Origin of the sequence: Streptomyces sp. NPDC057302, assembly GCF_042667685.1 — a bacterium.
In the GTDB taxonomy this organism is placed as follows: Bacteria; Actinomycetota; Actinomycetes; order Streptomycetales; family Streptomycetaceae; genus Streptomyces.
Genome location: NZ_JBHUZJ010000055.1, coordinates 1 through 56,985, shown reverse-complemented (window position 1 = coordinate 56,985; position 56,985 = coordinate 1). Strand labels below are relative to the sequence as shown.

The window sequence follows — 56,985 nt, the reverse complement described above, 5'->3', positions numbered from 1 at the left end:
TCGCCGTCCGCCAGGAACCAGTCGGGCGCGCAGGGCGGCAATCTGGGGCTCGCGACCATCAGCTGCCCCGACGTCGGCACCCAGCTCTCCGACGTGCCGGACGGCGCCCGCGAGGACGTCGACCGGCGCCTCGCGGAGCTGGACACCCAGATCACCGCCGCGTACGAGAAGTTCGCCGACGCGCGGGACACCGAGCAGGCCAAGGCCGTGCTCGAACCGCTGGCGGAGCAGCGGCGGCCCACCATCGAGGGCATCGGCTCCTCCATCGACCAGGCGGGCGGGCAGCCGCCGCAGGGGATGGACGGCATGGCGCCGTGCACGATGCGGGCCGACGACTCGGCCGGGCAGCAGCCCCCGCAGGACGGCAACGGCGACGAGCAGCCTCCGCAGGACGGCGGCGAACAGCCCCCGGGCGACGGGGACGGCCAGCAGCAGCCGCCGGACGACGGAGCCGAGCAGCCGCCGGACCAGCAGAACGGCAACGGGCCCGAGGCCGGCGACTTCGTCGACATCAACTCCGTCCAGCCCAACGTCAACCGCCCCGGCAAACAGCGGGGCGCGTCGCGCGGCACGTTCACCACGAAATGCGGGACGAACGAGAACGGCAAGTTCAATCCGGACAATGTCATCGCCGCACCCGGTGTGAGCAATGGCGCCCACCATATGCACGACTACATCGGCAATCAGGCCACGGACGCCTTCTCCAGCGACGACGATCTCGCGAACGGCGACACCACGTGCCGGAACCAAGGGGACAAGTCGACCTATTACTGGCCGGTCCTGAGGCTGCAGAACGGAGAGGACGAGAACGACGTCGGCGCGGACGGCGGCGGCAAGGACCAGAATGTCGGCCAGATCCAGACGCCCTCGTCGGTCACGCTGAAATTCGTCGGCAATCCGAGGAGCAAGGTCGTCGCGATGCCGCGTTTCCTGCGGATCATCACCGGTGACGCCAAGGCGCTCACCAATGGCGACGTGAACGCCAACGCGTCCTGGAGCTGCACCGGCTTCGAGGACCGCCAGCTGAAGGACAAGTACCCGATCTGCCCCGACGGCAGCCAGGTCGTGCGGTCCTTCAACTTCCAGAGCTGCTGGGACGGCCAGAACACCGACAGCGCCAACCACCGTACGCACGTGGCCTTCGCCGACGAGAACAGCGGCGCCTGCCCCCAGGGCTTCAAGGCCATTCCGCAGCTGGTGCAGCGCATCGTGTACGACGTGCCGCCGGGGCCCGGATTCGCCGTCGACTCGTTCCCCGAGCAGTTGCACAAACCGATCACCGACCACGGTGACTTCATCAACGTCTTCGACGAAGGACTGATGAAGCGCGTGGCCAAGTGCATCAACAACAACAAGCGCTGCAACTGAGCCGAGCCGATCGGCCCAGTACGCAGCATCCCGTACGCAAGCTGACCCCCGTACCGCTGCGCGGTCAGCTCGTGTGGTGACCGGAGTGGCCCGAATGCCCCGGGCTTTTGTCCTCGCTATCCCCACCACCGCTACTCCCCGAGTGGTGCGAGGACTTCTCCACCGTCCCACCGAGCCGGCCGCGCAGCCGCATGACCACTTTCTCCTCGCCGACCGCGATCCACTTCTTGCCGACGAGGTACGTACCGCCGTAATCGGTGGCCTCGTCGAACCATTCGGCCTGGCCACGGGCATTTGTAAAGGTTACTAGGACGTAGCGGCGGGCACCTTTGTCACAGGTGGCCTGCCGCAGTTCGGCCGCGTCCGTCTGGATGTCGGGCTCGCATCGCGCCTTGGCCGCCAGCTGCTCCAGGCTGCCGCTCGCCGTGTCGGGCACCGCGTCGTCGCCGTCCGAGCCGCATGCCACAAGGATCAGCAGCAGTCCCGCACCCATGACCGTCCGCATGCGCCCGCGCATGCCCCTGCTCGCGCCCGCAAGCGTCCCGCGCGCTGCCTTCATCGTCCCACCAGTCCCTTCGGGCGAGGTGAACTCGCCATCTCCGTATGCACCGTTGAGCGCGAGCCGTCGCACGGATACCGTGCGCCGCACCATTCGACCCAGGGGGTACACATGACCGATCCGTCCCGACGTTCCGTGCTCGGCACCGCCGGGGCCATCGGCCTCGGCGCCGCCGTCGGCGGGGTGGCGGTCCCGGCCCACGCCGCCGAAGGGCCCGTCCGGGGCCCCGCCTTCGCCCTCGATACGGATTCGGCGCGCTCAGCACTCAACAGACTCCTGCCGCATCACGCGGAACAGTTCCGGCTCAGACTCGTCCCCGCGAAGGGCGGCGTGGACCGTTTCCGGGTTTCGGGCACGACGGGGCGCATCGATGTGTCGGGCACGACGCCCGCCGTGCTGCTCACCGGGGTCCACTGGTACCTGAAGTACGTCTGCGGGGCCCATGTCGCCTGGAACGGCGACCAGTTGGACCTGCCGCGCCGACTGCCCGCGCCGTCGCGCCCGCTGGAGCGCTCCACCTCGCTCCCGCACCGGTTCGCCCTGAACGACACGAACGACGGGTACACCGCGCCGCACGCCGACTGGGCGTACTGGGAGCGCATGATCGACGTACTGGCCCTGCACGGCTGCAACGAGGTCCTGGTGATCGCGGGCGCGGAGGCCGTCTACCACCGGGTGCTCCAGGACTTCGGCTACAGCGACGCACAGGCACGCGCGTGGCTGCCCGCGCCGTCGCACCAGGCGTGGTGGCTGCTGCAGAACCTGTCGGGGTACGGCGGGCCACTGTCAAAGGAACTCATCGATCAGCGCGCCGAGTTGGGGCGCAAAATCGTGGACCGGCTGCGCTCGCTGGGGATGGCGCCGGTGCTTCCCGGCTACTACGGGCACGTGCCCGACGGCTTCGTGGCCCGCAACGGCGGGGACGCGCGGGTGGTGCCGCAGGGGACCTGGCACGGGTTCAAGCGGCCCGACTGGCTCGACCCCCGGACCTCGTCCTTCGGGAAGGTCGCCGCCTCCTTCTACCGGCACCAGGAGCAGCTCTTCGGGGCCGCCGACCACTTCAAGATGGACCTGCTGCACGAGGGCGGCACCGCGGGGGACGTCCCGGTGCCGGACGCGGCGCGTGGCGTCGAGGCGGCACTGCGGACGGCGCGCCCCGGCGCGACCTGGGTGATCCTGGGCTGGGAGGCCAATCCGCTGCCCGAGCTGCTCGACGCGATCGACCGGCGGCGGATGCTGATCGTGGACGGGGTCTCCGACCGGTACACGAGCGTCACCGACCGCGAGAAGGACTGGGGCGGCACGCCGTACGCGTTCGGCACCATCCCCAACTTCGGCGGGCGCACGACGATCGGCGCGCGGGCCCACGTCTGGAACGAGAAGTTCTTCGCGTGGCGGGACAAGGGCGCCAGCGCGCTCGCGGGGACGGCGTTCATGCCGGAGGCGACGGACCGGGACCCGGCCGCCTTCGAGCTCTTCTCCGAACTGGCCTGGTCGAAGGAGAAGTTGGACCTGAAGTCCTGGTTCGACGGCTACGCGGACTTCCGCTACGGCGGCCGGGACGCCGACGCCGGGCGGGCGTGGCGGGCCCTGCACGACACCGCCTACCGGCACACCGCCGTCGAGCGCAGCGACCCGCACGACTCGCTGTTCGCGGCCCGCCCCGACCTGGCGGCGAACCGCGCCGCCGAGTACGCGCCCCGCGCCCTGGCCTACGACCCCGGCCGCTTCGACGCGGCGCTCACCGGTCTGCTCGGGGTCCGTGGCGCACTGCGGGGCAGCGCGGCCTATCGGTACGACGTGGTGGACGTGGCCCGCCAGGCGCTGGCCCACCGGAGCAGGCAGTTGCTGCCGCAGCTCCGGGCCGCGTACCGCCGCAAGGACGTGGCCGCCTTCCGTGCGCTGTCGGGCCTGTGGCTGCGGCTGATGCGGCTGTCGGACGAGCTGACGGCTACCAACTCGGCCTTTCTCCTGGGCCCTTGGGTCGAGTCGGCGCGGCGGATGGGAACGAGCGAGGCCGAGCGGGCGGAGTTCGAGCGGACCGCGAAGGTGCTGATCACGGTGTGGGGCGACCGGGCGACGTCCGAGGGCGGAAAGCTGCACGAGTACGGCAACCGTGAGTGGTCCGGCCTGATGGCCGACTTCTACGTGCCCCGGTGGCAGAAGTGGCTCGACGAACTGACGGACGCGCTCGACGCGGGGCGTGAGCCGCGCGAGGTGGACTGGTTCGCGGTGGAGGAGCCGTGGACCCGGGAGCGCAAGGACTATCCGCTGCGGGGAATCGGTGACTCGTACCGCACCGCGTCACGCGTACGGGACGTGCTGGCGCGTGCGCCCTACCAGGGGTCACTGGAAGTCGTCGCCGACCCGCCGACGCTGCCGCCCGGCGGGCACGCGCGGGTCGAGGCCGTCTTCCGCAACGTCAACGGGCTGCGGGCCACCGGCCGCGTCGACTTCCGGCTGAGCGGCATCGACGCGGAGCCATCGGGTCCGGTGTCGCTGCCGCGGGTCGCCCCGGCGGGCACGGGCAAGGTGGCCTGGCGGGCGAAGGCGCCGGGCACGCCCCTCGACCATCCCCTGCGGCCGCTTCCGTACGAGATCGACGTGCGGTACGGCCCTGCGGGCGAGCGGCGGGTGCGGGCCGTCCACGAGGGGGTGCTGTTCGAGGCGGGTCCGGTGGGTCCGGGCTGGCGGAAGTACACGAACAACGCCGCGGTGTTCGGCGAACTGGACGGCCGTTACGCGATCGACGGGGCGGGCGCCGACCTGTGGAAGGGCACGACGGAGTTCGGCACGCTGTACCGGGAGGGGGCGCTGCGGGACGGGGTCACGGTGACGGTGCGGGTCGACTCCCAGGCGGTGACGGGCCCTTGGGCACGCGCGGGCATCATCGCGCGCAACGCCATGGGGGCGGCGGGCTCCCCGGGCTTCGTCGACCTGGCGGTCACTCCGGCGAACGGCGTGGTCCTGTCGTACGACACGAACGGCGACGGAACCCTGGACACGTACAAGCGCATCACGGGGATCAAGGCGCCGGTACTGCTGCGGCTCGGACGGGCGGGGAACGTCGTGACGGGGTCCTGCTCGACGGACGGCGGCGGCAGTTGGCGGGTGGTGGCGAGCGTGGAGGTGCCGGGGATCGCGGCGGCTCAGGATGTCGGGCTGTTCATGAGCGCGACCAACGGGGGCGCCGGAGGGCGGGGGACGGTGGAGTTCAGCGAGTGGGAGGTTGGCTGAGGTCACGTCGTGCGAAAGTGTGGCCATGGATATCGCGTGGGAGAAGCGGGTGGCCGAGGCCTGGGCCACGGTCGAGGAGTACGACGACCGGGGCGAGGAATTCCGCAAGATCATCGACGCGTTGGTCGAGGAGCTCCCCGAAGGGAGCGCCGTCGCCCCCTTCGAGCGGGCCTGCGCGTTCGACTCCACGGGGCACTCGGACCGCGCCGTGCCCCTGTACCGGGAGGCGCTGGAGCGAGGACTCGACGGATATCGGCGGCGGCGCACCCTGATCCAGCTCTCCAGCTCCCTGCGGAACATCGGGCGGCCGGAGGAGGGCGTCGCCCTGCTGACCCCTGAACTCGACGCGCCGAGCGACGAGTTGGACGACGCCGTGCGCGCGACGCTCGCCCTGTGCCTGGCCGGCCTCGGCCGTGAACGCGAAGGCCTCGCCCTCGTCCTGGGCGCCCTTGCGCCCCATCTCCCCCGCTACCAGCGGTCCATGGGCAACTATGCGCGAGAGCTCACAGAGAGGTGACCAACTGACGATTCGCTCGTTTTGCTGAACGTGTCGTCGAATGTGAAGTCCCCCGCCGCGTCCCAGGATCTCTCCGGCGTCGTCGATGTCGAGCAGGCCGAGGCCGCCCTCGTCGAGCACTACCCGCGCCTGGTGCGGCTCGCCTACCTGGTCCTGCCGCCCAGCCTCGGGCGCAACCGCCGCGTCCTGACCGCCCACGCGTTGACCCAGCGCGCGCTCCCCCGCAACCGCAGGCCGGGCGACGCGGAGGGCATTCCGGTACAGCGTTCGGGGGACGGACGCAATGGCGACCCCGGGTACGCCTACGTGCGTTCACGGGTCGTCCGTACGGCGCTCGACGCGGGGCTTCCGCTCAAGCGGAAGGCCTGGCCCAAGCGCGCGCAACTGCCCCCGCTGCTGCCGCAGGTATGGGGGCTTCGGCTCTTCCCGCGATCGGGAGGCGCCGATGAACTCGCCCTCGATCAGCGGCTCTCGGCCCTCTCGGGCGCCGCTCGCGCCGCCTATGTGCTGCGCGGACTCGAACGGCTCCCCGACGCCGACGTACGCAAGGTGCTCGCCGCCGCCGGAGTCGACGAGCCCGCTGCCGCGCTGGCCGAGGCCGACGGCGTGGACGCGGTGTACGACCTGCTCAAGTCCCCCGAGTTCGACCCCTGCTCCCTCCAGGCGCGGCCCACCGACCTGATGCGCCGCAGGCAGCACATGAAGGCCGCGGGCGTCGCACTCGCGGCCGCCCTGGTCTGCGGGGCGCTCCTCGGGCTTCCCGGCGACGGATGGGGACCCGACGGGGCCGCCGCGCCCCCGTACGCGAAGAACCCGGCGGGGCAGGCCGCGCTCGACCCGGGGCAGCTGACGAAGGTCGCCGGCGGCACGTGGAAGCGTTCCGCGCGGGCCGACTTCTCCGTATGGCCCGCCAGAGGCGCGCTCACCGGCGACGAGGCCCTGCTGCGGCGGGCCCTGGCCGTCTGGGCGAGGCCCGGCGAGTCGGTGCAGGTCTCCGCGACCCCCGGCACGGCGGCCGGTGCGCCCCCCGGCCCCGCGCAACTGCTCTTCGCGGGCGAGGTGGACGCCGCGAGGGTCGTGCTGCTGTACGACGGACTGCGCATCGTGCGGTACGCCGAGCCCAAGGACGGCACCAGCGGAGCCGCGCTCGACTTCGCGCGCGTGGACGGCGCGACCAGCGCCGAGGCGGGAGCCCTGGTGGTGAGCCGGGTCGACGGCAACGTGCGCTATCTGACCGCGCCTTGGGTGGGCGCCGTCGCCGTACGCGACCTGCTGAAGCCGGACGGGAGCGCCGACGCGCTCAAGCGGGACGGCGAGGGCGTGACCGGGCCCTTCGCCAGTCCGGCGCAGGCCAGCACGTGCACGTCCTGGAACGCGCTCCAGCTGCGCGACGACACGGGCACGGACCGCCTCTCCACCGACCTCGGCGAGCTCGTCCCCGCCCATCTCACCGCGGGCCGCCCGCAGGCCCCGCACGAGGCGTCGGCCGCGAACTGGTCCTCCACCGCCTGCTCGCTCGCCGCGGCGCGCTCGAACGGCGTGCGGTCGGTGAACTCCTGGCAGTACGCGCGCCAGGCGCTGCCCGAGGCGAACGGCGCGGCGGCCTGGCTCTGCACCCGGGCCGACACCTGGCGGGGCGACGGGGGCCGGGCCCTCGCCCAGTTCCAGGCCGGGGGCGCGGCGGCCGTCGCGGCGAAGGCGGAGGACTCCGCGGCCTGCGGGGCGCGGGAGCCCTCGGTCCTCGCCGGAGTGCGGTGGAAGTCCCGGGGCGGCAATTGGTACCTGCTCGGAGGCGGCAGCAGGGACGTCGTCTCGGTCAGGGCCGCCGGTGGGTCCCCGACCCCCGGCAACACCCTGGCCGCGCCCCTGGAGCGAGGCGCGCGCGCCGGGCTCGTGGGGCGGCTCGCGAACGGCACGAAGGTGAAGACGCTGCGCTGAGGCGTCAGCCCCCGGACGGGAGCAGGTCCCGCAGCTCCTTCTCCAGGAGCAGCACGCCGTACGTACTCCCGTCCGCCGCCACCTTCCCCAGCAGCTCCCCCACCACCGTGTAACCCGACGCCTCGTAGTACTCCCGCAGGCGCGGGTTGGACGACACGCAGTCCAGGCGGCAGCGCTCCCGGCCCGCCTCGGCTATCCGCCGTTCCGCGCGCTCCAGCATCGCGCGGCCCGTGCCCGCCGGGGCACCGCGCCGGTTCATCAGGCGGTGCACATACCCCGCGACGGGTGGTTGTTCGCCCCAGGCGGGCTCGTCCGCCCACCACACCTCGTACGCCCCGGTGACCATCTCGCCGTCGTAGGCGAGCCAGACCTCGTCCTCGTCCGACGCGATCCGCCCGCGGAAGTGCTCCGCGCCCTTGTCGCCCGGCTTCCACTGGTCGATCCCCCGGCTCCGCATCCAGTGCGCGGCGCCGTCGTAGAGGGCGACGAGGGTGGGGATGTCCTCTTCGCCGGCCAGCCGGTGGTGGGTCAACTGCTCTACTCCTGGGGGACGAGGCCGATCAGGCGGGTGATCAGCTCGGCGAACGGGCCCTCCGGCGGCTCCTCGGCGAGGATGCGGCGCAGGATCGCGGCCATCTCCTCGTCGTAGGCGGCGCTCACCGCGGCGAGGGCCGCGAAGTCGTGCACCAGTTGCACCTCGAGCTCGGCGCGCGGAATACGGCGTCCGTCCAGCCAGATGAGCGCCGTGGACTCGGCGAGCGAGATCCAGGAGCGGATCACGAGTTCGAGCCTGGCGGGCGGGTCCGTGACGCCCAGGTGCGCGAGGATCTGGATGTACGCCGCCTGCCGCACCGAGTCGATCAGCGCGTTGGTGGTGGACGAGCCGACCGCGGGGCCGCCGCGCATCAGCGCGGAGAAGCCGGGGCCGTGGCCGTCCACGAAGTCCAGGTAGCGGCCCATCACGCGCAGCAGCCGGGCGCCGAGCGGGCCTTCCCGCGGTTCCACGAAGCGCTCGGCCAGATCGTCGGCCGCCCGCTGCAACGCCGCTTCGTACAGGCTGAGTTTGCCCGGGAAGTAGTGGTAGACCAGCGGTCGCGAGATACCCGCGGCCGCTGCTATCTCGTCGATGGACACGTCGTCGGGCGAGCGGTGGCTGAACAGGTCGAGCGCGACCCCGATCAACTGCTGCCGCCGCTCCTCGACACCCATTCTGCGGCGCACCCCGGTAGTCATGCGAACACCTTACCGAGCAGATCCGGCCGTCCAAGGGTGCGGTCCGCTCCAACCGTTCACATCTGCGGTCGCACGGCTCACATATCGAGCACGATTCGGTCGCCGCTCGCCCTCGACACGCAGATCAGCATCGAGTCGGCGCGCTCGGCGTCCGTGAGCAGTTCGTCCCGGTGGTCGATCTCCCCTTCCAGGACGCGCTGTTGACAGGTCCCGCAGAATCCCTGTTCGCAGGAGTACGCGGTGTTGGGCAGCTCCGCGCGCACCGCGGCGAGGACCGTGCTGTCCGCGGCCACGGAGAGGGTCCGCCCGCTGCGGCGCAGCTCCACGGCGAAAGGGGCGTTGCCTTCCGTGGAGGTGTGCGGCGTGAAGCGCTCCAGGTGCGGCTCGAAGCCGTCGGGCAGCGTCGCCGCCACCGCCTCCATCAGGCCCTCGGGGCCGCAGACGTGGACCGCGGCGGCGGGCGTCAGGTCCGCGAGGAAGGCGGCGAGGTCGGGGCGGCCTCCCTCGTCTTCCGCGACGACCGTGAGCCGGCCCGCCGTCGTGCCCGCCAGTTTCTCCACCTCCTCCAGGAAGGGCATCGAGGCGCGGGAGCGTCCCCCGTACAGCAGCCGCCACTCATGGCCCCCGGCCTCGACCGCCCGCAGCATGGGCAGGATCGGCGTGATGCCGATGCCGCCCGCCACGAAGACGTACGCATCGGCGTCGGCGAGCGGGAAGCGGTTGCGCGGGCCGCGCACCTCGACCTCCGCGCCCTCCTGAAGCTGCTCGTGCACCTCGCGCGAACCGCCGCGGCCACCCTGCTCCTCGCCGATCAAGCGGGTCGCGACGGTGTACGAGGAGGTGTCCTCGGGGTCGCCGCACAGCGAGTACTGGCGGACGAGGCCCGAGGGCAGGACCAGGTCGAGGTGGGCGCCCGGCTCCCAGGCGGGCAAGTGGTCGCCCTCCAGGCGCAGTTGTACGACACCTTCGGCGACCCTCTCGTGCCGGGTGACGACCAGCCGGAGGGCGCGGGAGCGCGGGCGGCCCGAAACCGGTTCCTCCAGGGCGGGCAGCGGCCACAGCGGGGACGCGTCGATGCGGCGCCGCATGGCCCGCTTGGCGAGCAGGGCGGCGCCCGTGACGAGCAGGACGGTGCGCATGCGGGGCATGTCAGCGCGCTCCCTTCGGCGCGGGCAGCGACTCCGTCGCGGTTTCGGCGGCGGTGGCCGCCGGGGACGAGGCGAGGTAGGCGACGGCCTGTGCGGTGCTGCCCTCCTGGGAGGGGTGGTAGGCGCGGCTCAGATAGCGGGGGATGGAGCGGATCATGTCCGGTGTCGTGGGCAGCGTGCCCTTCTTCCCGCCCTGGTAGAAGTCCTTGAACGACGCCTTGGCGCCGATGAGCGTCGGGTCGTTCTCCATGAAGAAGCGCGTGCCGCGCTGCCAGAGGAAGACCAGGGCGGAGAAGGCGGTGGCCCAGGTGCGTGCGCGGCGGCGGTAGCTGCCGTCGACGTGCATGAAGAGGTCGAAGGCGACGGAGCGGTGCTCGACCTCCTCCGCGCCGTGCCAGCGCAGCAGGTCCAGCATGGTCGGGTCGGCGCCCCTGCGGTCGAGCTCGTCCGCGTTCAGGACCCAGTTGCCGAGGAAGGCGGTGTAGTGCTCGATGGCCGCGATCATCGCCACGCGCTCCATCAGCCACCACTTGCGGGCCTTGCCGGGCGGCAGCGTCCGGTCGCCGAGCATCTTCTCGAAGAGCCAGTCGACCTGGGCGGTGTAGGGCGTGGGGTCCAGGCCCTGCTCCTTGAGGTGCGGCAGGACCTCGTCGTGGGCCTGGGCGTGCATGGCCTCCTGGCCGATGAAGCCGATCACGTCCTCGCGGAGCCGGTCGTCACGGATGTACGGCAGGACCTGCTTGTACACGTGGACGAACCAGCGTTCGCCGGCCGGGAGCAGCAGGTGCAGCACGTTGATCGTGTGCGTGGCGAAGGGGTCGTCCGGCACCCAGTGCAGCGGGGTGTCCTCCCAGGAGAAGGAGACCTTGCGTGCCTTGAGCGGTATGTGCTCGGACGCGACGGGCCTCGGCTCCCGGCTCTGCGGATGGGACATGGCCGTATTAGACATGGCGTCAATGTACTGACGGGTAGGGCCGTGGGTACAGGTCCCTGCGGCGGTTTCTTTCAGACCGTCCTGCGCAGCGCGAGCAGCGCGATGTCGTCCTCCCGCTCGTGCCCGAAGCACACGAGGAGCGTGTCGCACAGGTCGGCGACGCCCCGGGGCGCGCCCGCCGCCGCGACACGCAACTGCTCCATCGACACCGCGAGATCCGTGCCGCGCGTCTCGATGAGACCGTCCGTGACCATCAGCAGGCGCTCGCTTCGCGCGAGGACCACCTCGCTCGGCGCCGGTCGGTCCAGGCCCAGGCCCAGCAGCGGCCCCCTCGCGTCGACGTAGGCGGCCGTGCCCTCGTCCCGCACCACGAGCGGCGGGATGTGGCCCGCGTTGGCGATCCGTGTGCGTCCGGTGGCCGGGTCGATCAGGCTCAGGCACATCGTGGCCGTCACGCCCGGGTGGTAGTGCTGAAGCATCCGGTCCAGGCGCAGCGCGAGCACTCCGGGGTCGGGGTCCTCGACGCAGTACGCGCGCAGCGCGTGCCGGATCTCGACCATCACGGTGGCCGCTTCGAGCGAGTGCCCGACGACGTCGCCGATGCCGGTCAGGACGCCGGCGGGGGTGGGCAGCGCCGCGTAGAAGTCCCCGCCGATCTCCGCCTGGCGCGAGGCGGGTTCGTAGCGCACGACGACGTCCGTGCCGGGCAGCTCCGGCAACTGCGCGGGCAGGAAGCTGCGTTGCAGGGTCAGCGCGACATGGCGCTCCTCCTCGTACATCAGCAGCGGCTCCGCGGCCAGCGCGGTGGCGTGGGCGAGGCGCTCGACGAGGTGCCCCGTCTCGCCGGCCATCTCTTCCTGGTACGCGGGCGTCGCGAGGCACACCAGCGTCCGCCCTTCGCGCAGGCGGGCCAGGACGAGACCGGCGTCCTCCGGCGTGCCGTTGCCCCAGTGCCCGGCGGCTCTCGGGCGGAAGAATCCCGCGGGCCAGAGCGGAGTCGGCACGACCGTGTGCCGCACGCCCGAACGCCCCGACATGACGCGCCGCATCAGCCGGGCCACCGACTCGTGCGCTTCGGTGTCCGGCGGTGAGGCGGCGGCTCTGCGCCGGGAGAGGCCCCGGTGGATCTCGCCGCCCTCGCCGAGCACGAACACCGCAGCGGGGCCGTCGGTCAGCCGCGAGGTCCCCACGGCCGCCGCTTCCGCGAGCTCGTTGAGGCAGCGCGACGACTGCACGGCCAGGATCGTCTCGGCGAGCAGGGCGAGCCGCCCGACCCGCAGCTGGGCGTCGCTGCGGCAGCGGCCCCCGCGCGCGGCGGCCCGTACGACCGCCTGGATCTCCTCGGGTTCGGCGGGCACCGTCAGATAGGACTCGCCTCCCGCGTCCAGCCCCCTGCACCGGTCGGCGGGCGGGCGGGCCGCCGCCGAGAAGTGGACGACGGGCAGTGCGGCGATGGGGGGCAACTGCTTCATGCGGCGGCAGAGTTCGTAGCCGCTCATGTCGGGCAGGCCGACGTCGACCAGGGCCACGTCCGGCAGGTCCCCCGCCCGCATCCGCACGTCGAGTTCGATCAGGGCCTCGCTGCCGCTCGCGGCGAGCAGGACGCGGTGTCCGTCCCTGCGCAGGACAGCGCTGAGCGCGTACCGGCTGGCGGGCACGTCGTCGACCACCAGGACCGTGCTGACCGGACTCACTGCCTTGCCCTTGACGCTCACGCGGGACAGCCCTTCACCGCGGGACGGGGCAGGCCGACTGGTGCCTGCCCCATCAAGTTAGCGTCCCGCCGCGCGCCCTGGGACCAGACGGCGACAGCTCGACCCGGAACGGTAGAGCTGGCGTAACTCGCCGCGTGCGTGACCTGCTTGACAGTAGAATCTCCGGCTTCGGCCCACAGGGCGGACGCGACGCCCGGCGCCCGCGTGACCTGCTGCGTTCCCGGGCCTCCGGGGGCGGCGACGAACACGGCGACGGGATCTTCGGGCCGCGGGGCGCGGTCCCCCGCCGTCCCGGCACGTCCCGGGAGCGACCGGCACGGCGTCCGCCCGCACTCGTCCGGCGTACGGAGGCCGGGGGCGGGCCCGGTCGCACGAATCCTCAGCAGATCGCCGTATGCCGCCGACATCCTCGTGACCTTCGCCTTCCGCGGGACGTTCACCGAAGTGCCCGCACATCCATGTACTACTGAGGGACACATGACCCAGTACGTCACCGCCGCCCTTCCCGCCGACGCCTCGTCCGACGACTCCGCGCGCCGCGACCGGCGCCGCGAGTGGTGGCGCGACGCCGTCATCTACCAGATCTATCCGCGCAGCTTCGCGGACGGTGACGGCGACGGCATGGGCGACCTGCCCGGCGCCACGGCCCGCCTCCCCCACCTGAAGCGGCTCGGCGTGGACGCCGTCTGGCTCTCCCCCTTCTACGCGTCCCCGCAGGCCGACGCCGGGTACGACGTGGCCGACTACCGCGCGGTGGACCCCATGTTCGGCACGCTGCCGGACGCCGACGCTCTCGTACGGGAAGCGCACGCGCTGGGACTGCGCGTGATCGTGGACGTCGTGCCCAACCACTGCTCGGACCGGCACGAGTGGTTCGAGCGGGCGCTGCACGAGGGCAAGGGGTCGGCGCCGCGCGAACGGTTCCACTTCAGGGCCGGGAAGGGCGCGGACGGTCAACTGCCGCCCAACGACTGGGAGTCGGTCTTCGGCGGTCCGGCCTGGACGCGGGTGCCCGACGGCGAGTGGTACCTCCACCTCTTCGCGCCGGAGCAGCCGGACTTCAACTGGGACCACCCGGCGGTGCACGACGAGTTCCGCTCCATCCTGCGCTTCTGGCTCGACATGGGCATCGACGGCTTCCGCATCGACGTGGCCCACGGCCTGGTCAAGGCGGCGGGCCTGCCCGACATCGGCCACGAGGAGCAGGTGAGGCTGCTCGGCAAGCAGGCCGTCCCCTACTTCGACCAGGACGGCGTGCACGAGATCTACCGCGACTGGCGGCGGGTCCTCGAGGAGTACGGGGGCGAGCGCATCGCCGTCGCCGAGGCGTGGACGCCGACGGTGGAGCGCAGCGCCCGCTATCTGCGCCACGACGAGCTGCACCAGGCCTTCAACTTCGAGTATCTGACGACCGGTTGGGACGCGGCGGCGCTGCGCGGCGTCATCGACCGCTCCCTCGACGCGATGAACGCCGTGGAGGCGCCCGCCACCTGGGTGCTCTCCAACCACGACGTCGTGCGCCACCGCACCCGCTTCGCCGACGGCGACGCCGCGCGCGGCCTGCGCCGGGCGAAGGCCGCCACGCTGCTGATGCTGGCGCTGCCCGGCTCCGCGTACCTCTACCAGGGTGAGGAGCTCGGCCTGCCCGAGGTGACCGAGCTGCCGGACGAGGTGCGCCAGGACCCGGCGTTCTTCCGCAGCACGGGGCAGGACGGGAGGCGGGACGGCTGCCGGGTGCCGCTGCCGTGGTCGGGCCCGCGGGCGCCGTTCGGCTTCGGACCGGCCGACGGCGGCCCGAGCTGGCTGCCGCAGCCCGAGGAGTGGAAGGACCTCACGGTCGAGGCCCAGGAGAAGGACCCCGCCTCCACCCTGGAGTTCTACCGCCGCGCGCTCGCCGTGCGCCGCGAGCACCCGGCCCTGGGCGCGGGCCGCGAGGTGGAGTGGCTCGACGCGCCGCAGAGCGTGCTGGCCTTTCGCCGTACGAGCCCCGGTGGCTCGCTCGTCTGCACGGTGAACGTCGGCGCGGCCCCCGTCACGATCCCCACCCCCGGCACGGTGCTCCTGGCGAGCGCGGACCTGACGCCCGGCGCCGACGCGACGATCCTCCCGGCGGATTCAACGGTCTGGTGGGCAGCCTGAGATGTGACCGGTACAGTCCAATCCTGTGACCGCGCGACTGGCCGACATCGCAGCGCAGGCGGGGGTCAGCGAGGCGACGGTCAGCCGGGTGCTCAACGGCAAGCCCGGCGTCGCCGGTGCCACCCGTCAGTCCGTGCTTGCCGCACTCGACGTGCTCGGCTACGAACGCCCGGTGCGCCTTCGCCGGCGCAGCGCGGGCCTGGTCGGGCTGATCACGCCGGAGTTGGAGAACCCGATATTCCCCGCGCTCGCCCAGGTCATCGGGCAGGCCCTGACCCGGCAGGGATACACGCCGGTCCTCGCCACGCAGACGCCGGGCGGCTCCACGGAGGACGAGCTGACGGAGATGCTCGTGGACCGGGGTGTCTCCGGGATCATCTTCGTCTCCGGCCTGCACGCGGACACCTCCGCCGACACGCAGCGCTACGAACAGCTGCGCGCGCAAGGCGTGCCGTTCGTGCTGGTCGACGGCTTCTCCCCCAAGGTGCGGGCGCCCTTCATCTCGCCGGACGACCGGGCGGCGATGCGCCTCGCGGTCACCCATCTCGTCTCCCTGGGCCATACGCGCATCGGACTCGCCCTGGGACCCAAGCGGTTCGTGCCCGTACAGCGGAAGATCGAGGGTTTCGTACGCACGGTGCAGGACCTGCTCGCACTGCCGCCCGAGGAGATCGAGGCGGACCTGGTCCAGCATTCGCTGTACACGCTGGAGGGCGGCCAGGCCGCCGCGTCCGCACTCCTGGACCGCGGCTGCACGGCCGTGGTGTGTGCGAGCGACATGATGGCCCTGGGGGCGATCCGGACGGCGCGGGAGCGTGGATTCGAGGTGCCGGACGACATATCGGTGGTGGGATTCGACGACTCCCCGCTGATCGCGTTCACCGATCCGCCCCTGACCACGGTGCGTAAGCCCGTACCGTCGATGGGGCAGGCGGCGGTCCGTACGCTCCTCGAGGAGATCGGCGGCACGCCCGCCCCGCACAGCGAATTCGTCTTCATGCCGGAGCTGGTCGTTCGGGGTTCAACCGCTTCTGCCCCTGGGGGACGCGCTCGTCCGTAGGGCGTAGAGAATGCGACCTGAACCAGACCTTGGGATGATCGGGCGGAGGGTCGGTATCTGGCAGACTCTGTGCCTATGGGTGAGATGACTGTGACGACACTGGAAGGCCAGCAGCGGCCCACCACATCACCCATCGCGGGCGAGCAGGATGACCGCAATGGGAGGACATTCCTGCGCCGTCTTCGCACACCCCGGCGCCCTCGGCTCTGGTTCGAGATCCTGCTGATCGCGGTGAGTTACTGGACGTACTCCCTGATCCGCAACGCGGTGCCGGAACAGAAGTCGCAGGCGCTGACCAACGCCGACTGGATCTGGCGGGTGGAGCAGCACCTCGGGATCGCCGTGGAGCAGAGCGTCAACCACGCGGTGAACTCGGTGACATGGCTCATCGTCGGCATGAACTACTACTACGCGACGCTGCACTTCGTGGTGACGCTCGGTGTCCTGGTCTGGCTCTTCCGCACCCACCCCGGACGCTACGCGGCGACGCGCACGGCACTCTTCGCCACGACACTGGTGGCCCTTCTCGGCTACTACCTGTACCCCCTGGCTCCCCCGCGCCTGATGAACGGCCACGACTTCATCGACACGGTCCTGGTCCACCAGACCTGGGGCTCCATGGCCTCCGGCGACCTCAAGCACATGTCGAACCAGTACGCGGCGATGCCCTCGATGCACATCGGCTGGTCCCTCTGGTGCGGCCTGACGATCTTCGCCCTGGCCTCGGCGCCGTGGGCCAGGATCCTGGGCCTGCTCTACCCCACGGCGACCCTGATCGTGATCGTGGCCACCGCCAACCACTTCTGGCTCGACGCGGTGGGCGGCATGATCTGCCTGGCGTTCGGGTTCGCGGTGGCCTGGGCCTGGTACGGCACGATGCCGCACCGGCTGCCGCGTGAGGTGGCGGTGCGCGAGGACCGGGCTCCGCTGCTGCCGGCCAGGTTCAGGACCAGGACGAAGTCCCGGCCCAAGGCCTGAGCGAAGCCCTGCCCCCGCCCGGTCATGGGTGACGGTGCGTGACGCGTCCCCCGGACACGGTCAGCAGGACGGGCGCCTGCGCCACCTCGTCGGCGGGCGCCTCGACGGGGTCGATGCCGAAGGCCGTGAGATCGGCCCGGAAGCCGGGTGCGACGCGCCCCGCGACGTCCGTGTCACCGGCGGCCACCGCGGCGTGCGAGGTGCACCCCTCCAGCGCCATAAGACCGGTGAGCCCGGCCGCCGCCGATGCCGCTCCCCGGGGCGCACGCGCGGTCGCGAGGACCTGACGGGCGTCGTAGTGCGCGATGGGCCAGTCGGAGCCCAGGGCCACGACCGCCCCCGCGTCCCGCAGATCCCGGGTCCGCCAGGCCCGCGCGGCCCGCTCGTCCCCCAGCCGCCTGGACCATTCGTCGGTGTGGTCGGCGCGGGTGTACGCGGTGTGCGGGGGCTGCATGGACGCGATGACGCCGAGCTCCGCGAAGCGCGGGACCGTGCCGTCAGGGACGGTCTCGATGTGCTCGATCCGGTGCGCGAGACGGCCGCCGGGGCCGAGCGAGGCGACGGTGTCGAGCACGTGCCGCACGGCGGCGTCCCCGATGGCGTGGGTCGCCGTCCGCACTCCGGCCGCGTGCAGGTGCCGTACGGCGTCGGCGTAGGCCCGGGGGTCCGGCCAGAAGGCGTCGGTGCCCTGCCCGTGGCAGTCCGCGTGCTCCAGCCAGGCGGTGCCGCCCTCGACGGTGCCGTCCATGAAGAACTTGGCACCGCCGACGCGCCAGTGCCTGCCGCGCTCGGCCTGCAGCGCGACGAGCTCGTCCAGCCCGTCCTTGTCGACGCCGGGCATGCACCAGGGGGCCAGCCGCAGCCGGAGGGGAAGATGCGTCCGCTCCTCCACCGAGGCGAGCAGTCCGGGTACGTCGTCGCCACCGAGGTCCATGACATGGGCGCCGGTGAGCCCGGTGGCCGCCATCGCGGAGAGCAGCTCGACCAGGCGGGTGCGGCGCTCGGCGTGGGAGGGGCGGGGCAGGACGGGGGTGATGAGGTCCATGGCGGCGTGCTCGACGAGGTGGCCGGTGGGGCTCCCCTCCGCGTCACAGACGACGGTGGCGCGCTGGGCGAACTCCCGGGGCCCTTCGACGCCCGCCGCGCGCAGGGCCGCGGCGCTGACGAGGGCGGAGTGGCCGTCGTAGAGGCGGATGAAGGTGGGGGCGCCGTCGAGCACGTCCTCGATGAGGCTCCGGTGGACCGGCCGCCCGCCGAAGGCGTTGTGGTCGAGCCCCCAGGCGATGACCCATCCGTCGACGCGGGCTGCCGCGCGCAGGGCGGCACGCAGCGCCTCCAGGTCGGCCACGGCCGAGAGATCGACCCCGGTGGCCATCTCCAGGCCCCAGACGGGGTGGCTGTGGGAGTCGACGAGGCCCGGGGTGAGGGTGGCTCCGCCGAGGTCGATCCGTTCGGTGCGGGGTCCGCGCCAGTCGCGGACGTCCTCGGGGGCACCCACCGCCGCGATGTGTCCGTCGCGGACGGCGAGGGCGGTGGCGTGGGGGTTGGTGGGGTCGAGGGTGCGGATGTGGGCTGCGGTGAGGATGAGGTCGGCGGGGGGCACGGGGGAACTCCGTTCAGGGTGGCGGTTGGTGGGTGATTTCCAGCCCGTCCGGCGTTTGAGGACATCTTGTCCGGGGTCTGGGGCGGAGCCCCGGGCAGGCCCGGGGCGCAGGCACGCCACGCGGCGGAGCCGCACATTGATACAGCCGGGAAGGGGCGGGGTCGGGGAAGGTTCAGTTCGGCTCGGAGGCGAAGCCCTCGTACACCTCTGGACGGCGGCGGCGCAGTCGTCGCGCGAGGACCAGGCCCAGGACGAAGACGGCCGGAGCCACGCCCACCAGGATGGTGTTCACGAAGGGGCTCGCCCCGGTGAAGACGTCGATGTGCGTGGCCACCAGCACCAGCGCCACGCTCAGCAGAACCGTGGCCACCACCGGCGCGACCACCGTCCTCAGCACACCCTCCCCGTGGCGTATTCGCCGGAAGTAGAAGGGAACGGCCACCGCCGCGATCAGCTGGAGCGCCAACAGGCCGATCATCCCGGGGGTGTTGACCCACAGCAGAAGCTGCGCGTAAGGTTCCGCGCCCGCCGCCGCGAAGGCGACGACCACCACCGCCCCCAGCACCGTCTGCGCCGCCCCCGCCAGATACGGCGACCGATGCCGCCCGTGCACCCGGCCGAGAGCCTTCGGCAGCACCCCCTCCTCCGCGAGCCCGAGCCCGTACCGGTTGATCGCGTTGTGGAAGGCGAGGAGCGAGGCCAGCACGCTCGTCACGATCAGTACGTGCATCAAGTCGGCGGCCCAGCCGCCCACATACGTCGTGATGGCCGAGAAGAAGAGCCCGGCCGGGTCCGACCCGGCCGCCTCCACCACCGCCTCGTCACCGAAGGCCTGGATCACCGTCCAGACCACGAAGGCGTAGAAGAGCCCGAGGAACGCCACCGCGATGTACGTCGCGCGCGGCACCGTCCGGTCGGGATCGCGCGCCTCACGGCGGTAGATGACGGTCGACTCGAAACCGGTGAACGCGGCGAAGGCGAAGGCGAGTACGGCCGCCGTGCCGGGGACGAAGATGTGGCCCGGGGCGAAGCCGTCCAGGCTCAGCCCCTCCCCCGTACCGCCCTTGATGAGGACGCCGCCGGCGAGCAGCACCAGGATCCCGGTCTCGGCGACGAGCAGCACGCCGAGCAGCTTCGCGCCGAAGTCGATCGAGCGGTATCCGGCGTACCAGATCAGGAGCAGCCCGGCGAGGGACACCGGAAGCCAGGGGATGTCCGCGCCGAACAGGGCGTGGGCGGTGTCCTGCGTGGCGGTGCCCAGGAGTCCGTAGACGCCGATCTCCATGCCGTTGTAGCCGAGCATGGCGAGCAGGGCCGCGGCGATGCCGGCGGGGCGGCCGAGGCCGCGCGTGATGTACGCGTAGAAGGCGCCGCCGCTGCGGACGTGGCGGCTCATCGCGGTGAAGCCGACGGCGAAGACGGCGAGCGTGATCCCGGCGAGCAGATAGCCGACGGGCGCCCCGATGCCGCCCAGCGAGATGGCGATGGGGGCGACGCCCGCCATGACGGTGAGCGGGGCGGCGGCCGAGACGACGAAGAAGGCGATGTCGGCGGTGCCGAGGGAGCCGGTCCTGAGGGTGGGTTCGGCCTCGGCGGCTGGTCTTGGGGCGGTGGTGGACATGCGCAGGAAGCCCTTCTGCGGCAGGCGGGGGCAGGGCAGGCCAGGGCACGCGGCAGGAGGAGTGACTGCCGCGAACCCGCAACCTAAAGGCTTTCGGTTTCCGCAATGTAGCCTCATCGGCAGGCATCCGGGAAGGCTTCACGGGGAGATCGAAAACATGGGACGGCCGCGCACCCCCCTGCTCGACAGGGACCGCATCACGACGACCGCGCTCGCCCTCATCGACGAGAAGGGCGACTTCAGCGTCCCGCAGATCGCCAAGCGCCTGGGCGCGCAGACGGGCTCGGTCTACCACCACGTGGACGGCCGTGACGGCATCGTCGAGCTGCTGCGGGAGCGGGTGAGCGACGCGATCGACACCGAGGCCCTCGACCCGCGAAGCCCCTGGGACGCCGCCCTGTCGGCCTGGGCCCGCTCCTACCGCGCGGCCTTCGCGGCCCACCCCAAGGTCGTCCCGCTCCTCATGACCTCACCGGTGCGTGCCCCACGGGTGCTCCAGCAGTACGAGCAGGCGGTGACGCTGCTGATCGACGCGGGGTTCGCCCTCGCCGACGTCATGCCGGTGATCATCGCCCTGGAGAACCTGGTGCTCGGCTCGGCGCTCGACCTGGCCGCGCCCGAGGCCATGTGGGAGCTGCCGGACGAGACGTCGACGCCCGCCCTGGCGCGGGCCCTGGACGCGGCGCCGCCGGGCCACGCCGACCGTGCCTTCGAGCTGGCGCTCACGGGGTTCCTGGCGCACGCGCGGACCATGCTGTAGCGCCGCGCGTCAGGGGCCTTCGCCCTGGAGTCATGCCCCTGGGGCCATGGGCCTCTACGCCCCGTAGAACCTCTCCTCCATCACGGCGCGCGCCCTGCGCGTGACCCGCCGGTAGTCGTCCAGCATGTCGCCCACGTGCCCGGGGTCGTACCCCAAGTACCGGCCCACCGCCGCCAGTTCGCGCCCGTCCGAGGGGAACGTGTCACCCGCCCTGCCGCGCACCAGCATCACCGCGTTGCGCACCCGCGCGGCAAGGACCCACGCCTCGTCGAGGATCGCCGCGTCCTCCGTCGGGATCAGCTCGGCCGCGCAGGCCGCCGCGAGGGCCTCCCTGGTGCGGGTGGTGCGCAGGCCCGGTTCGACCCAGCCGTGGGTCAACTGCATGAGCTGGACGGTCCATTCGACGTCCGAGAGCCCGCCGCGGCCCAGCTTGGTGTGGAGCGTGGGGTCGGCGCCGCGCGGCATGCGCTCGCCCTCCATGCGGGCCTTCAGGCGGCGGATCTCGCGGACCGCGTCCTCGCCGAGGCCCTCCGCCGGATAGCGCAACGGATCCACCAGGTCGATGAACGCGCTGCCCAACTCGGCGTCGCCCGCGACCGGTTCGGCCCGCAGCAGCGCGTGCGACTCCCAGACCAGTGACCAGCGGCGGTAGTAGGCCTCGTAGGAGGCGAGGGTCCGTACCAGCGGGCCGCTCTTGCCCTCCGGGCGCAGATCCGCGTCGATCAGCAACGGCGGGTCGGAGCTGGGCAGTTGCAGGAGCCTGCGCATCTCCGACACCACCTGGGAGGCCGCCTTCGCCGCCTCGTGGTCGCCGACGCCCTCGCGCGGCTCGTGGACGAAGAGGACGTCCGCGTCCGAGCCGTAGGCCAGTTCGTGGCCGCCGAAGCGGCCCATGCCGATCACCGCGAACCGCACCGGCAGCGTGTCGCCCCAGCCTTCGCGGACCACCGCGCGCAGCGTCCCCGCGATCGTGGCCGCCGTCAGGTCGGAGACCGCGTCACCCACCCGGTCCAGGAGCGCGCCGGGGTCGGCCGCCACGGGGCTCTCCTCCGTGCCGTACGAGCCGATGATGTCCGCCGCCGTCGTGCGGAACAGCTCGCGGCGGCGGACGCCCCGCGCCGCCGTCACCGCCTGTTCGGCGCCGTTCGCGCGGCCCACCGCGGCAAGCACCTCCTGCTCCAGATGGGCGCGGTCGCGCGGTTCGAGGCCGCGCTGGTCGCCGAGCAGGGCCACCGCTTCGGGGGCCCGCAGCAGGAGGTCGGGGGCCAGGCGTCCGGCGGACAGGACGCGGGCCAGGTTCTCCGCCGCGGCGCCCTCGTCGCGCAGGAGCCTCAGATACCACGGGGTCTTGCCCAGGGCGTCGGACACCTTGCGGAAGTTCAGGAGGCCCGCGTCGGGGTCCGCCGAGTCCGCGAACCAGCCCAGGAGCACGGGCAGCAGGGTGCGCTGGATCGCCGCCTTGCGGGTGACGCCCGAGGCGAGCGCCTCCAGGTGGCGCAGGGCGGCCGCGGGGTCGTGGTAGCCGAGGGCCACCAGACGCGCGCGGGCCGCGTCCGTGCTCAAGCGGGTCTCTACGGGGGCGAGTTGGGCCACGGCGTCCAGGAGGGGACGGTAGAAGAGCTTCTCGTGCAGGCGGCGCACGACCGAGGTGTGCCGCTTCCACGCACGGCTCAGCTCGGTGATCGGCTCCATGCGCATGCCCAGGGAGCGGCCGATGCGCCGCAGGTCCGCGTCGTCCTCGGGGATCAGATGGGTGCGCCGCATCTTGAAGAGCTGGATGCGGTGCTCCAGGGAGCGCAGGAAGCGGTAGGCGTCGTCGAGTTGGACGGCGTCCACCCGCCCCACGTAGCCGCCGGCGGCGAGCGCCTCCAGGGCCACCAGGGTCGAGCCGCTGCGGATCGACGTGTCGCCGCGGCCGTGCACCAGCTGGAGCAGCTGTACGGCGAATTCGACGTCCCGCAGGCCGCCGGGGCCCAGCTTCACCTCGCGGTCGACCTCGCCGGCCGGGATGTTCTCCACGACCCGGCGGCGCATCTTCTGCACGTCGGGCACGAAGTTGTCGCGCTCGGCCGCGTGCCAGACGAGGGGCGCGAGCGTGGTGACGTACTCCTCGCCGAGAGCCAGGTCCCCGGCCACCGGTCGGGCCTTGAGCAGCGCCTGGAACTCCCAGGTCTTGGCCCAGCGCTGGTAGTAGGCCAGGTGGCTGCTGAGGGTGCGCACCAGGGGCCCGTTGCGGCCCTCCGGACGGAGGTTGGCGTCGACCGGCCAGATGGTGCCCTCGACCGTGGTCTCCGAGCAGATCCGCATCATGTGCGAGGCGAGCCGCGTCGCGGCCTGGATCGCCTTGCCCTCGTCGGCGCCTTCTGTGCTGTCGACGGCCTCGCCGACGAAGATGACGTCGACGTCCGACACGTAATTCAGCTCGTGGCCACCGCACTTGCCCATCGCGATGACCGCGAGCCTGCACTGCGCGGCGTCCGCGGGGGCCGCCTGCTGGGCCATGGCGAGCGCGGCGCGCAGGGTCGCCGTCGCCAGGTCGGCGAGCTCGGCGGCGGCCTCGGGCAGGTCCGTCGTGCCGCAGACGTCACGGGCCGCTATGGCAAGCAGGCAGCGGCGGTAGGAGACGCGCAGCGAGACCGGGTCGGTGGCGTCGGCGAGGCCGCGCTCGAACTCCTCGACGCCGGGGTGCAGGTCGGCGAGCTCGTAGGTGACCAGGACCCGCCAGTCGCGGGGGTGCCTGGCCAGGTGGTCGGCGAGGGCCTCGGACGCGCCGAGCACCCCGAGCAGCCGGTCACGCAGCGGCTTGGCGCTGACCAGGGTGTCGAGCAGCTCCCGGCGGCTGGTGTCGTCGGGCTGTCCCTCGACCAGTCGTACGAGGCCGAGGAGGGCCAGGTCCGGGTCGGCGGCGGCCCCCAGGGCGTCGAGCAGCACCGGGTCGGTCCGCACCGATGACAGCTCGGGAGCCCCGAGCAGCCGCTCGGCGGTGGACGGATCGGTGAAGCCATGCCGCAGCAGCCGCGTGAACGTACTGCTTCTGCGCCCTTGCGGCACCGTCATCCTCGCGCCTCCGTTCGATCACTCCTGGCCCGAGCCTACGGCCTGACCGATGAGTTCTGCCCGCGTGCGCGGTCCATCCTTGGACGGGAGCATTGGTGTCGACGCCTGGAGGCGGACCATGCCGAGCAAGGAACCGCGTACAGAACTGGATGCCCGGTACAGCAGTGCGGGGGCCGTCGCGACTCCCTGGCCCGACGCCCTGCGCCAGCTCAAGGCGGCCGAGCTCTTCTGGATCTCGACCGTACGGCCCGACGGGCGCCCCCACGTCACACCGCTGCCCGCGGTCTGGCAGGACGGCGCGCTGCACTTCTGCACGGGCCCCCAGGAGCGCAAGGCACGGAACGTGGCGGCCAGCCCGGAGGTCGTGCTGACCACGGGTGTCGCCCTGTGGGACAAGGGCTTCGACCTGGTCGTCGAGGGCCGCGCGGCCCGCATCACCGACGAGGACAGGCTGCGGCGCCTGGCGGCGGCGTGGGAGGAGAAGTACGGCAGCTTCTGGCACTACGAGGTGCGGGACGGCTGCTTCCACCACGGCCCAGGCCACGCGTACGTCTTCGAGGTGGCCCCCCGCACGGCCTTCGGCTTCGGCAAGGGCGAGCCGTTCAGCCAGACGCGGTGGCGCTTCGCCTGAGGGGCCCGCGCGTCACGTCCGGCGCGCCGGAGCGGACGCCGCCGTTCACGCTGACAGGGCCCTCGCCCCCTGATGTACTCGGCCCATGGAATACACACTCGAGGTGATCCCGCTCCCCGTCAGCGACGTCGACCGTGCCAAGGAGTTCTACCGCGACAAGCTCGGCTTCCACGTGGACATCGACCAGGAGGTCATGCCGGGCATGCGTATCGTCCAGCTGACCCCGCCGGGCTCCGGCTGTTCCATCGCCCTCGCCGACACCCTCTGGGACACGATGGACGGCCCCACCCCGGCCGCCGGTTCCTACCAGGGCCTCCAGCTGTGCGTCGCCGACGCGAAGGCGGCCCATGCCGAGCTGACGGCGCGCGGCCTGGAGATCTCGGAGCCGGTGGCCCACGCGCCGCAGGACGGCGGGACGTTCATGTACTTCAAGGACCCGGACGGCAACGGCTGGGCGATCCAGGAGTACCGGGTCCGTGCGGACACGCCTCTGCGGGCGGCGATCGTCAGCGCCCCTTAGCTGCGCCGCTCAGCACGGGAAAAGCCGCAGGCCCATCTGCCGGGTTGCCCGGCACATGCGTCTGCGGCTTTTTTGTGGCTGCTCGCGCAGTTCCCCGCGCCCCTGACGGGGCTTTACAGCACCGGCAGGTTCTTCCGCAGCTCGAAGGCCGTGACCTCGCTGCGGTACTCCTCCCACTCCTGCTTCTTGTTGCGCAAGAAGAAGTCGTACACGTGCTCACCCAGCGTCTCCGCGACCAGCTCGCTGCGCTCCATCAGCGCGATCGCCTCGCCCAGGTTCTGCGGGAGCGGCTCGATGCCCATCGCGCGGCGCTCGGCGTCGCTCAGGGCCCACACGTCGTCGTCGGCGCCCGGCGGGAGTTCGTAGCCCTCCTCGATGCCCTTGAGGCCCGCGGCCAGCAGGACCGCGTACGTCAGGTACGGGTTCGCGCCCGAGTCGATCGAGCGGACCTCCACCCGCGCCGAGCCGGTCTTGCCGGGCTTGTACATGGGGACGCGGATCAGCGCGGAGCGGTTGTTGTGGCCCCAGCAGATGTACGAGGGAGCCTCGCCGCCCGCACCCGCCGTGCGCTCCGAGCCGCCCCAGATGCGCTTGTAGGAGTTCACCCACTGGTTGGTGACCGCGGAGATCTCGGCGGCGTGCTTGAGCAGGCCCGCGATGAAGGAGCGGCCGACCTTGGAGAGCTGGTACTCGGAGCCCGACTCGTAGAAGGCGTTGCGGTCGCCCTCGAAGAGGGAGAGGTGCGTGTGCATGCCCGAGCCGGGGTGCTCGGAGAACGGCTTCGGCATGAAGGTCGCGTTGACCCCCTGCTCAAGGGCGACCTGCTTCATGACCAGGCGGAACGTCATGATGTTGTCGGCGGTGGAGAGCGCGTCCGCGTAACGGAGGTCGATCTCCTGCTGGCCGGGCGCGCCCTCGTGGTGGCTGAACTCGACCGAGATGCCCATGGATTCGAGCATGGTGATGGCCTGGCGGCGGAAGTCCATGCCCACGTTCTGCGGGGTGTGGTCGAAGTAGCCGGAGTTGTCGGCGGGGGTGGGCCGCGAGCCGTCGAGCGGCTTGTCCTTCAGGAGGAAGAACTCGATCTCGGGGTGGGTGTAGAAGGTGAACCCGAGGTCGGAGGTCTTCGCCAGGGCCCGCTTGAGGACGTAGCGCGGGTCGGCGAAGGACGGGGAGCCGTCCGGCATGAGGATGTCGCAGAACATGCGGGCGGTGCCGGGGGCCTCCGCGCGCCAGGGCAGGACCTGGAAGGTGGACGGGTCCGGCTTGGCGATCATGTCCGACTCGTACACCCGGGCGAATCCCTCGATCGCCGAGCCGTCGAAGCCGATGCCTTCGTCGAAGGCCTGCTCCAGCTCGGCCGGGGCCACCGCGACCGATTTCAGGAAGCCGAGGACGTCCGTGAACCACAGGCGTACGAACCGGATGTCGCGCTCCTCCAGTGTCCGGAGCACGAATTCCTGCTGCTTGTCCATCTTCCGCTTCCACCCATCCTTGCTGGTCAGACCGCCTGCTTCCGCGCTGCGTCCACGCTGTGTCCGCGCTCTGTCCACTCCTGAGGACACATCGGGGCACATGAGCATCCCACCACACGGTTTCGAGCAGGTTGCGGGCCATGTGCCGCCCTGTGCCCATAGTGCCTGCTGATCGGCGCGGCCGTAACAGCGGGCGGCCCGGACTGCCTCCGACTGCCCCTACAGACCGCCGGGCCCGCCCATTACGATCAGCGGACCGCTCCACCCCGTTCCGCATGTTCCGCCACGCGCGTCCCGCCCTTTCCGCCGTTTCGCCGAAGGACACATCATGGGTTCCGCCAAGAACACGAGCACCGCATCCCGCAAGGCCCGGATAGACGAGATGCGCAAGGCCGAGCGCGCACGCGACCGCCGAGGCCGGGTCATCACGATCACCCTGAGCGCGGTGGTGGTCGCCGCGCTCGCCGTGGGCGGTGTCGTCCTCTTCCAGAAGGCCGACGACTCCGACACGGCCGCGTCCGACGGGAAGTCCGCGCCGACGTTCAAAACGACGGCGGACGGCGAGAAGGTCTGGGACGCGAAGAAGCTGGGCCGCACGCACGTCACCAAGGACGTCAGCTACGCGATGACCCCGCCGGTGGGCGGCGACCACGACCAGGTGTGGATGAACTGCAACGGCGACGTCTACAAGGACGAGCTCCCCGAGCGCAACGCCGTGCACTCCCTGGAGCACGGCGCGGTCTGGGTGACGTACAACGACAAGGCGAAGGCCGCGGACCTGAAGAAGCTCGAGGCGAAGGTCAAGCAGACGCCGTACTCCCTGATGAGTCCGGTCAAGGACCAGAAGGACCCGATCATGCTGTCGGCCTGGGGCCATCAGCGCACGGTGACCGGCGCGGCCGACCCGAAGGTCGGCTCCTTCTTCTCCACCTACGTACAGGGCAAGCAGACCCCCGAGCCGGGGGCCGCCTGCACCGGAGGCAAGGGCCAGTGAGGCGGCGCACCTGCTGGGCCGTGGGGGCCGCCGCGGCGGTGGCCGTGGCCGCCGGCGGAATCACGGCCGCGGTGGCCTCGTCGGACGGCTCGTCCGCCGCGTCCGCCCCGTCCACGGAGTCGGCCGACGCGGGCTTCGCCCGGGACATGGCGACCCACCACCAGCAGGCCGTGGAGATGTCGTACATCGTGCGCGACCGCACGAAGGACGAGGAGATCAGGCGCCTCGCGTACGACATCGCGCAGACCCAGGCGAACCAGCGCGGCATGCTGCTCGGCTGGCTCGACCTGTGGGAGCTGCCGAAGGTGCCCCAGGGGGCTCCGATGGAGTGGATGGGGATGGGCGACATGCCGCCGGGCAAGGACGGCGCCCTGATGCCGGGGATGGCGACCAACACGGAGCTCGAAAAGCTGGGGAAGCTGAGCGGACGGGCCGCCGAGGTGCGCTATCTCCAGCTGATGACCAAGCACCACAAGGGCGGGATCCATATGGCCACGGGGTGTACGGACCGGTGCGAGGTCGGGGTCGAACGCCGCCTCGCGCAGGGGATGGTGGACTCCCAGCAGTCGGAGATCGAGCTCATGGCGGATCTGCTGAGGGCGCGGGGCGCGAAGCCGTGATCTTCGGCGGTCGCCGCCGGGCGGGCCGGACGTACGGCCCGCCCGGCCCACTCTGCCCGCCCTGCCCGTCCTGCCCGTCCTGCCCGTCCTGCCCGCCCGGCGCTTGAGGACGGACTCCGCGGCGGTGCAGGTGACGACGGCACGCGAGGACCACCCCCGCGAGCCGGCCAGGGCAACTCCTCACGCCAGCCTGGGCAGTTCCTCCCTCAGCAACCGCCCCCGCAGCTCCTCCCCCCGCGCGAACCGCTCGACCTCCCCCACGGCGTACTCCCCGAGCCTGCGCACCTCGCTCCCCTGAGCGCCCGCGACATGCGGGGTGACCAGCACGTTCGGGAGTACCAGCAAGGGGTGACCGGCAGGCAGCGGCTCGGGGTCCGTCACGTCCAGGAACGCGTCGAGGCGACCCGCCGCGCACTCCCTGGCCAGCGCCTGCGTGTCGACCAGTGAGCCGCGCGCGGTGTTGATGACGGTGCCGCCGTCCGGGATCAGCTTCAGCATCTCCTCGCTCACCATGCCCCGCGTCTCCGGGAGTTGGGGCGCGTGGACGCTGACGATGGAGCTGCGCCGGCACAGCTCCGGCAGGTCGACGAGTTCCACGCCGAGTCCGGCCGCCTGCTCCCCCGTGACGTAGGGATCGGTCAGCAGCACGCGCCATCCCGCGTCCGAACCCCGCAGCGCCGCGATCACCCCGCGCCCGATCCGTGACGCCCCGATGATGCCGATGGTGCGGGCGTCCCCGCCCGCCCGCTCGGTGAAGGGCGGCCATCCGGTGGAGTAGCCCGCGGCGGCCGGAAGGGCGCCCTTCGCGGCGAAGGTGATCGCGGCGAGGGTGTACGCCACGACGGGCCCCGCGTTGGCGTCGGCCGCGGAGGAGACCACCACGCCCCGGTCCCACAGCGCGTCCGTCACCACGGGTTTCACCGATCCGGCGGCGTGCACGAGGGCCCGCAGCCGAGGGGCGTGCGCGAGGACATCGGCCGTGATCGGCGGGCAGTTCCAGCCGGTCACGAGGATCTCCGCGTCGGCGAGCACCGCCCGCGCATCGCCCCCGGTGAGCGGGCCTGTGAGCAGGGCGGGCGCCAGTTCCACGCAGCGGGCGAGCCGTTCGCGGATGTCGGGGGCGAACACCCGCTCGGCCACATCCGCGCTCATGGCAAGCGCTGCGACCGGCGGACCGCTCGGTGGAGCCTTCAACTCTGCCTGGTCTGCCACGCGTGACCATCCCTCGTAGTAACCGGTTACCCAACAGCGCCTGGAGGCTAGGCCGAAGTCGGGACAGTGGTCAAGAGATCGCGGGGCCAAGGGGGTTGACCGGGCTTAGTAACCGCTTTAGATTCCGGTCACCTTGTTCCGACAACGGAGGGGCTGCCGTGTCAGCGGTGACGAAGGAACGGACGGAAACCGAGGCGGTGAAGCCGCCCGGCAAGAGCAGTAACCGGCCAAATGGCAACAAAACCAAGCGTGATGAGCGATGGAAACGGTTTCGCTCCTCGCGGGTCCTGCTGCTGCTCATGGCGCCGGGGGTCGCGTACTTCCTGGTGTTCCACTACGGCGCGTTCATCGGGAACGCCGTCGCTTTCAAGGAGTACGTCCCCTTCGACGGCCTCTGGGCCAGCCCCTGGGTCGGCTTCGAGAACTTCGACCGGATGTTCGGCGACCCGGACTTCTGGCACGCGACCTGGAACACGCTCTTCCTCGCCGTGCTCCAACTGGTCTTCTTCTTCCCGGTCCCGCTCGGTCTCGCCCTGCTCCTGCACAGCCTGACCTCGGACCTGACCCGGCGCTTCGTGCAGTCGGTGGTCTACCTGCCGCACTTCCTGTCGTGGGTCATCGTCGTGGCCCTGTTCCAGCAGGTGCTCGCCGACACCGGCCTGCTCAACTCCGTTCTCGGGCAGGCGGGTCTGCACTCCGTCGACATCATCGGCAACCCGGACGCGTACCCGGCGCTCGTCGTCGCGCAGGTCGTCTGGAAGGACGCGGGCTGGGGCACGATCATCTTCCTCGCCGCGCTGATGCAGGTGGACGAGCAGCAGTACGAGGCCGCCGCCATCGACGGCGCGGGCCCCTGGCGCCGCTTCTGGCACGTGACGCTGCCGTCCATCCGGCCGGTCGTCATCCTGCTCCTGATCATGCGGCTCGGCGACATCCTCTCCGTCGGCTTCGAACAGATGCTGCTGCAACGGCAGTCGGTCGGACCCGAGGCCGGTGAGGTGCTCGACACCTTCGTCTTCTGGCAGGGCATCGTCGGCGGCGACACCGGATACGCCGCGGCGGCGGGCCTGTTCAAGGGCGTGGTCGGCGCGATTCTCGTCTTCGCGGCCAACAAGGTCGCCCATCGCCTCGGCGAGCAGGGGGTCTACAAGTGAGCACGAGCACAAAAGCCGCCGCGATACGCACGGCGCGCCCGGGGCGCCCGGCACGTGCCGCTCGCCCCGGACGCCCGGCACGTCCCGTACGCCCCTCCTGGATGGAGAAGCCGAAGCCGGTCACCCAGGTGGCCAAGGCGCTGGCGATCGTCACCATCCTGGTCATGGTCTTCGTGCCGTTCCTGGTCATCATCTCGACGTCGTTCGCATCGAACCGCGAGGTCATCGCCAACGGCGGCTGGGTCCTGTGGCCGACCCACCCGACCCTGCGCGCCTACGAGCAGGTCTTCGAGGGCGGCATCGTCACCAAGGCGCTCGGCGTCAGCGCGGGCGTCACGATCATCGGCACCCTCGCCTCGCTGGCGTGCACGACGTTCCTCGCGTACGCGCTGAGCCGTCCCAAGGTCTACGGCGGAAAGCCGATCCTCCTGGTCGTCCTGTTCACGTTTCTCTTCCCGCCCGGCATGATCCCCGCGTTCCTGCTGGTCAAGGGCATGGGAATGCTGGAGAGCTACAGCTCCCTGATCGTCCCCGTCCTCATCAACGTCTTCAATCTGGTCGTCCTGCGGGGCTTCTTCCAGGGCGTTCCGGAGGAGCTGTACGAGGCGGCGCGGCTCGACGGGGCGAACGACTGGCAGATCCTGTGGCGGGTCGTGCTCCCGCTCTCCAAGGCGGCCCTCGCGGTGGTCGGCCTCTTCTACGCGGTGAGCTACTGGAACGCCTGGTTCCATGCCTCGATCTACCTGGAGTCCGACCACTGGCCGCTCCAGCAGGTCCTGCGTACGTACGTCATGGGCGGCTCGCAGATCGCGGACACCGGACTGAGCGACGCCTCGAACGTCTCGGCCCCGCAGACGATGCAGATGGCCGTCCTGGTGATCGCCACCGTGCCGATCCTGATCGTCTACCCCTTCCTCCAGAAGTACTTCACCAAGGGCGTGCTCACGGGCGCCATCAAGAGCTGAGCCACCTCTCCCGCACTCCGAAAGGTCGACACTGTGTCCGGTTCCTCGATGTCGCGTCGTACGCTGCTGCGCTCCATAGCCGTCGGCGGGGCCGCGGTCGCGGCCCCCTCCCTGCTCACCGCCTGCTCCACGGATTCCAGCGGCGGCGGTTCGGTCAGCAACGCCAACAAGAAGGCGGCGCCCTGGCCGACGTACACACCCGCCAAGGGCCCCAAGCCCGACCTCGCGCCCACGGCCGACGGCGTACAGCCCGGGTTCACCAAGTACCCGGAGAAGCTGGTCGCGGCGACGGCCGAGAAGCCGGGCAACGGCAAGCAGAAGATCAAGGTCATGACCATCACCTACGGCACCCCGCCGAAGCCGGTCGGATCGAACAAGTACTGGCAGGCGATGAACGAGGCCCTCGGTGTCGAGGTCGAGTTCTCGGTCGTGCCGGACGCGGACTTCCGCTCCAAGATGTCGACGCTGATGTCCGGCGACGACCTGCCCGACATGATCAACTTCGGTGGTGGGTACGTCCTGCCGCGCGAGTCGCAGTTCGTGAAGTCGCGGTGCGAGGACCTCTCGGACTTCCTCTCCGGGGACGCCGTCAAGGACTACCCGAACCTCGCCAACATCCCCACGTACGCGTGGGAGGGCATGGGCCGCGTCTCCGGTGGCATCTACGGCCTGCCGATCGAGCGCGCCAAGGTGCAGGGCGCGATGTTCATCAACAAGGAGGCCTTCGACAAGGCGGGCTACAAGCCGGGCATGTCGGCGGCCGACTTCCAGACGATGGCGCAGGAGGCCTCGCCGAACAGGAAGTCCGCGCTGGGCGCCTCGTCGGTCGGCTTCTTCGGCTACCTCTACCACGCGATGTGGCACGGGGCGCCGAACCAGTGGCAGATCAAGAACGGCAAGGTCACCGACATGTACGGGACCGACGAGTTCAAGGCCGCCCTGGAGTACATGTCCAAGCTGCGCAAGGCGGGCGCGTACAACTCCGACGCCACCTCGATCTCCCAGGTCGACCTCAAGACGCAGTTCCAGAACGGCACGGTCCGCTCGATGACGGACGGCTGGGGCGCGGTCATCTCCAACGCGCAGGGCATCAAGGACGAGTTCACGCTGGACGCCGCCGTGCCGTACGCGGTCGGGGGCACGACGCCCGTCTACCAGCAGAACCGCGGCTGTTTCGGCTACACCGTCGTCAAGAAGGCCTCCAAGGACCGCGTCAAGCTGATGCTGCGGGTCCTGGACTGGCTGGCGTCGCCCTTCGGCTCCAAGGAGTACGAGCTGATGCACTCGGGCGTCGAGGGCACACACTTCGAGTACGACAAGAACGGCGACCCGATCGCCAACTCCCTCGGCCTGGTCGAGAACAAGACGAACCTGCCCTTCGCCTACCTCATGGACGCGCCGCAGCCCCTGTACTTCCCGGGGTACGCGGATCTCACCAAGCGGCTGCACACGTGGGAGAAGGCGGTCGTGCCGAACCTCGTCCGCGACGACCACTGGGGGCTGATGTCGGACACGTACAACCGGCAGGGTGCTTCCATGCAGCAGGTGATCGAGGACGGTGTGACCTCGATCGTCTCGGGCCGCAAGAGGCTGTCCGACTGGGACGCCGTCTACAAGAAGTGGCAGACGCAGGGCGGCGACAAGGCGCACGCGGAGTTCGCAAAGGAGTACGAGGCCGCGCACTGATCCGGGGGCGGGCGCGGGATGATGGTCCGGGGTGGGGGTGGAGGCTGCCGCCGCGGGGGCAACCCCGGGCAACCCCGCCCCGGGCACGGCTACTTGACCCGGATACTGACTGCTACTTGGCCCAGGTACTGCTACATGAGGAGACACAGTGGGTGAGCGGGTCACCATCCGCGATGTGGCGGCACGGGCGGGCGTCTCGGTCGCGACGGTCTCGCGGGTCCTCGCGGGCAACTACCCGACGTCGACCGCGTCGCGCGCGAAGGTGCTGCGGGCCGTCAAGGACCTCGACTACGTCGCCAACGCGCACGCGCGCGCCTTGGCGGGCGCGGGCCGCAAGACGATCGCGGTGCTCATGTTCGAGTTGGTGAGCCCCTTCTACGCGCATGTCGCGCAGGGCGTGGAGATGGAGGCCGCCCAGCGGGGCAGGCTCACGCTGGTCGCCTCGACGAACAGCGATCCGGCCCGTGAGCTCGCCCTGGTGCAGATGATGCGCGAGCAGGCGGCCGAGGCGGTGGTCCTGGTGGGCGGTGTCATCGAGGACGACGAGTACCGCGAGCGGATGGCGCGGTACGCGGAGGCGCTCGCGGCGGCGGGCTCCCGGCTGATCCTGTGCGGGCGTCCCGCGCCGGCGCCGGACGTTCCCGCGCTGGTCGTCGAGTACGACAACGAGGCGGGCGCGTACGCGATCACGAGCCACCTGCTGGGGGCGGGCCACCGCAAGATCGCCCTGATCGGCTACCAGCCGGGCCACACCACCGGCGAGGACCGCGTCGCGGGATATCTGCGGGCCCTGGCCGACCACGGGGTGCCGCGCGAGGAGGCGATCCTGCACGGCATCGGGTTCGGACAGAACCACGGGTACGAGGCGATCATGGACCTCCTCAAGAAGGCGGACGGCAAGCCGGACTTCACGGCGGTGTTCGCGGGCGACGACAGGGTGGCGGCGGCCACGATGATCGCGCTGCGGGAGTACGGGCTCCGAGTGCCGGAGGACATCTCGGTGGTCGGCTACAACGATGACCCGGTGGCGTCGGACATCTCCCCCGGCCTCACGACCGTGCACATCCCCGCGGAAGAAATGGGCCGCACAGCGGTCCGCCTGGCCCTGGCGGGAGCACCCCGAGCAGGCCAGGAGCGGCACCTGCTGGGCACGCACATCGTGATCCGGGAGAGCGTGCGGGGGACCCGGGGGGTCGGGGGGCGCGGTTAGTGGTTCCGGGGGCGTGGGGGCCGCCGCTTCTTGGCGACCCGGCGGCATCCCCTGAACCGCCGCTGTCCCCAGGCCCGGGAGGCCGCCGGTTTTTCGTGACCCGGCGGTATGCCCTGAACCGCCGCTGTCCCCAGGCCCGGGAGGCCGCCGGTTTTTCGTGACCCGGCGGTATGCCCTGAACCGCCGCTTCGCGGCGGGTGTCTCCCGCCCACCCGCCCGATTGCCCGGCAGCTCGTCGGGGGTACAGCCCCCCGCCACCCGTTCTCCCCTGGAAGAAGGCACTGCCGGGTAAACGGGTGGGTGGGCGGGAAAGATTCGCCGCGAAGCGGCGGTCCAAGGGCCCCAACCTCAGGACGTGGCCAGGACCGCCTCTGCCACGCCCCCCGCGGCGTCCCGCATCACCAAGTGGCCCGATGGCTCCGCCACGCGGAACGTCGCGTCGAGCGAGGCGGCGAGGGCCCTCTGCCGGGTGAGCCATCTCCCCGATCCCCCCGCGTACGCGGCAAGCACCGTCACCGGGAGCCGCCCCCGGAAGGGGAACTCCCGCCGCAGGGAGGCGAGTTCGACCGCCGCGTCGCCGTACGTCACGTACTCGAGAAGAGAACCCCGCAGCACCCTGCTCGCCCCGTAGACCCGCCTCACCTCACCCACCGACGCCCCGTCCCCCCGCACCGCCACCCTCCGCAGAGCGGGCCCCACCGCCCACGGCACCCCCACCCCGCCGAGCACCGCCCCGCACACCCGGGCCGCCCCCACCCGCACCCCGCGCGGAACCCGCACCCTCGGCCGCTCCTCGACGCTGGAGTCGAGCAGGACGAGGCCCGCCGTGCGCGCCGGGAAGAGGCGGGCGAACGCCTCGCAGTGGAAGCCCGCGAGCGAGTGCCCCACCACCGTGGCGGGCCGGCCGCCGAAGCCCGACGCGTCCAGGATGCGGGCGATCCGCTCGGCCTCACCCACCAGCGTGGGCGCCACGCGCGCGTGCCCGCTCAGCCCCGCCCCCGGCCGGTCGAAGCGGACGACCGTCCGCCACGGGGCGAGGAGTTCCACCACGGCGTCCCAGTCGAACCAGGCGAGCCCGAGCCCCGCGCTCAGCACGCACACCGGCCCGCTCCCCGCCACCTCCACGTGGTGCGGCACGCCCCCGATCCGTACGAAACTCATCCGCGCCGCACACCCGCCCGCACCGCATGCGCGAGCAGCCCGAGCCAGACCGCGATCAGCAACACCTGGAGCCGCTGGCCCACCCCCATCGCCCACGCGCCGTACCCCGCGTCGAAGGCGGCGATGGCGGCCAGGGTCCACGTGGTGGCGGCCAGTTCGAGGAGCAGGAGGAGGGCGCCCAGGGGGCCCGCGAGGGAGGGCAGAATGCCGTACCTGCGCGCCGCGAGCGTCAGCGCCACCATCCCCACCAGCGCCCCCGTCACCGCGACACTGCTGCTCACCACGTGCGCGGCATGCGTCGCGGGCACGAGCCCCGCCCGCTCCCTCGCCCCGCACGCCGCGTCGGCGGTCGGCGCACAGCTCATCGGCAGCCGGGAGTCGACCGCGGTGGCCGCCCCGAACAGTGCGAGCCCCGCCCATCCCACGACGGTGGCCCGCCCTCGCGGCAGCCACCGCAGCGCGCCCGCAGCGCCCGCGAGGATCAGCAGCCCGGCGGTGAGATCGGTCGTGCGGAACAGCGTGCCGAACGGCTGGTCCTGGGCGGCGAGTTCACTGACGTACGAACTCACCGGCGAGAGCCCCGCCCCGAGGAGGGCTTCTAGGAGCCACGTGCTGTAGGCGACCGCGCCGAGCGCCAGGAGGGCCGAGACGGTGACGGCGACGGTTCGGGCGGGGTCGGGGCGGGACTCCGCGGGCGCGGTCGGCGCGGCGGGGCGGACGGCGCTAGTCGGCGGCACGCGTGCCTCCCTGACGGCTCCCGTGGCCGACCGCGGAGGCAGCGCCCGGCAGGGTGAACGCCGCCGCGCAGCTGAACGGCCGCCGCCACCTCCCACCACCACCAGCGGGTGCGTTATGCCCCAAATCATCCGGATTCATCATGGGCTCATGATCAGCGGAGTACCGGGGGCCCGCATGTTGCCGGATACCCGCCGGGGGTAGGGTTCCGCCCATGGCGGTCACGAAGAGGTCAGCGAACGGCAGGCAGCTCCTGCTGCTGGCCGCGCTGCTCTTCGGCATCGTGACGATGCATACGCTGGGCCACCCGACGGGCCACTCGACGAACCACTCCGCGAGCCCCGCAGCCGCTCACTCGACGAGCCACGGAAGCGGACCCGAACGGACCGTCGACCGGCATGAGATGAGCATGGGCGACGCCCCGGCATCCGCGGGCATGCCCGAAGGCCCCAGCCCCGACACCGGCCCCGGCGCCGACACCGCACGCGCGCGCGTGGCCGCCTCCGCGCCCACCGGGATGGGCGGGATGGACCCGATGTCCGTGTGCCTGGCCGTCCTCGCCGCGCTCACCCTCGTACTGCTGCTGAAGGCAGGACTCCTGCGCCCCGGCGGCTTCGCCGTCCCCGTGCGTCCGCTCGCGCGGCTCCTGGACGGGCTGCGGCCCAATCCGCCGCCGCCCCGCATACTCCTCTCCCGCCTCTCGGTGCTGCGCATTTAGGCCGACGCACCGGCTGCTTCGCGCTGCCCGCGTCCTGGTGGGGTCCTCGATGGGAACCTCAGGGCGTCGAGCGGTGTACCAGAAGCAGCAGATGCGCCCATCTGCACGCACCACCACGACGAGGTGTACTCAGCCATGCGCGACCAACCCCTGCGCTCCCCTTCGAACCGCACCCCTTCGCGCCGCGCCCTGCTCGGCGCCGCGACGGCGGTCGCCGGTTCCGGAATCCTGACGGCCTGCTCCGACTCCGACGCCGGCTCCGGCCACGCGGGCCACGGCAGCGGCTCCGGGCCCGAAGACCGTCCCAAGAGCAGCCCCGAGAGCAGCCCCAAGGGCTATGTCGACCCCTCCGGCGAGGAAGTCGCCGCCGCGGAGAAGAAGCGAGCGGGAAACGGCACGGTCCGCGAGGTGAAGCTCATGGCCATGACGGCCAAGCTCGACCTCGGTGGCCGCACGGTCAGGACCTGGGCGTACGGCGACCAGCTGCCCGGCAAGGAAGTCCGCGTCACCGCGGGCGACACCCTCGCCCTGACGCTCGCCAACCACCTCCCCGAGGCCACGTCCCTGCACTGGCACGGCCTGGCCCTGCGCAACGACATGGACGGCGTCCCCGGCCTGACCCAGAAGGCCGTCAAGCCCGGCGCCGACTTCACCTACCGCTTCGCGGTGCCGCACCCGGGGACGTACTGGTTCCATCCCCACTCCGGCACCCAGCAGGACCGCGGTCTGTACGCACCACTGATCGTCGAGGACCCCAAGGAGCCCTTGAAGTACGACAAGGAGTGGGTCGTCGTCCTGGACGACTGGGTCGACGGGGTGGACGGCTCGACCCCGGACGCCGTGCTCGCGGAACTCAGCAAGGGCATGAGCGGCCATGACACGGGCGGTCACGACATGGGCGGTCACGACATGTCCAACATGTCACTGCGGACCGACGCGACACCCACGCCCGAAGCCGAACCCTCAGGCCCATCCCGCATGATGATGGGCGCCAAGAGCGACCTCCTAGGCGGCGACGCGGGCGACGTGGCGTACCCGCACTACTTGATCAACGGCCGCACACCGGACGCCCCGTCCGCCTTCAAGGCCCGCCCCGGCGACCGCATCCGCCTGCGCATCATCAACGCGGGCGGTGACACGGCCTTCCGGGTGGCGCTCGGCGGCCACGAGATGACGGTGACGCACACGGACGGCTTCCCGGTGGAGCACGCGAAGACGGACGCGCTGCTGCTCGGCATGGGCGAGCGCTATGACGTCCTGGTCACCGCCAAGGACGGCGTGTTCCCGCTGACCGCGGCGGCCGAGGGCAAGAAGGCGACGGCCCTCGCGGTCCTGCGCACGGGCGGCGGCACACCCCCCTCCCCCTCGACCCGCCCCAAGGAGCTCAAGGGCCGTCTCCTGACGGCGGACAAACTGCGGGCGGCGGGGCCGGTGGCACTCCCGCCCCGCAAGCCGGACCGCACGATCAGGATCCAACTGACGGGCACGATGGCCAAGTACGACTGGGCCTTCGACAAGAAGCCCTACTCCCCCGCCCAACGCCACGCGGTCCGCGCGGGCGAACGGGTCCGCCTGGTCTTCGCCAACTCGACGACGATGTGGCACCCGGTCCACCTGCACGGCCACACGTTCACCCTGGCGAACGTGGCAGCCGGCCCCCGCAAGGACACCGCGATCATCCTGCCGAACGCCACCCTGACGGTGGACTTCGACGCGGACAACCCGGGCCTGTGGATGATCCACTGCCACAACGTGTACCACGCGGAGGCAGGAATGATGACGGTCCTCGGCTACCGAAGCTGATCGCTCGCCCTTAGCTCGGGCTGAACGAGGTGGGGGCCGGGCACCACCGCCCTGACCCCCGCCTCCTTGGCATTGCTGGTCCGGGACCGATCAGCAATGCCCCTTTTCCCCAGATAGAGGGATAATGGCCACAGCAGAGTCTCGGGTTCTCTCCCACCGGAGGGGGCTACAGCATGGCCACGCCCGGCAATACTCCGCCTCGATGGGGCCCACAGCCGCCCCAGGCCCCGTTGCCCCAGTCCCCGTTGCCCCAGGCCCGGAACGGGCTCGGCATCGCAGCACTGGTCCTCGGCATCATCGGCGTACTGTGCGGCTTGATCCCGATCCTGTTCTGGGCCGCCGGCATTCTGGCCGTGCTGGCCCTCGTTTTCGGCTTCGTGGGGATCGGGCGGGCACGCAAGGGCCAGGCCACGAACAAGAAGACGGCGATCTGGGGCACGTCGCTGGGTGGCGTGGCCGCAGTGCTCGCGATCGTCGGACTCGTCATCACGTTCACCGTCGTCAACGACACGGTGAACGAACTGGACGGAACGGGCGGCAAGAAGGAAACATCCGTCGGATCCACCGACGTGCCCAGCAAGGAGGCGAAGGCCTCGGACGAGCTAGGTTTCGGCGACACGTTCGCCTACGACGACGGTGTGAAAGTGACGGTCGCCAGGCCCACCTCGTACCAGCCGGGCGAGGTAGCCGCCGGCCACGAACCGGGCAACAAAGCCTTCGAGGTGAAGGTCACTGTCGTGAACGACTCGGACCAGAAGATCGACCTCGACCTGTCGACAGTCCACTTCAAGGACGCCGACGGCGCGGAGGCCGACCAGGTCTACGACGGCGACCTGCCGAAGCAGCTCAGCGGCACCCTGCTGCCGGGCAAGCAGGCCTTGGCCACCTACGCGGTGAGTCTCCCGGCCGGTGCCGCCCGGGCCCTTGAGGTACAGATCGAGCCCGGCTTCCTCGACTATGACGAAGCCATTTGGTCCGGCTCGACCAGGTAGCGGCCACTCGCGCGTGAAACCCCGGCGGGGCGCCCCACACCCCGCTCCGTCCCCCGCCCCACCCCCGCCCCACAGGACATCGCGTCGCATTGACGATTACACTGAGCCCCGTGCCTCAACTACGCCTCGCACTGAATCAGATCGACTCGACCGTCGGCGATCTCGCCGGGAACGTCGAGGCCATCGTCCGTTGGACCCGGCACTCCGCCGAGCAGGGGGCGCACCTCGTCGCGTTTCCCGAGATGGCTCTCACCGGTTATCCCGTCGAGGATCTGGCCCTGCGGTCGTCCTTCGTCGATGCCTCGCGGGCGGCGCTGAAGGCGCTCGCCGTGCGGTTGGACGGTGAGGGGTACGGGGAGTTGCCGGTCGTCGTCGGGTATCTCGACCGCACCGAGGAGGCCAAGCCCAAGTACGGGCAGCCCGCGGGCGCCCCGCGTGATGCCGCCGCCGTGCTGCACCGCGGCGAGGCGGTGCTGACGTACTCCAAGCACCATCTGCCGAACTACGGCGTCTTCGACGAGTTCCGCTACTTCGTGCCGGGCGAGACCCTGCCGATCGTGCGCGTGCACGGCGTCGACGTCGCGCTCGCCATCTGCGAGGACCTCTGGCAGGACGGCGGCCGTGTCCCGGCCACGCGCACCGCGGGGGCGGGGCTGCTGCTCTCCATCAACGCGTCGCCGTACGAGCAGAACAAGGACGACGTACGCCTGGAGCTGGTGCGCAAGCGTGCGCAGGAGGCCGGCTGCACCACCGCCTACCTGGCCATGATCGGCGGCCAGGACGACATCGTCTTCGACGGCGACTCGGTCGTCGTGGACCGGGACGGCGAAGTCATCGCGCGGGCCCCCCAGTTCGCCGAGGGATGTGTGGTCCTCGATCTGGAGCTGCCCGCCGCCGCCCCCGAGCCGCCGTCGGGCGTCGTGGACGACGGGCTGCGCATCGAGCACGTCACCCTCTCGCCGGAGCCCCTCGCCGCCTACGCGCCGGAACTCACCGGTGGGTACGCCGAGCGGCTCGACGACGACGAAGAGGTGTACTCGGCGCTGGTCGTCGGGCTGCGTGCGTACGCGGCGAAGAACGGATTCAGCAGTGTCCTGATCGGCCTCTCCGGAGGCATCGACTCCGCGATCACCGCCGCGCTCGCCTGCGACGCGCTCGGCGCACAGAACGTGTACGGCGTCGCGATGCCGTCCCGGTACTCATCGGACCACTCCATCAGCGACGCGCAGGACCTGGCCCGGCGTACGGGGCTGAACTTCCGTACCGTACCGATCGCCCCGATGTTCGACGCGTACATGGGGTCGCTCGGTCTGTCCGGGGTCGCCGAGGAGAACCTCCAGTCGCGGCTGCGCGGCACGACGCTGATGGCCCTCTCCAACCAGGAGGGCCACATCGTCCTCGCCCCGGGCAACAAGTCCGAGCTCGCGGTGGGCTATTCGACGCTCTACGGCGACTCCGTCGGGGCGTACGGGCCGATCAAGGACGTCTACAAGTCCTTGATCTTCCGGCTCGCCGAGTGGCGCAACCGCGCTGCGGTCGAGCGTGGCCAGACGCCGCCGATCCCGGAGAACTCCATCACCAAGCCGCCGAGCGCGGAGCTGCGCCCCGACCAGGTGGACACGGACTCGCTGCCGGACTATCCCGTCCTGGACGCGATCCTGGAGATGTACGTCGACCGGGACCTGGGCGCGGACTCGATCGTGGCCGCCGGGTACGACCGGGAGCTCGTCGGCAAGACGCTGCGGATGGTGGACACCGCCGAGTACAAGCGGCGGCAGTATCCACCGGGCACGAAGATCTCCGCGAAGGGGTTCGGCAAGGACCGCCGGCTGCCGATCACCAATCGCTGGCGGGAGTCCGGCTGACCCGTGGGGGGGATGGGCGGGCTGGTCCTGCGCCGCCCAATCACCGGGTCAGCGGCGCCCGCTCACCCGGTCACCGGCGCCCACTCACCCGGTCACCGGCACCCGGTCACCCGGCGTGCGACGTCTCCCGAAGCGGCTCGCCCGAAGCCACGAGCCGCTCGCTGCCCACCGCGGGCGACCGCAGGTCCACCAGGTAGGCCACCGCGGCCACCCCGAGGCCGAGCACGGCAAGACCCGCGCCCACCACCGCAGGTGAGGTCACCCCGAAGCCCGCCGCCAGGGCGAGGCCGCCGACCCACGCGCCGCCCGCGTTGGCGAGGTTGAACGCGGCCTGGTTGGCGGACGAGGCCAGGGACGGGGCCGCCGACGCCTTCTCCATGACCATCAGCTGGAGGGGCGACCCCGTCGTGAACGCCGCCATGCCGAGCAGCGTCACGGCGATCGCCGCGCTCCACGCCGCCCCCATCAGGAGCGGGAACAGGGCGAGGACCACGACGAGGGCGGTGAGCCCGCCGAAGAGCGTGCCCCGCAGGGAGTGGTCGGCGAGCCGGCCGCCGAGCAGGTTGCCCGCCGTGGCGCCGACACCGAACAGCGCGAGGAGCAACGTAACGCTGGATTCGGCGTAGCCCGCCGCGTCCGTGAGCATCGGCGTGACATAGCTGTACGCGGAGAAGAGCGCCCCGAAGCCCGCGACGGTCGTACCGAGCGCGAGCCACACCGGAACGCTGCCGAGCGCCCGCAGCTCCCCGCGCAGGCCGCCGCTCTCGCCGTGACCGTGGTCGGCGGGGACGAGGAGGGCCAGCGCGGCGATCGCCGCCAGGCCGATCGCGCTGACCGCGAGGAACGTCGCGCGCCAGCCGAGCTGCTGCCCCATGGCCGTGGCCACGGGCACGCCCACGATGTTGGCGACGGTCAGGCCGAGGAACATCAGCGAGACCGAGCGCGCCTTGCGCTCGGGAGCCACCAGACCGGTGGCGACGACCGCGCCGACGCCGAAGAACGCGCCGTGCGGAAGGCCGCTCAGGAAGCGGGCGGCCATCAGCCAGTGGTAATCGGGGGCCGCCGCCGACAGCGCGTTGCCCGCGACGAAGAGCACCATCAGGCCGATGAGGACCCGGCGGCGCGGCATGCGCGCGGTGACCGCGGCGAGCAGCGGGGCGCCGATGACGACGCCCAGGGCGTAGGCCGAGACGAGGTGCCCGGCGCTGGGGATGGATATGTCCAGGTCGTCCGCGACATTGGGCAGCAGGCCCATCATCACGAACTCGGTCGTACCGATGCCGAAGGCGCCCACGGCTAGGGCGAGCAGGGCCAGGGGCATGAAGAACCTTCCGGGGGAGCGCATGAGGGAGTGGTGTTCCGTAAGTTTACGTACGGAACAAAGTGTCTCGGGCTCAGTATTCCGTCAGGTGTCCCACGAGGTTACGAGCGGATGTGGCGCACACCAAAAATCGGCGGCCCCACCGGCGGACCCGCCCAACAGGGCACGCGCTACAGCTCGACCCGCGCCGCGATCGGCAGGTGGTCGCTGCCCGTCTCCGGCAGCGTCCACGACGACAGCGGCTCGACGCCCTTCACCATGATCTGGTCGATCCGCGCCATCGGGAACGACGCGGGCCAGCTGAAGCCGAAGCCGTCGCCCGCCGCTCCCTGCGTGGAGCGCAGCTGCGAGGTGACCGCGTTCAGGGCGCGGTCGTTCATCGTGCCGTTCAGGTCGCCGAGCAGCACGACCTTGGAGATCGGCTCGTCGGCGATCGCCTCGCCCAGCGCGTCCGCGCTCGCGTCACGCTGGTTGGCGGTGAAGCCCGCGTCCAGCTTGACCCGCACCGAGGGCAGGTGGGCGACGTACACGGCGACCTCGCCCTTGGGGCTGGCGACCGTCGTCCGCATCGCGCGCGTCCAGCCCAGCTTGATGTCGACGGGCTTGGTGCCGGTCAGCGGATACTTGCTCCACAGGCCGACCGTGCCCTGCACCGAGTGGTACTTGTACGTGCCGGCCAGCGCCTTCTCGTACGTCGGGACGGCGTCGCCCGTGAGCTCCTCCAGGGCCACGACGTCGGCGCCGGACGCGGCCACGTCACGGGCGGTGCCCGAGGGGTCGGCGTTCTCCGCGTTCACGTTGTGGGTGGCGACCGTCAGATCGCCGCCGGCGCCGGACTTGTCGGAGATCAGGCCGCCGAAGGAGCTGACCCAGATGACCGCTGGCAGCAGCACCGCGATCAGCGCGGTGGCGGACTTGCGGACGAAGCCGATGACCAGCAGCACCGGGACGAGAAGGCCCAGCCAGGGCAGGAACGTCTCGATGAGGCTGCCGAGGTTGCCGACGCCGTTCGGGATCTGCGCGTGGAAGAGCATCACCAGAGCGAGCAGCACCGCGACCCCGGCCGTGACGAGCCCGCGCCGCCAGATGCCCCGGTCGCCGCGCCATCCGTCGACCAGGCGCCGGAACCGAGACCCCTGGCGACCGGGTTCCGAGCCGCCGCTGCCTGTCTCCGTCACATACGCCTGCGCCATACGCTCGTCGCCTCACTGGTGCCGTGCAACCGTCCTCGCCCCTGAAACCCTAGGCGATGATCGGGTGTCCTCCCTGCCGTCCACGACGGCCGTACGGGACGAGGACGAGCGGGGCGACACGGCGGGTTCCGCATCTCCGCGCACAACGGGCCGCTGTGACGAAACGCGCACATTCACCCCGTGGGCCGCAGCCCCACGAGCACGGCGTCCACGATCCGCTCGGCGAGGTCCTCGTCGAGCGGCGCGTCGGAGCGCAGAACGGTGCGTGCCAGCATGGGTCCGACGAAGAGGTCGTTGGCGAGCATGATGTCGAGGTCCGCCCGCAGTTCGCCGTTCTCGACACCACGCCGCAGCACCCCGAGCAGGACGCGGCGCTGCGGTTCGACGACGGTCGCGTGGTACGCCTCCCACAGCTTGGGCAGGCTCTTCATCTGCGCGAAGACGTTGTGCAGGAGCGCGGACGAGCGCATGTTCACGCCGCGTCTGCGCAGGTGGTCGAGGCAGGTGATGAGATCGCCGCGCATCGATTCCCCGGCCAGCTCCGGCTGCGGATCGTCCACGCCGCGCAGGATCTCGACGAAGAGTTCCTCCTTGCCGCTCCAGCGACGGTAGATGGTGGCCTTGCCGACACCCGCCGTGCGGGCGATCCGCTCGATGGAGAGGTCGGTCAGGGGCACACCGTCCTCGATCATCTTCAGTACGCCCTCGACGATCGACCGCTCCACGGCCTCGCTGCGGGGGCGCCCCCGGACGCCTTTGGCGATGTGGCCCACGTCAACTCCGTCTCTCGTCGTCGGCGCTCCGCAAGGCCGATGGGCCGATTGTCCCTGGTCGGCCACGGGCATCGCGTCAGCGCCCGGCGCCCACCGGGTCGGCCCCCTGCTGCTGCGCCTCCGGCTCCTGCGGCGTGCGGCCCGGCAGGAAGAGGGCGACGACCACGACGCCGATCAGGGCGACGCCCGCGCCGCAGAGCGCCGTGACGTGCATGGCGTGCAGGAAGGAGTCGTGGGCCGCGGTCACCAGGGGTTCGCCGCGCGGGCCGAGCTTGGCGGCGACGCCGAGGGTGGCCTCGATGGACTCGCCCGCGGTGTGCCGTACGTCGGCGGGCAGCACGGTGAGCTTGTCCTCGATGCCGCTGCGGTAGGCCGCGGAGAGCACGGAACCGAGCACCGCGATGCCCAGGGCGCCGCCGACCTGCCGGAAGGTGTTGCTCAGGGCGGAGGCGGAGCCCGCCTTCTCGCGGGGCAGCGCCTGCATGATGACGACGCTGGCGGGCGTCATGATGTGCGCCATTCCGGTGCCCATCAGGAAGAACATGATCTCCAGGATCCAGATCGGCGTGTCGGCCTCCAGGATCGTGAAGGCGGCGAGCATCGCGGAAAGCAGCAGCAGCCCGCCCGCGCACACGGCACGGACGCCGAAGCGGTCGACGACGAGGCGGGCGCGCGGCGCGAAGATGAGCTGCGCGGCGGCGAGCGGCAGCATCAGCAGGCCGGTCTGCAGCGGCGAGTAGCCGCGCACGCTCTGCGTGTAGAAGACCGCGAAGAACGTCACGCCCATCAGCGCGAAGAAGACGAGCGCGAGGGAGCTGATCGCCGCCGAGAAGACGCGGTTCTTGAAGTAGGTGACGTCGATGGACGGGTGGTCGCTGCGCTTCTCGTACAGCACGAAGCCGACGAGTACGGCGATGCCCGCGAGGATGGTCGCGAGGACCGCGGGGTCGGTGAAGTCGGCGAGCTGGCCGCCCTTGATGATGCCGTAGACGAGCAGGACGAGGCCGACGACGGACAGGCCCACGCCCACCAGGTCGATCCGGCCCGGCTTGGGGTCGCGCGATTCGGGGACGAGCCAGATCATCAGGCCGATCGCGACGATCACGATCGGCACGTTCACCAGGAAGACCGAGCCCCACCAGAAGTGGTCGAGGAGTACGCCGCCGGTGATGGGTCCGATGGCGATGGCGAGGCCGACGCCACCCGCCCAGATGCCGATGGCCTTGGGCTGCTCGTCGCGCTCGAAGACGTTCATCAGGACGGCGAGGGTGGCGGGCATCACGAAGGCGGCGCCCAGGCCCATCACCGCGCGGAACAGGATGAGCTGGACGGGCGAGCCCGACTCGGCGGCGAGCGCGGAGCCGATGCCGAAGACGGCGAGGCCCACGAGCAGCATCCGCTTGCGGCCGAGCCGGTCGCCGAGCAGGCCCGCGGTGAACAGGAGCCCGGCGAAGACCAGGGTGTAGGAGTTGATGGCCCACTCCAGGTCGCCCTGGGTGGCGCCGAGGCCCGTGGGCTCCGGGGTCGAGATCGTCTTGATGGCGACGTTCAGGATCGAGTTGTCGAGCACCACGATCAGCAGGCTCAGCATCAGGACGCCGAGGATCGCCCACCGGCGCCGGTGGACGGCTTCCGGTATGCGGGGAGTGGTGACGGCGGGAGTAGTCATGGCTCTCAGCCTAGGACCATTTCGATACGAGACCGTCTCGTATTGTAAAGACTTTACCGAAGGGTCCACTAGCCGACGGGCGGCACGCGATGCCACCATGGAGGGGATCCGGGGACGCCGTCAGGGCGCCTCGAGATAAGAGAAGGAGCCGTTGCGATGACGCAACTTTCGGCTGCCCAGAACGAGCCTGCGGGCGCCGCGCCCGCGGCGGGCCGGTCCACCGACAGCAGCAAGGCGCTGTACGGAGGCAAGAGCACCCGCCGCATCACCGTTCGGGACATCACCGCCGCCAAGGAGCGGGGCGAGAAGTGGCCCATGCTCACCGCGTACGACGCGATGACCGCGTCCGTCTTCGACGAGTCCGGCATCCCCGTGATGCTGGTCGGCGACTCGGCGGGCAACTGTCACCTCGGGTACGAGACGACCGTGCCCGTCACCCTCGACGAGATGACCATGCTGTCCGCGGCCGTCGTACGGGGCACGTCGCGTGCCCTGATCGTCGGCGATCTGCCCTTCGGGTCGTACCAGGAAGGCCCCGTCCAGGCCCTTCGCTCGGCGACCCGCCTGGTGAAGGAGGCCGGGGTCGGCGCGGTGAAGCTGGAGGGCGGCGAACGCTCGCTCCCCCAGACCGAGCTGATCGTCTCCTCCGGCATCCCCGTCATGTCCCACCTCGGCCTCACGCCGCAGTCCGTGAACACCATGGGCTACCGCGTCCAGGGCCGCGGCGACGAGGCGGCGCACCGCCTCCTGAGCGACGCGAAGGCCGCGCAGGACGCGGGGGCGTTCGCGGTGGTCCTCGAACTGGTCCCCGCGGAGCTCGCGGCCGAGGTCACCCGCTCCCTGCACATCCCGACCGTCGGGATCGGCGCGGGCGCGGGCTGCGACGCGCAGGTCCTGGTCTGGACGGACATGCTGGGTCTGACCGGCGGCAAGATGCCGCGCTTCGTGAAGCAGTACGCGGATCTGCGGGCCGTGATGGGCGGCGCGGCCAAGGCGTTCGCACAGGACGTCGTGGGCGGCTCGTTCCCCGCGGCGGAACACTCGGTCCACTAGAGCAACCAGAGCCACAGCGGCACCACCGGCAGCCCGTCGACTCCCCCATCGACGGGCTGCCTTCTTGCCCCACCGCCCAGGTGTAGGCGCTCTGTCGGTGCTTTGTCGGTGGCTGCTGGCACTCTTCTGGGCATGACGCGAATCGACAACACCCCCGACAGCGCCGGAAGCGCCGTCACCGTGAGGGGACTGGTCAAGCACTACGGCGAGACCAAAGCACTGGACGGCGTGGACCTCGACGTACGCGAGGGCACGGTCCTCGGCGTGCTCGGTCCCAACGGCGCCGGCAAGACCACCCTCGTACGCTGCCTCTCCACCCTCGTCACCCCGGACTCGGGCTCGGCCTTCGTCGCCGGTTACGACGTCGTGAAGCAGCCCCGCCAGCTCCGCCGGGTCATAGGCCTCACCGGTCAGTACGCCGCGGTCGACGAGAAGCTCTCCGGCCGCGAGAACCTGTACATGATCGGACGCCTCCTCGACCTCTCCCGCAAGGATTCCCGGTCGAAGGCCGACGCCCTCCTGGAGAGGTTCTCCCTCACCGAAGCGGCGAGCCGCCCCGCCAAGACGTACTCCGGCGGCATGCGCCGACGCCTCGACCTCGCGGCGTCGATGATCGGCAACCCGTCCGTCCTCTACCTGGACGAGCCGACCACCGGCCTCGACCCCCGCACCCGCAACGAGGTGTGGGCCGAGGTCAAGCGCATGGTCGGCGACGGCGTCACCGTGCTGCTCACCACCCAGTACATGGAGGAGGCCGAGCAGCTCGCCTCCGAGCTGACCGTCATCGACCGCGGCAAGGTCATCGCCAACGGCGGCATCGACGAGCTGAAGGCGAAGGTCGGCGGACGCACCCTGCGCATCCGCCCGGCCGACGCGCTGGAGCTCGGCCCGCTGGCGAGCGCGCTCGACGACATGGGCCTCACCGGCCTGGCCACCTCGACGGTGGACGCCGAGTCGGGCACGGTCCTGGTGCCGATCCTCAGCGACGAGCAGCTCACCGCCGTGGTCGGCGCGGTCACCGCGCGCGGCATCACGATCGGCTCGATCACCACCGAACTGCCCAGCCTGGACGAGGTGTTCCTCTCCATCACCGGCCACAAGGCCAGCGCCCCGCAGGACGCCCGCCCCGAACTCGAGGAGGTTGCCGTATGAGCAGCACCACTCTCGCGCCGCCCCTCCACAAGGGAGAGGCCGACGCCCGCATAGGTCTTCGCGACCACGTGCGCCACACCAGCGCGCTGGTCCGCCGCAATCTGCTGTGGATCCGTCAGGACCCGGAGTCGATGTTCGACGCGGTCCTGATGCCGATCGTCTTCACGCTCCTGTTCGTGTACGTGTTCGGTGGCTCCATCGGCCAGGCCCTCGGCGGCGGTCAGGACCAGTACGTGCAGTACGTGGTCCCGGGCATGATGGCGATGATGAGCATGAACATCGCCATGGCCGTCGGCACCGGCTTCAACCAGGACTTCCAGAACGGCATCATGGACCGTTTCCGCACCCTGCCGATCGGCCAGGGCTCGGTCCTCTTCGCCAAGATCGTGGTCGAGCTGATGCGTCTGCTCATCGCGACGACGATCATGATGATCGTCGGTGTCCTGGTGGGCTTCGACATCACCAACTGGGGCGGCCTGTTCGGCGCCTTGGGCCTCTCCGCGCTCTTCGGCACGTCCATCATGTGGATCTTCCTGGTCCTCGGCGTCACGATGAAGAGCGCCCAGTCGGTGCAGGCGATGGGCTTCCTGGTCCTGATGCCGCTCCAGTTCGGTTCGTCGATCTTCGCGCCGACGCAGTCGATGCCGGGCTGGCTGCAGGGCTTCACCGACTACAACCCGCTGTCCGCGCTCGCGGACTCCGCGCGCGGCCTGATGGTGGGCGGCCCGGTCGCGCACGACATCTGGGTGACGGTCGGCTGGTCGGCGCTGCTCACCCTGACGATGGCACCGATCGCGATCCACAAGTTCCGTACGAAGAACTGAGTGCGGGCGCGCTAACCGATGTACCTGTCGCAGAGGGCGGCGGCCTCCTCCACGGAGAGCCCGCCGCCTTCCGCGTACGCCGCTTCGTACGCGATGTCACCCAGTGCCCCGCGCGCCGTCTCCACGGCGGCCGTGCGGATCTCGCGCTCGGCGGCGGGCGCGAAGTGGCCGGGCGGCAGCTCACGGTCCGCGACCGCGATCAGCCGCGCCGCGTCGTGGGCGTACCGGCCGCCGTCGAGCGCGGCCAGGGCGCGGGCGGCGACGGTGAGGTGCACGGCGGTCATCTGCGGCGCCATCATCTTGGTCAGCGGGTCGAGGGACTTGTCGAGAGCGGCGCGCGCCGCGACCAGGCCCTCGGCATGACGGCCGTCCACGGTGTCGAGCCAGGCCTGCGCGCCCAGCATGAAGCCGTCGAAGATGACGAACTCGACGGCCTTGAACTCGGCCCGCAGCAGCTGGAGTTGCTCGCGTGCCTCGGCGGTGCGGCCGGTGCGGCCGAGCAGATCGACGAGGAAGAACCGGGCGGCGGGCATCGACTCGCCGGTGCTGGACCCCATGCCGTCGCGCTCCATGACCGACCAGAGCAGCTCCTCGCCCCTGGCCTCCTCGCCCCCCTCGGCGAGGACCGCCCCGAGCCGGGCGGTGAGCACGCTCACCTGCGCGGGTGCGCCGAGCCGCTCCGCGTGCCCGATGGCGGCGGCGAAGTCATCGGCGGCCAGGTCGAAACGGCCGCGCCGCTCGTGGGCCTCGCCGCGCGAGGAGAGCGCCTCCGCCATGCCCCACACGTCGCCCAGCCTGCGGAAGATTTCCAAAGACTCGTCCGCGTCACGGAGGGCGTCGCCGGCCCACTCGGCGCGGTTGGCGAGGATGTTGGCGCGCTGCTGCAAGGACGCGGCGAGCTCCCAGTCGTACCCGCGCTCGCGGCAGGTCACGATGGTCGCGTCCACGATGACGTGCAGCTGGTCGATGTCCCCGTCGAGCAGCACCGCGAAGAACCACAGGCTCCCCGGCGACCAGCAGGTCTGCGGCAGACCGGGCCGGTAGGCCTCCCGGATGCCCGCGAGTTTCTCCACGGCCTCGGGCGTCTGCCAGGCCTCCAGGTTCATGTCCATGCAGGACAGCTGGATGAGGTGGACGCCGCGCCGCGCCTCCTGGAGCACCTCGGGACGCATCGGCGGCGGGTTGTCCGTGCAGCGTTCGTAGAGCGGTTCCACCGGGGTGACGGGACGCGCGAACGGGTCGGGTCCAAGGGCCACGACGTCGCGGGACCAGTTGCGGATCTCGATGCGCAGGTCGCGGATCGTCCAGAACCAGGAGAGCGAGAGGACCAGGCAGAGCGCGTCCTGCTCCTGGCGGGCGGCGACCGCGTGCCGCAGGGCGGTGCGCAGATTCTCGTACTCGACTTCGAGCAGGCCGACGGCCTCGCGCTGGCCGCCGCCCCGCAGCCGGGGTTCGGTGAGCCGGGCCAGCTCCCGGAAGTACACCAGGTGGGCCCGTTCGGCGGCCTCGCGGTCACCGGCCTCCTCCAGCCGCTCCCCCGCGTACTCGCCCACGGTCTCCAGGAGCCGGTAGCGCATGCCGCCCTGCGCGGAAGGGGCCGCGACGACGAGGGACTTGTCGACGAGCGAGCCGAGCACGTCGGCGACGTCCAGCGGCTGAGGCTCCCCGCACACCGCTTCGGCGGCGGCCAGGTCGCAGCCGCCCGCGAAGACGGAGAGGCGGCGCAGGACGGTGCGCTCGGCGGTGTCCAGGAGGTCCCAGGACCAGTCGACGACCGCGCGCAGGGTCTGCTGGCGCGGCAGGACCGTGCGGGCGCCGTTCGTCAGGAGGCGGAAGCGGTCGTCGAGGCGGTCGGCGATCTGCCGGGGGGTGAGCATGCGCAGGCGGGCCGCGGCCAGTTCGATGCCCAGCGGCAGGCCGTCCAGCCGGCGGCAGATCTCGGCCGCCGCCGACGGGTCGTCCTCGATGCGGAAGTCCGGCCTGGCCGCCGCCCCGCGGTCCGCGAGCAGCCGCAGCGCGATCGGCTCCGGCAGCGGCTCCACGGGACGCAGCAACTCCCCCGGTACGCCCAGGGGTTCACGGCTCGTGGCCAGGACGGTGAGGCCGGGGCAGTGCGCGAGCAGCCGGTCCGCGAGGTGGGCGGCGGCGTCTATGACGTGCTCGCAGTTGTCGAGGATCAGCAGCATGCGGCGCGAAGCGCAGTGCTCGGTGAGGCGTACGACGGGGTCGTCGCCGTGCCACTCCGACACCGCGCGCAGCTCTTCGGCGCCCGCGCCGCGCAGCACCGTCTCGCGGGCGCCGAGCGCGGTGAGGACCGCTTCAGGAACCGCGTCCGGGTCCTCGACCGGCGCCAGTTCGGCCAGCCACACGCCGTCGGGCACGCCGTCCGCGTACGCCTCGGCGGCCTCCTGCGAGAGCCGCGTCTTGCCCGCGCCGCCGGGCCCGAGCAGCGTGACGAGGCGGGCCCGTGTCAGGTCGTCCCTGATGGCCTCGATGTCGTCCTCGCGGCCGACGAAGGAGGTGAGCCTGGCGCGCAGGTTGCCCTGCGGCCCGCGCGGCGGGCCGGCCGCGGCCCGGGGCGGCTGCGGGGTGTCGTCATGCAGCAACTCCTCGTGCAGGGCGCGGAGTTCGGGTCCCGGGTCAGCGCCGATGCGGTCCGCGATGAGGCGGCGTACTCCGTCGTACTCGGCCAGTGCCTGCGCCGGGCGGCCCGCGCCGCGCAGCGCCCGCAACCGCAGGGCCTGGAGCGGCTCGTCGAGGGGGTGGGCGTCGCACAGGGCGGCGAGTTCGGGCAGCACCTGTTCGGCCCTGCCAAGAGCGAGGGCCGCCGCGAGCCGTGCGCGGCGGGCTTCGAGGCGGCGGGCCTCCCAGCGGGCGGCCTCCGCCGTGCGGTCCGGGAGGTCGGCGAGCGCGGGCCCCTGCCAGAGGGCGAGGGCGTCGTCCAGGATCGCCGCCGCCTTGGCCGCGTCGCCGTCCGCGAGGGCGTGCGCCCCTTCGCCCGCGAGGCGGTCGAAGCGGTACAGGTCGATGTCGTCCGGTGCGGCGCACAGCCGGTAGCCGCCGTCGGTCGAGGTGATCGCCTCGGCGCCGATGGCCCGGCGCAGGCGGCCCACCAGGGCCTGGAGGGCGCCGGTCGCGTCCGCGGGCGGTTCGCCGCCCCACACCTCGTCGACGAGGGCGGCGGCGGGGACGGGCCGGGGCGCGCGCAGCGCGAGGACCGTCAGGAGGGCGCGCAGCCGTGAGCCGCCGACGGCGATGGCCGTGCCGTCGGCGTGGAATGCCTGGGTGGTGCCGAGAATGCGGTAGCGCACGGGTCCATTGTCTCTGGTGGCGGAAAGGGCGGTGACAGGTCGGGCGCGGGACGGGCCGGGAGTCCGGCGCGCCGGGGCATGGCGCAGCCCGGCGCCATGCCCCCACCCTCCCTGGAACTCCCCACCGAGTGCGAGACGTTTTCGACGTACGCCGGGGTACGGTCCCGTACGACAACCGGCCCGCCACCTCCAGGAGCCCCGCCCCATGACCATCGCTCCCACCCGACGCAGCGACCGGCGGATCAGTCCCGTCTTCCTCGGGATCGTCGCCGTGACCGCGGTCTCCGGCTGGGCCACCTGGACCGGATTCGCCGACAATCCGGGGATCGCCGTCTTCCTCTTCGTGACGGCGGCCTGGATCGTCTCGCTCTGCCTGCACGAGTACGCGCACGCGCGCACCGCCCTGCACAGCGGCGACATCTCCATCGGCGCGAAGGGCTATCTGACCCTCAACCCGCTCAAGTACACGCACGCGCTGCTCAGCATCGTGCTCCCGGTGCTCTTCGTGATCATGGGCGGCATCGGTCTGCCGGGTGGCGCCGTCTTCATCGAGCGCGGGCGGATCCAGGGCAAGTGGAAGCACAGTCTGATCTCGGCCGCCGGGCCGCTCACGAACGTGCTGTTCGCGATCGTGTGCACCGCGCCCTTCTGGCTCGACGCGCTCTCCGGCGTCCCGGACACCTTCCGGTTCGCGCTCGCGTTCCTGGCCATGCTCCAGCTGACGGCGGCGATCCTGAACTCGCTGCCCATCCCGGGTCTGGACGGCTACGGCGTCGTCGAGCCCTGGCTCTCGCACAAGATCCGCCGCCAGGTGGAGCCGTTCGCGCCGTTCGGCCTGATCGCCGTCTTCGGCATCCTGTGGATCCCCGAGGTCAACGGCGCCTTCTTCGACGCGATCGACGCGATCCTGCGCGGCCTTGGCGTGTACGACCTGGAGACGTACTGCGGCCAGGACTTCTACCGCTTCTGGGACGGCGACCCGAGCCAGTACTGCACGCTCAGCCGGTAGCGGCGCGCCCGGCGTCGCGCTGGGCCTTCGCCCGGCGCAGGTAGTACCACGCCATGTTCGAGGAGAGCCCGGCGAGGAGCACCCAGACGACGCCGATCCAGTAGCCCTGGACGAAGGAGACCACGGCCGCGGTGACGGCGAGGGCGCAGACCACGAGGGCGTAGAGAGCGAGGCGGGGCATGGGGGTCGGCTCCTGTCGGGGGTCGGTTCGAGGCGGCGGGACACCGTACGGACGGCGAACGCGGCGACAAGCGCGGCGCCGTACGGACCGGCGTCCGGATCCAGTGTCCCCCATGCCCGCTACGTCCTAGACGTCGGTCACGCGCAGCCCCGCGTGCGCCTTGTAGCGCCTGTTCACGGAGATCAGGTTGGCCACCAGGGACTCGACCTGGTGCGCGTTGCGAAGCCGCCCGGCGAAGACGCCCCGCATGCCGGGGATGCGCGCGGCGAGCGCCTGGACGAGGTCCGTGTCGGCGCGGACCTCGCCCAGGACCATCACGTCGGTGTCGATCTCCTCGACGGCCGGGTCCTGGAGCAGGACCGCCGACAGGTGGTGGAAGGCGGCCGTGACCCGGGAGTCCGGAAGCAGGGCGGCGGCCTGCTCGGCGGCGCTGCCCTCCTCGGGCTTCAGGGCGTAGGCACCCTTCTTGTCGAAGCCGAGCGGGTTCACGCAGTCGACGACGAGCTTGCCGCTCAGCTCCTCGCGCAGCCCCTCCAGGGTCTTGCCGTGCCCGTCCCACGGCACGGCGACGATCACGATGTCGCTGCGCCGCGCGCACTCCGCGTTCTCGGCGCCCTCGACACCCAGGCCGAGCTCGTCGGCGGCGCTCTGCGCCCGCTCGGCCGCGCGCGAGCCGATGATCACCTTCTGGCCCGCGCGGGCCAGGCGGTAGGCGAGGCCGCGGCCCTGGTCACCGGTGCCGCCGAGTACGCCGACGACGAGCCCGGAGACGTCGGGCAGCTCCCAGGGATCCTTGGCCGGAGCCTTCTGCACACTGTCGTTAGAGGTCATGCGGCCGACCTTACTCACCGCCCGGCCGCCACTTCCGTCAGGCCAGCGCCTCCACCGGAATCCGCCGGAACGTGATCGTCTCGTACGCGCCGAAGTCTCCCGTCTCGTAGAGGAGTCCGACGGTCTCGTCGTCGACGCGTACGAGATCGGAGTACGCGGCGGGCAGTCCGTCCACCGTGTACGCGTGCTGCCACGTGGTGCCGCCGTCGTGGCTGCGGCGCACGGTCATCAGGGCGCGGAAGGCGGGGTCGGCGGGCCCGGAGAACAGCAGCACGTCCGGCGTGCGCAGCTGGAGCACGCTGCATTCGACGACCGGGCCGACGAGCCCGGCCTGCGGCCGGAAGGGCTTGAGCAGGCTCTGGCCGCCGTCGCCGGAGTGGGCGTCGGCGCGGGTGCCGGGGGACGGGGAGTCGTTGCGGGTGTTGAAGTAGAGCCGCCCGTCGGGGAGTTCGGCCGCGGTGGTCTCGTTCACGTTCACATAGCCGTCGGTGTTGTCGTCGACGTAGCCGATCCGCCAGGTCTGGCCGAGGTCGTCGCTGAGCAGGCAGTGGCCGCCGTTGTACTTGCCCTCGGTGCCGTTGTCCGTGCCGGTGGGCGGCAGGGAGTGGTTGGCGGGCACGACGACGCGGCCGGTGCCCGTCTGCAGGGCGTGGCCGGGTGTGGTGGCGTACCACCGCCAGTTCGCCTTCTTCACCTGCCCGGTGATCTCGCGGGGCGCCGACCACGTCAGGCCGTCGTCGTCGCTGTGCTGGACCCAGATCCGGCGCCCGTTCGCCGCGGAGACCTTGCCGCGGCGGATGGCGTCCTCGGTCGCCGCGGCGGCGTTGCGGACCTGGACGAGGAGGATGCGGCCGGTGTGGAGGACGACGGGGGCGGGGTTGCCCGCGAGGTTGGCGCCGTTCTGGGCGACTACCTGGAGCGGCCCCCAGGTGCGGCCGCCGTCGCTGGACCGCTTCAGGACCACGTCGATGTTGCCGAAGTCCTCCTGCGAGCCGACCCGCCCCTCGCAGAAGGCCAGCAGGGAGCCGGAGTCGGTGCGCACGGCGGCGGGGATCCGGAAGCTCGCGTAGCCCTCGCGTCCGGCGCGGAAGGGAACAGTTGTCTCATCAGCCATCCCCGGTCCGTCCCCACCCCGGGCGAATTCCCGGTGAACTCCGCCTGACGACTCACTTGTTGAGGCAGGATGCGACCCCATGGACGCCGTACGGGTCGCGCTCCTTCGCGAAGTGCTCGCCGGAACCCAGTGGGTGGGCGCCACGCGCCGCTTCGCGGGGACGCTGCGGTCCTCCGTCGTGCCCCACGGCGGCGGGCTCCTCCTGGTGGGCACGGAGGAGTACGAGCCGTGGCATCTGGCCGCGCACCTCGTGGACGAGGCCGCGTGGTCCGGGACCCCCGAACTGACGCCGACACTCGTACGCCACCGGGTGCGGGAGGGAGACCCCGCGCATCTGTCGACCGGGCTCGGCAGGATCGAGGCGGCGCGGCGCGGCGAGACGCTGCTCGTGGTGGCCCCGGACACGCCCGCGGCGGCGCCGGGGGCGGGTCTGCTGGAGCGGGTGCGGGACGCTCGCGCGGCGGGGGCGACGGTGCTTGCCCTGGGTTCGGGGCACGGTGATCTGCGGGCCATGGCGCACGAGGCGCTGGCCGTGCCGGAGTCTCCCGAGCTCGACCTGGACATGGTCCAGCACCTGGTGAGCGCGGCGGCGGGCGAGAACTCACTCCCGGCGGCACGGGGCCGCGCCCGCCTGCGCGACCGCCTCTCCCGCCTGGCCGACCACCTGACCTCACCGCCACCGGCCCGGTGGTGAGGTACCGCTCCGCCGGGGGGTGACCGGCACTTGATCCCCTCCCCGCCGCAACACGCGTCCTGAGCCGCCGCCTCCGGGGGGGGGCCGGCCTGTACCGCGGCTGCGGGGGCACGCGCGGCCAGCGGCGCCTAGGTGGGCACCCGCGCCCTGAGCCGCCGCTTCGCGGCGGATCTTTCCCGCCCACCCACCCGATTGCCCCGTAGCGTCGGTCCCTTCGCCCACCCTGCACCGCCGGGCAAACGGGTGGGCGGG

46 protein-coding genes (1 of these 46 only partly in view) are annotated in these 56,985 nt (G+C 71.5%); 25 read left to right on the top strand and 21 right to left on the bottom strand.

Going from position 1 to position 56,985, the window contains the following annotated elements; translation table 11 throughout:
- Positions 1–1,368 carry the 3' portion of a DUF1996 domain-containing protein gene (locus tag ACFUPX_RS30370; RefSeq protein WP_383329700.1) on the top strand. Its footprint begins 141 nt before the window's first position, so the window shows 1,368 of its 1,509 coding nt (coding positions 142–1,509); its start codon lies beyond the left edge, outside the window; it ends in the stop codon at positions 1,366–1,368.
- A gap of 64 nt (positions 1,369–1,432) precedes the next feature.
- On the opposite strand, the gene ACFUPX_RS30365 is transcribed toward ACFUPX_RS30370, so the two are convergent.
- Positions 1,433–1,927, bottom strand: coding sequence for a hypothetical protein (locus tag ACFUPX_RS30365; protein WP_383329697.1), 495 nt, complete (start codon positions 1,925–1,927; stop codon positions 1,433–1,435).
- Positions 1,928–2,038: 111 nt separating this feature from the next.
- Here ACFUPX_RS30365 and ACFUPX_RS30360 point away from each other — a divergent pair, with 111 nt between their 5' ends.
- The 3 genes from ACFUPX_RS30360 to ACFUPX_RS30350 are packed head-to-tail and all read left to right on the top strand — an operon-like array spanning position 2,039 to position 7,619.
- The gene (locus ACFUPX_RS30360) at positions 2,039–5,164 is read left to right on the top strand and encodes an alpha-N-acetylglucosaminidase TIM-barrel domain-containing protein (RefSeq protein WP_383329694.1); all 3,126 of its coding nucleotides are present in this window, start codon (positions 2,039–2,041) and stop codon (positions 5,162–5,164) included.
- 25 nt (positions 5,165–5,189) lie between these two features.
- Positions 5,190–5,681 carry a tetratricopeptide repeat protein gene (locus ACFUPX_RS30355; RefSeq protein WP_383329692.1) on the top strand — a complete coding sequence of 164 codons (492 nt, stop codon included), beginning with the start codon at positions 5,190–5,192 and terminating at the stop codon, positions 5,679–5,681.
- Between the two features lie 21 nt (positions 5,682–5,702).
- Positions 5,703–7,619 (top strand): hypothetical protein, encoded by a 1,917-nt coding sequence (locus ACFUPX_RS30350; protein WP_383329689.1) that lies wholly within the window; start codon positions 5,703–5,705, stop codon positions 7,617–7,619.
- 4 nt (positions 7,620–7,623) lie between these two features.
- Here ACFUPX_RS30350 and ACFUPX_RS30345 read toward each other — a convergent pair whose 3' ends face one another.
- The 5 genes from ACFUPX_RS30345 to ACFUPX_RS30325 form a co-directional block, all read right to left on the bottom strand.
- On the bottom strand, positions 7,624–8,151 hold the full coding sequence (locus tag ACFUPX_RS30345; RefSeq protein WP_383329686.1) for a GNAT family N-acetyltransferase: 528 nt from the start codon (positions 8,149–8,151) through the stop codon (positions 7,624–7,626).
- 5 nt (positions 8,152–8,156) lie between these two features.
- Positions 8,157–8,852, bottom strand: coding sequence for a TetR/AcrR family transcriptional regulator (locus ACFUPX_RS30340; protein ID WP_383329683.1), 696 nt, complete (start codon positions 8,850–8,852; stop codon positions 8,157–8,159).
- Positions 8,853–8,929: 77 nt separating this feature from the next.
- Positions 8,930–10,000, bottom strand: a complete 1,071-nt coding sequence (locus ACFUPX_RS30335; protein ID WP_383329680.1) for a PDR/VanB family oxidoreductase — start codon at positions 9,998–10,000, stop codon at positions 8,930–8,932.
- 1 nt (position 10,001) lies between these two features.
- A complete protein-coding gene (locus tag ACFUPX_RS30330; protein WP_383329723.1) occupies positions 10,002–10,934 on the bottom strand; it encodes a metal-dependent hydrolase in 933 nt (310 codons plus the stop codon).
- 71 nt (positions 10,935–11,005) lie between these two features.
- Positions 11,006–12,649 (bottom strand): SpoIIE family protein phosphatase, encoded by a 1,644-nt coding sequence (locus ACFUPX_RS30325; RefSeq protein ID WP_383329677.1) that lies wholly within the window; start codon positions 12,647–12,649, stop codon positions 11,006–11,008.
- Positions 12,650–13,126: 477 nt separating this feature from the next.
- On the opposite strand from ACFUPX_RS30325, the gene ACFUPX_RS30320 reads away from it, so the two are divergent.
- From ACFUPX_RS30320 to ACFUPX_RS30310, 3 genes are all read left to right on the top strand, one after another.
- Positions 13,127–14,788, top strand: a complete 1,662-nt coding sequence (locus ACFUPX_RS30320) for a glycoside hydrolase family 13 protein (RefSeq protein WP_383329674.1) — start codon at positions 13,127–13,129, stop codon at positions 14,786–14,788.
- Positions 14,789–14,813: 25 nt separating this feature from the next.
- On the top strand, positions 14,814–15,848 hold the full coding sequence (locus ACFUPX_RS30315; RefSeq protein ID WP_383329671.1) for a LacI family DNA-binding transcriptional regulator: 1,035 nt from the start codon (positions 14,814–14,816) through the stop codon (positions 15,846–15,848).
- Positions 15,849–15,923: 75 nt separating this feature from the next.
- Positions 15,924–16,826, top strand: a complete 903-nt coding sequence (locus tag ACFUPX_RS30310; RefSeq protein WP_383329668.1) for a phosphatase PAP2 family protein — start codon at positions 15,924–15,926, stop codon at positions 16,824–16,826.
- Between the two features lie 22 nt (positions 16,827–16,848).
- Here the strand turns inward: ACFUPX_RS30310 and ACFUPX_RS30305 are convergent, their stop codons facing one another.
- Positions 16,849–18,429 carry an amidohydrolase gene (locus tag ACFUPX_RS30305; RefSeq protein WP_383329665.1) on the bottom strand — a complete coding sequence of 527 codons (1,581 nt, stop codon included), beginning with the start codon at positions 18,427–18,429 and terminating at the stop codon, positions 16,849–16,851.
- A 172-nt stretch (positions 18,430–18,601) separates the two neighbouring features.
- Positions 18,602–20,050, bottom strand: a complete 1,449-nt coding sequence (locus tag ACFUPX_RS30300) for an APC family permease (RefSeq protein WP_383329662.1) — start codon at positions 20,048–20,050, stop codon at positions 18,602–18,604.
- 157 nt (positions 20,051–20,207) lie between these two features.
- On the opposite strand from ACFUPX_RS30300, the gene ACFUPX_RS30295 reads away from it, so the two are divergent.
- Positions 20,208–20,810, top strand: a complete 603-nt coding sequence (locus tag ACFUPX_RS30295; protein WP_383329659.1) for a TetR/AcrR family transcriptional regulator — start codon at positions 20,208–20,210, stop codon at positions 20,808–20,810.
- 54 nt (positions 20,811–20,864) lie between these two features.
- On the opposite strand, the gene ACFUPX_RS30290 is transcribed toward ACFUPX_RS30295, so the two are convergent.
- Positions 20,865–23,867: a bifunctional [glutamine synthetase] adenylyltransferase/[glutamine synthetase]-adenylyl-L-tyrosine phosphorylase gene (locus tag ACFUPX_RS30290; protein ID WP_383329656.1), complete on the bottom strand. Its 3,003-nt coding sequence runs from the start codon at positions 23,865–23,867 to the stop codon at positions 20,865–20,867.
- A gap of 118 nt (positions 23,868–23,985) precedes the next feature.
- Here ACFUPX_RS30290 and ACFUPX_RS30285 point away from each other — a divergent pair, with 118 nt between their 5' ends.
- The gene (locus ACFUPX_RS30285) at positions 23,986–24,498 is read left to right on the top strand and encodes a pyridoxamine 5'-phosphate oxidase family protein (RefSeq protein WP_383329653.1); all 513 of its coding nucleotides are present in this window, start codon (positions 23,986–23,988) and stop codon (positions 24,496–24,498) included.
- An 85-nt stretch (positions 24,499–24,583) separates the two neighbouring features.
- Positions 24,584–25,018: a VOC family protein gene (locus ACFUPX_RS30280; RefSeq protein WP_383329650.1), complete on the top strand. Its 435-nt coding sequence runs from the start codon at positions 24,584–24,586 to the stop codon at positions 25,016–25,018.
- A 113-nt stretch (positions 25,019–25,131) separates the two neighbouring features.
- Here ACFUPX_RS30280 and ACFUPX_RS30275 read toward each other — a convergent pair whose 3' ends face one another.
- Complete coding sequence (locus tag ACFUPX_RS30275) at positions 25,132–26,493, bottom strand: glutamine synthetase family protein (protein ID WP_160504710.1); 1,362 nt, start codon at positions 26,491–26,493, stop codon at positions 25,132–25,134.
- Positions 26,494–26,821: 328 nt separating this feature from the next.
- Here ACFUPX_RS30275 and ACFUPX_RS30270 point away from each other — a divergent pair, with 328 nt between their 5' ends.
- Positions 26,822–27,487 (top strand): DUF3105 domain-containing protein, encoded by a 666-nt coding sequence (locus ACFUPX_RS30270; RefSeq protein ID WP_383329645.1) that lies wholly within the window; start codon positions 26,822–26,824, stop codon positions 27,485–27,487.
- Positions 27,484–28,107 (top strand): DUF305 domain-containing protein, encoded by a 624-nt coding sequence (locus ACFUPX_RS30265; RefSeq protein ID WP_383329642.1) that lies wholly within the window; start codon positions 27,484–27,486, stop codon positions 28,105–28,107. Before ACFUPX_RS30270 ends, ACFUPX_RS30265 begins: the two co-directional genes overlap by 4 nt.
- Before the next feature lie 180 nt (positions 28,108–28,287).
- On the opposite strand, the gene ACFUPX_RS30260 is transcribed toward ACFUPX_RS30265, so the two are convergent.
- Positions 28,288–29,259 carry a hydroxyacid dehydrogenase gene (locus tag ACFUPX_RS30260; RefSeq protein WP_383329720.1) on the bottom strand — a complete coding sequence of 324 codons (972 nt, stop codon included), beginning with the start codon at positions 29,257–29,259 and terminating at the stop codon, positions 28,288–28,290.
- Between the two features lie 359 nt (positions 29,260–29,618).
- Here ACFUPX_RS30260 and ACFUPX_RS30255 point away from each other — a divergent pair, with 359 nt between their 5' ends.
- The 4 genes from ACFUPX_RS30255 to ACFUPX_RS30240 all read left to right on the top strand — a co-directional run bounded on the left by ACFUPX_RS30255 (position 29,619) and on the right by ACFUPX_RS30240 (position 34,334).
- Positions 29,619–30,473: an ABC transporter permease gene (locus ACFUPX_RS30255; protein ID WP_383329639.1), complete on the top strand. Its 855-nt coding sequence runs from the start codon at positions 29,619–29,621 to the stop codon at positions 30,471–30,473.
- 101 nt (positions 30,474–30,574) lie between these two features.
- A complete protein-coding gene (locus ACFUPX_RS30250; RefSeq protein WP_383329636.1) occupies positions 30,575–31,438 on the top strand; it encodes a carbohydrate ABC transporter permease in 864 nt (287 codons plus the stop codon).
- Positions 31,439–31,486: 48 nt separating this feature from the next.
- Positions 31,487–33,124 (top strand): sugar ABC transporter substrate-binding protein, encoded by a 1,638-nt coding sequence (locus ACFUPX_RS30245; RefSeq protein WP_383329634.1) that lies wholly within the window; start codon positions 31,487–31,489, stop codon positions 33,122–33,124.
- A 148-nt stretch (positions 33,125–33,272) separates the two neighbouring features.
- Positions 33,273–34,334, top strand: coding sequence for a LacI family DNA-binding transcriptional regulator (locus tag ACFUPX_RS30240; protein ID WP_383329631.1), 1,062 nt, complete (start codon positions 33,273–33,275; stop codon positions 34,332–34,334).
- A 348-nt stretch (positions 34,335–34,682) separates the two neighbouring features.
- Here the strand turns inward: ACFUPX_RS30240 and ACFUPX_RS30235 are convergent, their stop codons facing one another.
- Entirely contained in the window at positions 34,683–35,495 is an 813-nt protein-coding gene (locus tag ACFUPX_RS30235; protein WP_383329628.1) for an alpha/beta fold hydrolase, read from the bottom strand.
- Positions 35,492–36,133 (bottom strand): DUF998 domain-containing protein, encoded by a 642-nt coding sequence (locus tag ACFUPX_RS30230; protein WP_383329717.1) that lies wholly within the window; start codon positions 36,131–36,133, stop codon positions 35,492–35,494. Before ACFUPX_RS30230 ends, ACFUPX_RS30235 begins: the two co-directional genes overlap by 4 nt.
- 311 nt (positions 36,134–36,444) lie before the next feature.
- Here ACFUPX_RS30230 and ACFUPX_RS30225 point away from each other — a divergent pair, with 311 nt between their 5' ends.
- From ACFUPX_RS30225 to ACFUPX_RS30210, 4 genes are all read left to right on the top strand, one after another.
- On the top strand, positions 36,445–36,948 hold the full coding sequence (locus ACFUPX_RS30225; protein ID WP_383329625.1) for a hypothetical protein: 504 nt from the start codon (positions 36,445–36,447) through the stop codon (positions 36,946–36,948).
- Positions 36,949–37,083: 135 nt separating this feature from the next.
- Positions 37,084–38,751, top strand: coding sequence for a multicopper oxidase family protein (locus tag ACFUPX_RS30220; protein ID WP_383329623.1), 1,668 nt, complete (start codon positions 37,084–37,086; stop codon positions 38,749–38,751).
- A 245-nt stretch (positions 38,752–38,996) separates the two neighbouring features.
- Complete coding sequence (locus ACFUPX_RS30215) at positions 38,997–39,743, top strand: DUF4190 domain-containing protein (protein ID WP_383329620.1); 747 nt, start codon at positions 38,997–38,999, stop codon at positions 39,741–39,743.
- A 110-nt stretch (positions 39,744–39,853) separates the two neighbouring features.
- Positions 39,854–41,608, top strand: coding sequence for an NAD+ synthase (locus tag ACFUPX_RS30210; protein ID WP_383329617.1), 1,755 nt, complete (start codon positions 39,854–39,856; stop codon positions 41,606–41,608).
- Positions 41,609–41,714: 106 nt separating this feature from the next.
- Here ACFUPX_RS30210 and ACFUPX_RS30205 read toward each other — a convergent pair whose 3' ends face one another.
- The 4 genes from ACFUPX_RS30205 to ACFUPX_RS30190 form a co-directional block, all read right to left on the bottom strand.
- A complete protein-coding gene (locus tag ACFUPX_RS30205; RefSeq protein ID WP_383329714.1) occupies positions 41,715–42,929 on the bottom strand; it encodes an MFS transporter in 1,215 nt (404 codons plus the stop codon).
- Positions 42,930–43,099: 170 nt separating this feature from the next.
- Positions 43,100–44,122 (bottom strand): endonuclease/exonuclease/phosphatase family protein, encoded by a 1,023-nt coding sequence (locus ACFUPX_RS30200; protein ID WP_383329614.1) that lies wholly within the window; start codon positions 44,120–44,122, stop codon positions 43,100–43,102.
- 173 nt (positions 44,123–44,295) lie between these two features.
- A complete protein-coding gene (locus ACFUPX_RS30195; RefSeq protein WP_383329712.1) occupies positions 44,296–44,814 on the bottom strand; it encodes a TetR/AcrR family transcriptional regulator in 519 nt (172 codons plus the stop codon).
- A 157-nt stretch (positions 44,815–44,971) separates the two neighbouring features.
- Entirely contained in the window at positions 44,972–46,564 is a 1,593-nt protein-coding gene (locus ACFUPX_RS30190; RefSeq protein ID WP_383329611.1) for an MFS transporter, read from the bottom strand.
- Positions 46,565–46,720: 156 nt separating this feature from the next.
- Here ACFUPX_RS30190 and panB point away from each other — a divergent pair, with 156 nt between their 5' ends.
- The 3 genes from panB (at position 46,721) to ACFUPX_RS30175 (ending at position 49,593) form a co-directional block, all read left to right on the top strand.
- On the top strand, positions 46,721–47,617 hold the full coding sequence (panB, locus tag ACFUPX_RS30185; RefSeq protein ID WP_383329608.1) for a 3-methyl-2-oxobutanoate hydroxymethyltransferase: 897 nt from the start codon (positions 46,721–46,723) through the stop codon (positions 47,615–47,617).
- 132 nt (positions 47,618–47,749) lie between these two features.
- Complete coding sequence (locus ACFUPX_RS30180) at positions 47,750–48,769, top strand: ATP-binding cassette domain-containing protein (protein WP_383329605.1); 1,020 nt, start codon at positions 47,750–47,752, stop codon at positions 48,767–48,769.
- Complete coding sequence (locus ACFUPX_RS30175) at positions 48,766–49,593, top strand: ABC transporter permease (RefSeq protein ID WP_383329602.1); 828 nt, start codon at positions 48,766–48,768, stop codon at positions 49,591–49,593. Before ACFUPX_RS30180 ends, ACFUPX_RS30175 begins: the two co-directional genes overlap by 4 nt.
- 11 nt (positions 49,594–49,604) lie before the next feature.
- Here the strand turns inward: ACFUPX_RS30175 and ACFUPX_RS30170 are convergent, their stop codons facing one another.
- Complete coding sequence (locus ACFUPX_RS30170; protein WP_383329599.1) at positions 49,605–52,904, bottom strand: BTAD domain-containing putative transcriptional regulator; 3,300 nt, start codon at positions 52,902–52,904, stop codon at positions 49,605–49,607.
- A gap of 205 nt (positions 52,905–53,109) precedes the next feature.
- On the opposite strand from ACFUPX_RS30170, the gene ACFUPX_RS30165 reads away from it, so the two are divergent.
- A complete protein-coding gene (locus ACFUPX_RS30165; protein WP_383329596.1) occupies positions 53,110–53,913 on the top strand; it encodes a site-2 protease family protein in 804 nt (267 codons plus the stop codon).
- Here the strand turns inward: ACFUPX_RS30165 and ACFUPX_RS30160 are convergent.
- The 3 genes from ACFUPX_RS30160 to ACFUPX_RS30150 all read right to left on the bottom strand — a co-directional run bounded on the left by ACFUPX_RS30160 (position 53,903) and on the right by ACFUPX_RS30150 (position 56,039).
- The gene (locus ACFUPX_RS30160; RefSeq protein WP_383329593.1) at positions 53,903–54,094 is read right to left on the bottom strand and encodes a hypothetical protein; all 192 of its coding nucleotides are present in this window, start codon (positions 54,092–54,094) and stop codon (positions 53,903–53,905) included. The genes ACFUPX_RS30165 and ACFUPX_RS30160 overlap by 11 nt on opposite strands.
- Positions 54,095–54,220: 126 nt before the next feature.
- The gene (gene npdG, locus ACFUPX_RS30155; protein ID WP_383329590.1) at positions 54,221–54,925 is read right to left on the bottom strand and encodes an NADPH-dependent F420 reductase; all 705 of its coding nucleotides are present in this window, start codon (positions 54,923–54,925) and stop codon (positions 54,221–54,223) included.
- A gap of 37 nt (positions 54,926–54,962) precedes the next feature.
- Positions 54,963–56,039, bottom strand: coding sequence for an exo-alpha-sialidase (locus tag ACFUPX_RS30150; protein ID WP_383329588.1), 1,077 nt, complete (start codon positions 56,037–56,039; stop codon positions 54,963–54,965).
- A 79-nt stretch (positions 56,040–56,118) separates the two neighbouring features.
- On the opposite strand from ACFUPX_RS30150, the gene ACFUPX_RS30145 reads away from it, so the two are divergent.
- The gene (locus tag ACFUPX_RS30145; protein WP_383329585.1) at positions 56,119–56,733 is read left to right on the top strand and encodes a hypothetical protein; all 615 of its coding nucleotides are present in this window, start codon (positions 56,119–56,121) and stop codon (positions 56,731–56,733) included.
- Positions 56,734–56,985 lie beyond the last annotated feature (252 nt).

Bases quoted from the DNA above. Each gene is read 5' to 3' on its own strand.
- ACFUPX_RS30365 (WP_383329697.1), bottom strand. From the start codon at position 1,927: ATGAAGGCAGCGCGCGGGACGCTTGCGGGCGCGAGCAGGGGCATGCGC.
- ACFUPX_RS30360 (WP_383329694.1), top strand. From the start codon at position 2,039: ATGACCGATCCGTCCCGACGTTCCGTGCTCGGCACCGCCGGGGCCATC.
- ACFUPX_RS30355 (WP_383329692.1), top strand. From the start codon at position 5,190: ATGGATATCGCGTGGGAGAAGCGGGTGGCCGAGGCCTGGGCCACGGTC.
- ACFUPX_RS30340 (WP_383329683.1), bottom strand. From the start codon at position 8,852: ATGACTACCGGGGTGCGCCGCAGAATGGGTGTCGAGGAGCGGCGGCAG.
- ACFUPX_RS30335 (WP_383329680.1), bottom strand. From the start codon at position 10,000: ATGCCCCGCATGCGCACCGTCCTGCTCGTCACGGGCGCCGCCCTGCTC.
- ACFUPX_RS30330 (WP_383329723.1), bottom strand. From the start codon at position 10,934: ATGTCCCATCCGCAGAGCCGGGAGCCGAGGCCCGTCGCGTCCGAGCAC.
- ACFUPX_RS30320 (WP_383329674.1), top strand. From the start codon at position 13,127: ATGACCCAGTACGTCACCGCCGCCCTTCCCGCCGACGCCTCGTCCGAC.
- ACFUPX_RS30310 (WP_383329668.1), top strand. From the start codon at position 15,924: ATGGGTGAGATGACTGTGACGACACTGGAAGGCCAGCAGCGGCCCACC.
- ACFUPX_RS30300 (WP_383329662.1), bottom strand. From the start codon at position 20,050: ATGTCCACCACCGCCCCAAGACCAGCCGCCGAGGCCGAACCCACCCTC.
- ACFUPX_RS30295 (WP_383329659.1), top strand. From the start codon at position 20,208: ATGGGACGGCCGCGCACCCCCCTGCTCGACAGGGACCGCATCACGACG.
- ACFUPX_RS30290 (WP_383329656.1), bottom strand. From the start codon at position 23,867: ATGACGGTGCCGCAAGGGCGCAGAAGCAGTACGTTCACGCGGCTGCTG.
- ACFUPX_RS30285 (WP_383329653.1), top strand. From the start codon at position 23,986: ATGCCGAGCAAGGAACCGCGTACAGAACTGGATGCCCGGTACAGCAGT.
- ACFUPX_RS30280 (WP_383329650.1), top strand. From the start codon at position 24,584: ATGGAATACACACTCGAGGTGATCCCGCTCCCCGTCAGCGACGTCGAC.
- ACFUPX_RS30275 (WP_160504710.1), bottom strand. From the start codon at position 26,493: ATGGACAAGCAGCAGGAATTCGTGCTCCGGACACTGGAGGAGCGCGAC.
- ACFUPX_RS30270 (WP_383329645.1), top strand. From the start codon at position 26,822: ATGGGTTCCGCCAAGAACACGAGCACCGCATCCCGCAAGGCCCGGATA.
- ACFUPX_RS30260 (WP_383329720.1), bottom strand. From the start codon at position 29,259: ATGAGCGCGGATGTGGCCGAGCGGGTGTTCGCCCCCGACATCCGCGAA.
- ACFUPX_RS30255 (WP_383329639.1), top strand. From the start codon at position 29,619: ATGGCGCCGGGGGTCGCGTACTTCCTGGTGTTCCACTACGGCGCGTTC.
- ACFUPX_RS30250 (WP_383329636.1), top strand. From the start codon at position 30,575: ATGGAGAAGCCGAAGCCGGTCACCCAGGTGGCCAAGGCGCTGGCGATC.
- ACFUPX_RS30245 (WP_383329634.1), top strand. From the start codon at position 31,487: ATGTCGCGTCGTACGCTGCTGCGCTCCATAGCCGTCGGCGGGGCCGCG.
- ACFUPX_RS30235 (WP_383329628.1), bottom strand. From the start codon at position 35,495: ATGAGTTTCGTACGGATCGGGGGCGTGCCGCACCACGTGGAGGTGGCG.
- ACFUPX_RS30225 (WP_383329625.1), top strand. From the start codon at position 36,445: ATGGCGGTCACGAAGAGGTCAGCGAACGGCAGGCAGCTCCTGCTGCTG.
- ACFUPX_RS30220 (WP_383329623.1), top strand. From the start codon at position 37,084: ATGCGCGACCAACCCCTGCGCTCCCCTTCGAACCGCACCCCTTCGCGC.
- ACFUPX_RS30205 (WP_383329714.1), bottom strand. From the start codon at position 42,929: ATGCCCCTGGCCCTGCTCGCCCTAGCCGTGGGCGCCTTCGGCATCGGT.
- ACFUPX_RS30200 (WP_383329614.1), bottom strand. From the start codon at position 44,122: ATGGCGCAGGCGTATGTGACGGAGACAGGCAGCGGCGGCTCGGAACCC.
- ACFUPX_RS30195 (WP_383329712.1), bottom strand. From the start codon at position 44,814: ATGATCGAGGACGGTGTGCCCCTGACCGACCTCTCCATCGAGCGGATC.
- ACFUPX_RS30190 (WP_383329611.1), bottom strand. From the start codon at position 46,564: ATGACTACTCCCGCCGTCACCACTCCCCGCATACCGGAAGCCGTCCAC.
- panB (WP_383329608.1), top strand. From the start codon at position 46,721: ATGACGCAACTTTCGGCTGCCCAGAACGAGCCTGCGGGCGCCGCGCCC.
- ACFUPX_RS30180 (WP_383329605.1), top strand. From the start codon at position 47,750: ATGACGCGAATCGACAACACCCCCGACAGCGCCGGAAGCGCCGTCACC.
- ACFUPX_RS30175 (WP_383329602.1), top strand. From the start codon at position 48,766: ATGAGCAGCACCACTCTCGCGCCGCCCCTCCACAAGGGAGAGGCCGAC.
- ACFUPX_RS30165 (WP_383329596.1), top strand. From the start codon at position 53,110: ATGACCATCGCTCCCACCCGACGCAGCGACCGGCGGATCAGTCCCGTC.
- ACFUPX_RS30160 (WP_383329593.1), bottom strand. From the start codon at position 54,094: ATGCCCCGCCTCGCTCTCTACGCCCTCGTGGTCTGCGCCCTCGCCGTC.
- npdG (WP_383329590.1), bottom strand. From the start codon at position 54,925: ATGACCTCTAACGACAGTGTGCAGAAGGCTCCGGCCAAGGATCCCTGG.
- ACFUPX_RS30150 (WP_383329588.1), bottom strand. From the start codon at position 56,039: ATGGCTGATGAGACAACTGTTCCCTTCCGCGCCGGACGCGAGGGCTAC.
- ACFUPX_RS30145 (WP_383329585.1), top strand. From the start codon at position 56,119: ATGGACGCCGTACGGGTCGCGCTCCTTCGCGAAGTGCTCGCCGGAACC.